Below are 57,671 nucleotides of genomic sequence, written 5' to 3'. Positions count from 1 at the left end.
GACGTTGGTGGAGCGGGCGAAGGGGTTGGCCTCGGTGGCGGCGAGGGGCTGCCACGTACCGGTCAGGCCCTTGGCGGTGTAGGAGCGGTAGTAGCGGTTGCCGTCGCTGCCGATGGCCTCCCAGAGCAGCAGGTAGGTGTCGGTGCCCTTGACGCGGTAGACCGCGCCCCCTTCGAACAGCGCGAAGCGGGAGTCCTGGAGCACGATCTTGGTGTTGCCGAAGCCGTTCGGGAAGTTGGCGACGGTGGTCTCGGACCGGTACACGTGGCCGTTGTCGTCCGCGGAGAACAGGTAGCACTTCGCGTCGTCGCAGATCACGTAGAAGTCGAGCCAGTTGCCGTTGCCGATGTTCTGCCGGACGACGTCGGGCATGCTGTTCATCAAGTTCTTCGGCGCCGACCAGCTGGTCGGGTCGTTGATGTTCTTGGTGGTGGAGTACGACGGCAGCCCGGTCTGGTAGACGAGGTACCACTCGTCCTTGGGGGCGAAGTAGAAGGCGTGCGGGGCGGCGCGGTAACCGGGGCCGATGGCGGAGGCGGTCTCCAGGTGGGTCTGCTTCGCGCCGGCGGCCTGGGACCAGTCGGAGAAGCTGGTCTGGGCCAGGCTCCAGTCACCGGAGCCGCGCGCAGCGGTGGTCATGAAGACGTGCCATCTGCCGTTCTTGTCCTGGACCACCGACGGGTCCTTGACGGCGACGGAGTTACTGCCGTCCTGCTGCGGTGAGATCACCGGTCCTGTGGACGACCACCGGAAACTGCCCGGCAGGCCCTGCTGGAGGGCGCCCGCCGGCGTCGCCCCGTTGGCGGGCACGGCGAAGAACGCCGTCAACAGGGCCACGAGCAGGGCCCCATAGGCGTGGCGGCGAAAGCGGCGAAGGCGTGGACGATGCGTCAGAGGCATGGGCAACTCCATAGCGGCTCGACTGGTGCGCATGCGGTGAAGCGGGATTGGCCGGCTGTACGGCCCAGGCCGGACCAGCCCAAAGCTTGGCCGAAATACCGAACAACGGTCGGAGCTTCGGGCTTAGGAATAATGGGGCGCTTGACGGAGTCCGGTCAACGCTTTGTGCGCAATAATTTCGGCCACGCTCTCGAAAGTATTGCGTGAAAGTTACAACACTTGTAGTACGCAGGCATCTTGGAGGCACCGGGCCCCTGCGTCCCGCCGGATGCCGTGCTCACGTCGGTGGTGACGGAGGTAGACGGCGGAGGAGACCAGGCACAGCACGGCCACGTACACGGGGAAGAGGCCGGCCTGGCCGAGGTCCTTGAACAGCGTGACGAAGGAGTCGTCGAGCGCGCGGAGCAGCGGCACGCTCAGCAGCGCGAAGCCGATCCCGAACATCAGCAGCAGCGGCTTGCGCCCGAAACGGTCGGACACCATGCCCGCGACGGGCTGGAGAACGGCGAAGAACAGCAGCGACAGGGTGCCCGCCAGCAGCGCGTCCGCCTTCGCCACACCGGCGTTGAGCTCGGCGTACGTCGGCAGATATGAGGTCCATGTGTAGTACGCGAGCGTCCCGCCCGCGGTGATCCCACAGAACAGCAGCGACTCGCGCGGATGCCGGCGCAGCGCCTCGAAGAGGCCGGGGCGCGGTGCCTTCGCCTGCTCCTCACTTCGCGTCTCCTCCGCGCCGCGCCGGACCCAGAAGCCCACCAGGCTCAGGAGCGCGCCCAGTACGAAGGGGACCCGCCAGCCCCAGCCGTCCATGGCGGCGGGCGCGAGATTGGCGACGAGGAGCACCGCGACGCCGGACGTGACGAGCTGGCCGATGGTCGTCGAGACGTACTGGAAGCTGGAGAAGAGCCCCCGCCGGCCGGGCCCGGCCGACTCCACGAGGAACGTGGTCGAGGCGGCGAACTCCCCGCCCACCGACAGCCCTTGCAGCAGCCGGGCCAGGACCAGGACGACCGGCGCGAGGACGCCGGCGGCGGCGTACGTCGGCGTCAGGCCCACCAGCAGGCTGCTGCCACCCATCAGCAGCCCGCCGACGGGCCGCATGAAGAACCCCACCGCGAAGACCGCGAACGTCGACAGCAACGGCACCGGCGAATTCGTCGCGCTCTTGGGAAAGATCTGCGCGGCGATGTACGTGGCAAGAAAGGTATAGGTATACCGGTCGTACCACTCACTGTTCGGTGGGGGCCGCTGGTCAGAACCATAATCACGGGCGCTGAGTCAGCAAATAGTCAGCACGAGCCCTTTGACCTGTGTTTTCACGTTGGCGGAGGCTCACTCTCCGGCCGGTGGACTCCATCCAGTGGAGTGGATGCGCGGCATCGTATGCACTCAGTGGCCGGCCTTTCGGCCATGGTGCGGTCCGGGTCCTGCGGGCGGTGCGCTTGTTGGTCGTCCTCGCGCACCGGGTGCGGCCTCTCGGCATCGTCGCGGTGAGCGTCACGGGCCATCGTGGCGGGCCCGGTCGGCCGCTGCGGTGAAGGCGTCCCCGAGACGGCGCAGCCGCTCGGCTGTGAGATCGAGGGGTGTCGGTGGTCGGACAATCGTTGTGCACACCGAACTCCGCGACGCTGACGAGCAACTGGTGGCGCTCATCATTCAGACGCGAGCCGTCTTGCGCGGCCACTGATGAGCTGCTCACCTCTGACGCTGCCCGCGTGTGCGCACTGTCGACAACCTGTCGACCAGCAGCAGCTCAGTGGTCGGCTCCGTAAAGACTTCGGGAGTTGACTCCGGGTCCTGTGTCGTGCGTGGTGCCGGGGCAGGTGCTGCCGTAGGAACAGGGGTCGTGACGGTTCTTGTGAGCCCTCGCCGTATTTCGGAGGGACCCCCGCGCTGTTCTGCCAGCGGCGAACCCCGGTCCGACCGGACTCGACGATCACTACGGTCCAGTCTCATGACGACGATTACCACGCGCACGGTCCAGTACCCGGCCGACGGTTTGACGATGATCGGGCACCTCGCGCTCCCGGCCGGTGCCGACCGCCGGCCCGCGGTGCTGATCGGGCCCGAGGGGACGGGGCTCAGCGACGTCGAGCGCCGCCGCGCCGATGCCCTGGCCGAGCTGGGATACGTGGCGCTGGCCTTCGACCTCCACGGCGGGCGCTATCTGGGCGACATCGAGGAGATGCTGGCCCGTTGCCTGCCGCTGCTCGCCGACCCCGACCGGATGCGGGGCATCGGCCACGCGGCGCTCGAGGTGCTGCGCGCCGAACCGCGGGCCGACCCCGACCGGATCGCCGCTGTCGGCTACGGCACCGGGGGCGCCATCGGGCTGGAACTCGGGCGCGCCGGCGTCAACCTGCGCGCGATCGGGACGGTCAACGCACTGACCACGGGCCGACCGGGCGAGGCGGCGCGCATCCGCTGCCCGGTGTGGGCCGGGGTCGGGTCGGAAGACCCGATCATGCCGCCCACGCAGCGGGACGCCTTCACCGCCGAGATGCAGGCCGCGGGCGTCGACTGGCGCCTTGTGGTCTATGGCGGCGCCTTGCACGCCTTCCACCACCCGCCGGTCGACCACACCGTGCGCCCCGGCGTCGGTCACCACCCACGGCACGCGCAGCGCGCCTGGCGCGATGTCGTCGACCTGCTCGCCGAGTGCCTGCCCGTGACGGAGTGATCTGGCCAGGCCCAGCCCGGGCGCCCGCTGACCGCCGCGGCGCCTGGGCTCCACTGCCACGGCGGGCGGGCAAAGGCTGCGGCTTGCCAGTGATCCACGTCGGCCGATCGGCTCGCCCGCCATGCCCCTCCGCACTGCCTGTCCGACAGCCCCGGGTGCCGCCGGACGCGCGCGGCTGAAGGCGATGGCCTACGGCCACAAGACCGAGCACCGGTTGCGGGTGCGTGCACAGGTGGTGCTGCACGCCGCGCGCGGACGCTCCAACGCGCGTATCGCCCAGGGGACGGGGCAGCACCTGGAGACCGTGCGCCGCTGGCGTGGCCGGTTCGCCGGACAGGGCCTGCCCGGGCTCAAAGACCGTCAACGCTGCGGTCGCCCGCCGGTGTTCCCGCCGCTGCGGATTGCCGAAGTCAAGGCGCCGGCCGGTCGGCTGCCCGCCGGGAGCGGAGTGCCGCTGTCGCGCTGGTCATGCCCGGAACCGGCCTCTGAGGCCCCGGCGGAGCATCGCCGCGTTCGTGTCGGCGTCCACCGTGCGCCGCCGGCTGGCCAAGGATGCGATCACGCCCTGGCGGCACCGCTGCTGGTTCTTCGTCGCCGACCCCGACTTCCGCCGACCCCGACTTCCGCGCCAGCGCCCGGCGTGTGCTGGACCTGTACGCCCGCACCTGGCAGGGCACCCCGCTCGACGCCGACGAGTACGTCATCAGCTCCGAGGAGAAGACCTCCAACCAAGCCCGCTGCCCCCCCGCTTACGACGTCCACGCCGCGAAGGCGTCCGGCCGCTGGGAGAAGACCACCGGCATCGACCCGTTCATGGTCCTGGTCACCCAGGTCTTGACCCGCGAGCCCTACGCCGGCGCGAAACGCGTGTTCCGGGACGTGGACTACGGCTCCTCCCACCGCGGCAAGAAGGCTGCCGACCGGTTGCCGGCCGCCTTCCCGAACGCGGTACTCATCCACTCCACACCCCGGTGCACGCTTCCTGCCTGAACCAAGTGGAGAACTACTTCTCCGTCGTGCAGCGCAAGGTCGCCCGCCCCCACGACTTCACCGACCTCGCTCAGGTCAGGGACCGGCTCCGAGCCTTCGAAGACCGCTCCAACGCCACAGCACAGCCGTTCCGGTGGAAGTTCACCACCTCCGACCTGGACGATCCACTGGCCAGGCTCGACCGGCACACCGCCGATCACCAGGAAGAACCCTCTGCCGGACGGGCAACGTGATCAACCCCCGAAGGATTTACGGTGCCGACCGCTTAGGTCGCGATGTCGCTCGTCGGCATCAGGACCTGTGAGATCGCTGGAGTCCCTGGAGGAGGAGAGCGATCAGGCGTCGGGGGTCGTAGCGGGGGTCGTTGTCGCGTCCGATGCAGAGGTTGCCGATACCGCGCATCAGCTCGTACGGCTGCGTGCCGGGCCTGATGTCGCCTGCCTCGACCGCAGCGTCGAGCAACTGGGCGCAGACGGGCAGCAGGCGGTCGAGGAAGTGGGCGTGCAGCGCGGCGAAGCGATCGCTGTCGGACTGCAGCGCGTCGGCGAGTCCGTGCTTGGTGACGAGGAAGTCGACGAAGAGGTCGACCCATTGGTGCAGTGCGTCGAACGGGGAGCCGGCACTGGCCAGCAGGCGCGGACCGGCTTCGGCACAGGCCTCGATCTGGTGCTGGTACACGGCGGTGACCAGGTCCGCCCTGGTCGGGAAGTGGCGGTAGATCGTGGCCATCCCGACGCCTGCCTGGGCCGCGATCCGGCGGATCGGCGCGTCGACGCCGGAGGTGACGAACACCTCGGCTGCGGCAGTGAGCACCGTCTCCCGGTTGCGCTGAGCGTCGGCCCGCCTGCTTCGGGACGGTGAACCCCCTACCGGACCTTCGGCGGCCATCACGTACTCCTTCGACACTGATTGACAAAACGGAGCAGCGCTCCAGATACTAAGTGGAGCAGCGTTCCGTTTCAGTGTAGCCGAAACGGAACGCCCTTGACCGCCTTGCCCGCCCGCCGGCCGCAGGAGACCGGCGGGCGGCAGGCGCCGCCGAAAGGGAACACACACCGTGAGCACATCCACCGCCACCGACGCCTTGGGCGCGCCCGCGCCGGTCCTCTCCTTCAGCCCCGTTGTCCTGTCCGTGCCCGGACGCCCCGTGGACCTCCAAGTGCGCGTCTCCGCACCTGCAACCGGAACTGACCTCCCTGTCATCCTCCTCTCCCATGGCCACGGCCCCTCGAACAACCTCTCCTCGCTCAACGGCTACGCGCCGCTCGCCAACTTCTGGGCTGCCCACGGATTCGTCGTCGTCCAGCCCACCCACCTCACTTCCCGGACACTGAGCCACCTGGTCGCCGACGCACCCGGTGCGCCCGACTTCTGGCGCTCCCGCGCCGAAGACATGACCCACATCCTCGACCGGCTCGACGTGATCGAGACCGTCGTGCCGCAGCTTGCCGGACGGATCGACCCCACCAAGGTCGCCCTCGCCGGACACTCGCTCGGCGGCTTCACCGCCGCCCTCCTGCTGGGCGCGGGGCTCAACGACCCCGACACCGGGAACGTGGTGCACCTCGTCGAGCCCCGGATCAAGGCGGGCGTACTGCTCGCCGCGCCCGGCAGAGGTGGCGAAGTCTTCAACGGGCCCATGGCCGAACAGTGGCCGATCATCGGGGCCGTCGACTTCTCCACCATGACCGCACCCGCACTGGTCGTCGCCGGCGACAAGGACGACTCCCGGCACTTCACGGACATGGGGCCGGACTGGCACACCGACCCCTACACCCTCGCTCCCGGCCCCAAAACCCTGCTCACCCTGTTCGACGCGGAGCACGGACTTGGCGGGATCGCCGGATACGACGCCGCCGAGACCACGGACGAGAACCCTGAGCGAGTCGCCGCCCTCGCCCGGCTCACCGCGGCCTACCTCCATACCCAGCTTCACCCCGGCGCCCCCACATGGCAGACCGCGTGCGAGGCACTGACCACCGGCCCCGACCCGGTGGGACAAGTCGAATCCAAGTAAGCCCCCACCCCCATAGGCACCTCCTGCCGGGCGGAGCGGAAGGGGCGCGCAGGACAGCCGGCGGGCTCGTACTCGACGACGGTGTCCGGGCAGCCGACCGCCACGGCGTGAAGCACCTTGTCACCCAAGGCCCTCAGCGATAATCGGCTGCCTCCGCGCTGCCCGGACTCCTGCACTGTTCGCATCACAGCCGACCGCACACACTGCGCACACTGGTGAGCAACTGCTACTGATACTCAGGTTCTGGCCCAACTTCTGTGGCGACGTGACAGTGAGTGTTGTCAGCCGCACGTGATGGGGTGCGCGGAGAGTTCTGCAGCCCTGGCGGAGGTGCGCCGGCTGCGCTGCCTGTCCGTAGCTCCGCCGGGCAGAAGCGAGCGACTGCGGTTGCCGTGAAGGAGACGGACGCCCGACGCAGCGGCCGGTCGCGGGAGTTGACGGGGCTGAGTGCCGGGCGAACTGGGACAGGAAGTAGGCCATGAAGGCGAAGATCCCGACGTCCTGACCGCGTCGTCCGAAGCGGCGGGCGTCGACCGCGGCGAAGATCAGCAGCAGGAAGGCCGAGTGCGAGGCGAGGGGGAATGAGGCCGGCACCCCCGGTCGTCAGGGCGGCGAGGCCACGGGCGCCCCCGCGAGGAGGGTGCGGAACTGGTCGCGGGGGTGCAGGTCGCTGATCGCCGACGAGGTGACCACGGCCGTGAAGCCGCCTGCCAGGAGGACCACAGAGGGCTGATCCAGTACGGTCAGCGCGGCCAGGGTGAGAGTGAGGCCGAGGACGGCTCGCAGCCCGGCGGCCAGACGCAGCAGCCCAGGGGTCGGCTGTGGCGAACCGGTCCCGGAGCGATGCTGTCTCCGTAGCCACCATGGCTTTTCATTCCTTCGACGCGGTGGGCCGTTCGCGTCCGGCCGCGACGAAAGCGAGGTCGTGTGCAGCCGGAGACAGGCGGGCATCGGGGTTCACGGGCGAAGGGGTTCGCTGCCGCCTTCGTCCCGTGGCCGGCCTGGTTCGGTGGGAGGCCGCGCGGTATGCGTCAGCTGACTGCTTCTGTCGCCGGGCGTGGCTCATTCCCGGTGGTCGGCCACGGCGATGGTGCCCTCGATGAGGTCGCGCAGCTGGGAGCGGGCGGTGATGCCCAGCTTGGGGAAGCTGCGGCGAGATGCGAGCTGGCCCTGCGTGGGGCGAGGAAGAGCTTCTCGCCGATCTCACGGTCGGTCAGTCCGCGGGCGGCGAGATGGATGATCTGCTGCTGGTGCGGGGAGTTCGGCGAGCGCGTCGGGAGCGGAGTCTGTGACGTCGAGGCCGGCGGCGCGCGATTCGGCCCGGGCGCGCTCGATCCACGGGCGCGCGCCCAGGCGGCGGCAGGTTTCCAGTGACTCGGTGAGCGGGGCTCACGTCTCTGCGATGCGTCGGCGGCGCCGCAGCAATGCGGCGAGGTCCAGCAGGTTCTGGGCGTGTTCGAAGGGCCAGTGTTCCAGCACGGGGCCGGCCAGGGCCGCCCGGAAGGGCGGCTCGGCGTCCTCGGGGTCTGCCAGCAGGCCACGGGCGTCCGCACGTTCTCAGCCGACGCGTCACTGGGGACCACGGGCACCGGGGAGCCGGTGCGCGACGTGCAGCGCCGGCACCGCGGCAGCACTCCGCCGAGAGGCATGGCGGTGGAGCCGGGACCAGCGAAGCGGATGCCCGCGCCGGCCGTGCGTACCGGGATCACAGCGAAGACCGCGTGGCGAAGGGCAGCGACATCCGCGCGGAGACGAGTGCCGCGCGTAGTCCGGTGCACTTGGCACAGCTGTTGTACGACCGTGTCGGGCCGTGGGGCGCCGCGACGGTACTGCTGGCGATCATCGACGGTGAGGGCGGGCTTCGGATGAGCGGCGTTGCCGGTGCCTCGACACAAGCTGTCAGCGACTGGTCGCGGGTACCGCTGCGATGTCTGTTCCCCCTCACTCGGCTGGCCCCGAAGGAACAGCTGCTGTGGCTGGACGACGAGAGCGGAGACCGGATCCTGACCTGGGTGACGGCCTGGAACGGGTCGGCCGGCGTGGCCACTTCGGTCGGCGTTCGGACCGCCAGGGCCGCGGACGAGAGGTTTCTCTGCGTGGTGAGCGTGACCTGGCCGAAGGGACCACCCCTGGAGCAGACGGTCACCGAACGTGCGGAGACGCTCACCGGCGACGTGGGTCGCGCGCTGTGCGGCCTGGCCGAACTGGGGCTGCCGGAGGACGAGTTCGCGGCGCCGTGGCTGGTCGCGGTCCTGAATGCGATCCCCATACCCGCGGCGCTGCTCTTCCCCGTCCGGGACAGGCAGTGCCGGGTCGTGGAGTTCCGCATCGAGCGGTGCAACGGGCACGCCACGGACGTGCTCGGGCGGACCCCCGATCACATCGCCGGCAGCGGGCTGCTGAAGGCGTTTCCCGGACTCGCCCCGGCCGGGATCTTCGACGCGTACGTCAAGGTCCTGAAGACCGGCGTTCCGTTGGAACAGGGTCCCTTTTTCTACGAGGAGCCGCTGCGCGGGGTCAGGTATCCCGCCGTGATGAGTGTGCGGGCCCAGCGCGTGGGCGGCGGGCTGCTGGTCAGCTGGCAGTTCCACGACCAGCAGGCTCGGATGGCGGCCCGTATCGACGACGCGGAGAGGCTGGTCAACCTGGGGTCGCCTCGCCCAGCAGCTCCGCGACCCGGCGGTGGATGGCCAACTCCGCCTCCAGCTCCGTGATCCGCTTGCGGGCCGCGGCCGGCTCGGCCTGCTCGTGGGTGGGGAGACCGGGCATCCGCCCGGTGTCGATCAGATGCTGTCGGCGCCAGACGCAGAGGGTCTGCTCGCTGATCCGAGGAGCTTCGCCACCTCGGCAACCTTCCGGCCGGAGGCGACCAGCGGCCGAAACCGCAGTTCAGCGACGTCAGCTGGGGAAGTACATGACATAGGTGCCCAGAAAGCCACCTTCGACGCCCCCGAGGGAGGAGCCGCCCCAGGCAGCCGGCGCCCCGCCTCCTCACCGCTCCAGCGGGCGGTGGGCGGTCTCGGGCAGCCGGAGGTAGACGGCGGAGGAGATCAAGCACAGCACGGCCACGTACACGGGGAAGAGGCCGGCCTGGCCCAGGTCCTTGAAGAGCGTGCCGATATACGGCGCCGTGCCGCCGAAGAGGGCGACGGTGAGGGAGTAGGGGAAACCGATGCCCGCGGCGCGCACCCGGGCCGGGAAGACCTCTGCGTTCACCGCTGCCGAGATGGCCGTGAAGCCGCTCAGCAGGATCATGCCGGCGCACTGCACGAGCAGCAGCGTGGCGAAGGAGTCATTGAGCGCGCGGAGCAGCGGCACGCTCAGCAGCGCGAAGCCGAGGCCGAACGTCAGGAGCAGGGGCTTGCGCCCGAAGCGGTCGGAGAGCAGGCCCGCGAGGGGCTGCAGCACCGCGAAGAAGGTCAGCGAGAGGGTGCCGGACAGGAGGGCGTCCGCCTTGTCCACCCCGGCGTTGAGCTCGGCGTACGTCGGCAGGTACGACGTCCAGGTGTAGTACGCGAGGGTGCCGCCCATGGTGATGCCGCAGATCAGCAGCGACTCGCGCGGATGGCGGCGCAGCGCCTCGAAGAGGCCGGGGCGCGGTGCCTTCGCCTGCTCCTCGCTGCGCGTCTCCTCCGCGCCGCGCCGGACCCAGAAGCCGACCAGGCTCAGCAAGGCGCCCAGTACGAAGGGGACGCGCCAGCCCCAGCCGTCCATGGCGGCGGGGGCGAGATTGGCGACGAGCAGTGCGGCGATGCCAGAGGCGACGAGCTGCCCGATGGTCGTCGAGACGTACTGGAAGCTGGAGAAGAGTCCACGGCGGCCGGGCCCGGCCGATTCCACGAGGAACGTGGTCGAGGCGGCGAACTCCCCGCCCACCGACAGTCCTTGCAGCAACCGGGCGAGGACGAGGATGACCGGCGCGAGGACGCCGGCGGCGGCGTACGTCGGCGTCAGGCCCACCAGCAGGCTGCTGCCGCCCATCAGCAGAATGGTCACCGTCAGCGCCGCACGCCGCCCGCGCCGGTCGGCGACCGCACCCATCAGCAGCCCGCCGACGGGCCGCATGAAGAACCCCACCGCGAAAACCGCGAACGTCGACAGCAACGGCACCAGCGAATTCGACGCACTCTTCGGGAAGATCTGCGCCGCGATGTACGTGGCAAGAAAGGTGTATGTGTACCAATCATACCATTCCACCGCGTTGCCCACGGAAGCCGCGACGAGCTGCCGCGCCGCGGACACCGGGCGCCGCTCCCCCGCCGGCCGCTCCGCCATCTTGTTCTCCGCGCTCGACATGCGCCTCCGCTCCCGGGTCCTTCACGTGGCCCTGCCGCTCGGGCAGGATGAGCCGTCAGGTGATCATGCCCCCGCGAGGCCGGTGGCCGCCAGGTCCGCGTGCGGCCGAAAGGAGATGGCAACGTGCGCGTAGCACTGTTCGTCACCTGTATCAACGACACGCTCCATCCACGGACCGGCCGGGCGGTGGTTACGCTCCTGGAACGGCTGGGGGTGGAGGTGGGATTCCCCGCGGAGCAGAGCTGCTGCGGACAGCCGCAGTTCAACACCGGGTACCGGCATGCCTCGGAGCCGTTGGCCCTGCGGTACGCACGGGTCTTCCGCGACTACGAGTACGTCGTGGTGCCTTCCGGGTCGTGCGCGGCGATGGTGCGGGACAACTATCCGCGGCTGGGTGAGAAGGCCGCGGCGGAGGGGCGCGGGAGCGCGCTGACCGAGGCGGCGGCGGAGGCCGTGCCCAAGACGTACGAGCTGACGGAGTTCCTGGTCGACGTGTTGAAGGTGACGGACGTCGGCGCGTACTACCCGCACGCGGTGACGTACCACCCGACCTGCCACGGGCTGCGGATGCTGGGGCTCGGCGACCGGCCGCGCACCCTGCTGTCGCACGTGAAGGGCCTCGAACTGCGGGAGTTGGCCGGCGCCGAGGAGTGCTGCGGATTCGGCGGCACCTTCGCCGTCAAGAACCCGGCCGTCTCCGCCGCGATGGGCGCCGACAAGACCCGGCACATCCAGGAGACGGGCGCGGCGGCGGTGTGCACGGTCGACAACTCCTGCCTGATGCACATCGGGGGCGTGCTCTCGCGCCAGGGCTCGCCGGTCCGCCCGGTCCATCTCGCGGAGATCCTGGCCAGTACGGAGGGGAACGTCCTGTGAGCGAGTGCCCTGCGAGCGAATGCCCTGCGAGGAGAAGCACTGCCAAGTACTGCTGCCCCGTCAGCGAAGGGAACGTGCTGTGAGCGTCACCGACCTGGGCATGCCGGCCTTTCCGGCGGCCGCCGCCCGCTCCACCCGCGACACCCGGCTGCGGGCCAATCTCCGGCACGCCACGCACACCATCCGGGACAAGCGCGCCAGGGCGGTGGGTGAGCTGGGTGACTGGGCGCAGCTGCGCGCGGCCGGGCGCGCGGTCAAGGACCGTACGCTGCGCCACCTGGACCACTACCTGGAGCGCCTGGAGGAGGCGGTGACCGCGGCGGGCGGTCAGGTGCACTGGGCGGCCGACGCGGCGGAGGCCAACCGGATCGTGACGCGGCTGGTGCGGGCGACCGGCGAACGCGAGGTCGTCAAGGTCAAGTCGATGGCCACGCAGGAGATCGGGCTCAACGAGGCGCTGGCCGAGGCCGGGATCAGCGCGTACGAGACGGACCTCGCGGAGCTGATCGTGCAGCTCGGCAAGGACCGGCCGTCCCACATCCTGGTCCCGGCGATCCACCGCAACCGCGCCGAGATCCGCGACATCTTCCGCTCGGAGATGGGCGACTGGGGGCGTCCGGCGCCGGACGGGCTGAGCGACCGGCCGGCGGAGCTGGCCGAGGCGGCACGGCTGCACCTGCGGGAGAAGTTCCTGCGCGCCAAGGTCGGCATCTCGGGCGCCAACTTCATGGTGGCGGAGACCGGGACGCTGGTGGTCGTGGAGTCCGAGGGCAACGGCCGGATGTGCCTGACGCTCCCGGAGACCCTGATCTCCGTCGTCGGCATCGAGAAGGTGGTGCCGACCTGGCAGGACCTGGAGGTGTTCCTGCAGCTGCTGCCGCGCTCGTCCACGGCCGAGCGGATGAACCCGTACACCTCCATGTGGACCGGCACCACGGACGGGGACGGACCGCAGACGTTCCACCTGGTGCTGCTGGACAACGGGCGGACGGACACGCTCGCGGACACGGTCGGGCGGCAGGCGCTGCGCTGCATCCGGTGCTCCGCCTGTCTGAACGTGTGCCCGGTGTACGAGCGGGCCGGCGGCCACGCCTACGGCTCGGCGTATCCGGGGCCGATCGGCGCGATCCTGACGCCGCAGCTGCGCGGTACGGCGAGCGAGCTGGACGCCTCCCTGCCGTACGCCTCGTCGCTGTGCGGGGCGTGTTATGAGGTGTGCCCGGTCGCGATCGACATTCCGGAGGTGCTGGTGCATCTGCGCGAGCGGGTCGTGGAGGGCGGCAAGGTCACCCGGGGCGGGGTGAAGACGGTGATCCGGCCGGCGAAGGGGCACGCGGCGGAGCGGGCCGCGATGCGCGCCGCGGGTTTCGCCTTCGGCCGGCCCGGCCTGCTGCGCGCGGGCCAGCGGCTGGCGGCCCGTACCAGGAAGCTGCATCCACGGCGGCTCCCGGGGCCGGGGCGCGCCTGGACGGACACCCGTGATCTGCCGCCCGTACCGGCGGAGTCGTTCCGGGACTGGTGGCAGCGCACGCGCGGCGGCGAGCAGGGCGGCGGACGGCAGGAGAGCGGGCAGTGAGCAGCCGGGACGTGGTACTGGCCAGGGTGCGCCGGGCGCTGACGGACGTACCGCGCGCCGCGGGCCCCGAGGAGACTGCGGTACCGAGGGACTATCTGCGTGCGCACGGGGACCGGTCGGCGGAGGACACCGCACGGCTGCTGGCGGAGAACCTCGCGGACTACCGGGCGGTGGTGCACGACACCCACGCCGCCGGACTGCCGGGGCTGCTCGCGCATCTGCTGGGTGAGCGGGGCTCGCGCTCGGTGGTGGTGCCGCCGGGGCTGCCGCCGGAGTGGCTGGCGGACTGCGACATCGAGGTGGTGCCGGACGCCCCGGAGACCACGCCGGACGCACTGGACGCGATCGACAGCGTGGTGACGGGCTGCGCCGTGGCGATCGCCGAGACCGGCACGATCGTCCTGGACGCGGGCCCGGACCAGGGACGCCGCCGCATCACGCTCGTACCGGACCACCACATCTGCGTCGTACGGGTGCCGGAGCAGGTCGTGGCATCCGTGCCGCAGGCGCTGGCACGGCTGGCCCCGGGGCACCCGCTGACCTGGATCTCCGGCCCCTCGGCGACGAGCGACATCGAACTGGACCGCGTGGAGGGCGTGCACGGACCGCGCACGCTGGAGGTGGTGCTGATGACGCCATGAGCGGTGGGCGCCCGGCACGTTGAGCGCGTGAGAACGGCACTCGCGCGGCCCGCTGAGCGCGCGAGACCGGCACCTGCGTGGCGCGCCGAGTGCGTGACTTTCTGAGTGAAATGGCGTGCGTGAGGCTTGTGTTGCTGAGGTTAAGCGTTCGATCCTGATGCTTCCTGTTGCCTTACGTTCGGAGCTGTCGTATGACGTCGCGTCGTTTCAGCCGCCGCTCGTTCCTCGCCACCGGCACCGCACTCGTCGGCTGGGCCGCCTTCGCCGCGCAGAAAGAGGCCTTCGCCGCGGTGGCCGGGCGGTCCGGCGCGGCCGCGGGCGAGGAGTGGGACGGCGCGCCGCGCACGTTCCAGGTCAACCGGGAGCCCGCCCGTCCGCGCCTGATCCCGTACCGGAGCACCGCGGCGGCGCTCGCCGGTGACACCGCCCGTTCGCCGTACTTCCGCTCGCTGAACGGCTCGTGGCGTTTCCACTGGTCGCGCAATCCCGACCAGCGCCCGGCCGGCTTCCACGCACCCGGCTTCGACGACAGCTCCTGGGACCACATCACCGTGCCGTCCAACTGGGAGATCGAGGGCTACCCCGAGCCGATCTACCTCAACATCAAGTACCCGTGGATCGGCTACGAGGACCCGCAGCCGCCCCAGGTCCCGCACGACTTCAACCCGGTCGGCTCCTACCGTCGCACCTTCACCGTCCCCGCGGGCTGGGACGGCCGCCGCACCCTCCTCTCCTTCCAGGGCGTGAAGTCCGCGTTCTTCGTGTGGGTCAACGGCAAGAAGATCGGCTACAGCGAGGACAGCTACACCCCCGCCGAGTTCGACATCACCGGCGCGCTCAAGGAGGGCGAGAACAGCCTGGCGGTCGAGGTCTACCGCTGGTCCGACGGCAGCTGGCTGGAGGACCAGGACATGATCGACCTGTCCGGGATCTTCCGCGAGGTGTACCTCTACTCCGTCCCGCGCGTCCATGTGCACGACCTCTTCGTGCACACCGACCTGGACGCGGCCTACCGCGACGCCACGCTGAAGGTCTCGGTGGCCGTACGGAACAGCGGGGGCGGCACGCCCGGCGACCACCGGCTCTCCGCGATGCTGTACGACACGAAGGGCCGGCCGGCGCTGCCCCGGCCGCTCACCGCCGACGTGCGGTTCGGCGCGGACGAACGGGTCACGGTCGAGGTGGCCGCCGACGTCCGGGCGCCTGCCCTCTGGTCGGCCGAGGATCCGAACCTCTACACGCTCGTGACCACCCTGACCGGCCCGGACGGCAGGGCCGTCGACATCCAGCGCACCCGCGTCGGCTTCCGTTCGGTCGTGTGCGCGCCGGGGAAGTTCACCGTCAACGGCGTGCCGATCGTCTTCCGCGGGGTCAACCGCCACGAGTCCGACCCGGACCACGGCCAGGCCGTGCCCGAGGAACGGATGGTCCAGGACATCCGCATCATGAAGCAGCACAACATCAACGCGGTACGCACCTCCCACTACCCGAACGCCACGCGCTGGCTGGAGCTGTGCGACGAGTACGGCCTCTACGTCATCGGCGAGGCGAACCTGGAGACGCACGGCGTGCGCGACCGGCTCCCGGCGAGCCTCCCGGAGTGGACCGATGCCTGCCTGGACCGCATGCGCACCATGGTCGAGCGGGACAAGAACCATCCCTCGGTCGTGGTCTGGTCGCTGGGCAACGAGGCGGGCCAGGGCGACAACTTCAAGGCCATGGCGGACTGGACGCACGACCGCGATCCCTCGCGGCCGGTGCACTACGAAGGCCAGAGCGCTGTCGCCGACATGGAGAGCCAGATGTACACCAAGCCGGCCGACGTCGAGAAGTACGGCAGATCCGGCAACCCCAAGCCCTTCATCCTGTGCGAATACGCGCACTCCATGGGCAACAGCACCGGCAACTTCCGCGAGTACTGGGAGATCTTCGAGCGCTACCCGAACCTGCACGGCGGGTTCATCTGGGACTTCTGCGACCAGGCGATCCGGCTCCCGGTCCCCGGCGACCGCCGGCGCACCTACCTCTCCTACGGCGGCGACTGGAAGCCCGGCTACCCCACCGACGGCAACTTCAGCTGCAACGGCATCGTCTCCTCGGACCGCGTGCCGCACCCGGCGATCCACGAGGTCAAGAAGTGCTACCAGGCCATCCGGATGACCGCCGCCGACCTGGCCTCCGGCACCGTGCAGGTCACCAACAAGCAGCTCTTCCTCGGTCTGGACGCCTACGAGCTGCGCTGGGAGGTGACGCGTGACGGGGAGCGCATCCAGCACGGCACGCTGCCCGCGCCCGAGGTGAAGCCCGGCCAGGACACGACCGTACGCATTCCGTACCGGCGCCCGGCGCGGCCCGAGCCCGGTGCCGAGTACTGGCTGAACCTGTCGTTCGTGCTGCGCCGCGGCACCCGCTGGGCGGAGGCCGGGCACAGCGTCGCCGCCGAGCAGCTGGCGCTGCCCTGGCACGCGAAGGCCCCCGCCGATGCCGCGCCGTCCGCCCTCCCGCCCCTGAAGCTCGCCGAGACCGCCGAGGTGGTCACGGTCATCGGCAAGGACGTGGAGGTCGTCCTCGACAAGTCCACGGGAACGCTGTCCGCCTATCGCTACCGGGGGCGGACGCTGCTGGCCGGCGGCCCGGTCCCCAACTTCTGGCGCGGGCCCACCGACAACGACATCGGCCGCAAGGCGCACGAGTCCCTGCGCACCTGGCGGGACGCGGGCACGAAACGCACCGTCGGCTCCGTGAAGGCCGGGCAGCCGTCCGCCTCCGAGGTGACCATCGAGGTCAGCGCCACACTGCCCACCTCGCCCGCCACCTCCGCCTGGCACACGGTCTTCACCGTGCGCGGCGACGGCGAGGTCCGTGTGGCGCACACCTTGAAGCCGGGCGCCGGCCTCCCCGACCTGCCGATGGTCGGCGCGCTCCTGACCGTACCGGCCGGCTTCGAGAAGCTGTCGTGGTACGGCCGCGGGCCGCACGAGAACTACCAGGACCGATGCACCGCCGCGTTCGTCGGCCGCTACCGCTCCACCGTGGACGACCAGTACGGCCCGTACGTACGGCCGCAGCAGACCGGCAACCTGGTGGACGTGCGGCACGCCGCGCTCACCGGCCGGGACGGCGCGGTGCTGACCGTGCGCGCCGAGCCGGGCGACGACGCGCCGCTGCTGGAGATCAGTGCGCTCCACTACACGCCGCACGACCTGGACGGGCCACGCCACCCGTACGAACTGAAGCGCCGCCCGGAAACCGTGCTCGGCGTCAACCACCGCCAGATGGGCGTCGGCGGCAACGACTCCTGGGGCGCGCCGCCGCTGGAGCGGTACCTCCTGCACGCCGACCGGGAGTACACGTACGCGTACCGGCTGACGCCCGCGTAAGAGCCTGTGTCATAACCCCGGCCCTGCGGAGCCGTCCCGGAGGGGGCCACCGGTGTTCGGGGGCAGCCGCAGGCCGGCCGAGGCGGCGATGCGGCCGGCCACCTCGGGGACGGTGCGGCGGTCGGTCCACAGGTGCTCGGCGAACTCCGGTTTCACCAGCTGCTCCAGGCACCGGTCCAGCCGCCGCACGGCGACGGTCTCGTGGCGCGGGCGCGCGTCCTGCCGTACACGCCCTGTCGCCAGACCGGCAGGTCCTGGAAGCCGCCCCGCATATCGGGTGGGAGTGCCCGATGCAGCCCGGGCCGATGTGCTCGGGGTCGCGGATCACGCTGCCGGGCAGCCGCCGCCGGATCTCGTACGCGGTCTGCGTCTTGCCGCCGCCGAGGGGACCGTTGACCCACAGGAGCATGGGGCCGGGCCTAGGAGACGACGGCGCGTGGCGGGGACAGCGGCTCCTCTCCGCCCTCCGGTTCCGGTGCCCCGGGCCGCGAGCCGCCCGGTTCCGGGGCCGCGGGGTGTGAGCCGTCCGGTGTCGCGTGGGCGTCCCGGCGTACCAGGGCGGCGTAGCGGCCGTCGGCGGCCAGCAGGGCGTCGTGCGTGCCGCGTTCGGCTATCCGGCCCGCGTCCAGGACGACGATCTGGTCGGCGTCGCGGACGGTGGAGAGGCGGTGCGCGATGGTGATCGTCGTACGGCCCGCCGAGAGTTCGTCGATGGCCTGCTGGACGGCGTGTTCGGTACGGGTGTCCAGGGCGCTGGTGGCCTCGTCGAGCACCAGCACCGGCGGGTCCCGCAGGATGGTGCGGGCGATGGCCAGGCGCTGCTTCTCACCGCCGGAGAAGCGGTAGCCGCGCTCGCCCACGACGGTGTCGTAGCCGTCGGGCAGGGCCGCGATGTGGTCGTGGATCTGGGCGGCCCGCGCGGCGCGCTCGATCTCCTCGTCGGTCGCGTCGGGCTTGGCGAACCGCAGGTTCTCCGCGACCGAGGCGTGGAAGAGGTAGGTCTCCTGGGACACCACGCCGACCGAACGGGCGAGCGTGTCGAAGTCCAGCGCGCGGACGTCCACCCCGTCCAGGGTCACCCGGCCGCCGGTCACGTCGTACAGCCGTGGCACCAGATAGCTGAGCGTGGACTTGCCGCTGCCGGTCGGGCCGACGACGGCGAGGCTGCCGCCCGCAGGGACGGTCAGGTCGATGCCGCTCAGGGTGGGCGCGGCGGCGGGGTCGTACGTGAAGGACACGTTCTCGAAGCGGACTTCACCGCGGGGCGCCGCCAGCCGTACCGGCTTCTCGGGCTCGGTGATGGCCACCGGCAGGTCGAGGTACTCGAAGATGCGCTGGAAGAGCGCGAGCGAGGTTTGTATCTGCACGCCGGTGGTCAGCAGTGAGGTGGCCGGGCGCAGCAGTCCCTGCTGGAGGGAGACGAAGGCGACGAGCGTGCCGAGGGAGAAGGCGGGGCCGCCGAGCTGGAGAACGAGGCCCGCCGCCCAGTAGATCAGCGCGGGCATGGCGGCCATGACGATGCCGATGGTGGCCATCCGCCAGCGGCCCGCCATGTTGGCGCGGATCTCCAGGCCGACCAGCCGTTCGGATTCCTTGGTGAAGTTCTCGGTGAGCGAGTCGGCGCGGCCCATCGTGCGGCCGAGCAGGATGCCGGAGACCGACAGCGATTCGGTGACCATCGCGGACATCGTGGCCATCTGCTTCTGCCGCTGGGTGGTGACCCGCTTGCGCTCGTTGCCGACCCGCCGGCTGACCCAGACGAACAGGGGGAGCAGCAGGAGGGAGACGAGGGTGAGCCGCCAGTCCAGGGCGAGCATGGCCACGACCGTGGCGACGACGCTGGTGAGGTTGGAGACCAGGGAGGTCGCGGTGGAGGTGACGGTGGCCTGCATGCCGCCGATGTCGTTGGCGATGCGGGACTGCACCTCGCCGGTGCGCGTACGGGTGAAGAACGCCAGCGGCATCCGCTGCAGCTTGGCGTAGACACCGGTCCGCAGGTCGTGCATGACGCGCTGGCCGACGGTGGTGGAGATCAGGGTCTGCAGCACGCCGAAGACGCTGTTCAGCACCGCGGTGGCGATCATGCCGAGCGCGAGCAGGCTGAGCAGTCCGGTGCGCCGCTCGGGGATCGCCACGTCGAGGACCGCGCGCAGCAGGAACGGCGAGGCGACGGAGACCAGGGAGGCGGCGGCCACGAGCGCGCCCACCAGGGCCAGCCGGCCGCGGTACGGGCGGAAGAGGCGGAGGATCCGGCGCAGCTGGACGGGCTGCTGCTCGTCCTTCGGCGGCGGGGTCCAGTCAAGGGTTTCGGGACGCAACGAGCTCCTTCGGAGGGTTCGGGGAGAGGCGCCGGTGCCGGGCGGCGCCGACGGCAGCAGCAGCCGAGCCTAGCCCATTGTTACCTATACTCACAATGAACGATGTCCTGATAACCTTGCCGCATGCCCTCGCCCCACACCGGTACGAGCACCGGCCGACGCGCCGGCAGCCACAGCGCACCCGACACCGACCTGGCCGAGCAGCTGGTGCGGCTGACCCGGCGCATGCACCGCGCCCAGAAGCGGCATCTGGAGCCGCTCGCCCTCACCCCCGCGCAGTCCCGGCTGCTGCGCATCGTGGCCCACTGCGACACCCCGCCCCGGATGGCGGACCTGGCCGCCCGGCTGGACGTCGTACCGCGCGCGGTGACCACCCTGGTGGACGCGCTGGAAGCGGCGGACGCGGTCCGCCGGGTACCGGACCCGGCCAACCGCCGCGTCATACGGATCGAGCTGACCGAGACCGGCCGGACGACACTCGGAGCGCTGCGGAGCGCGCGCCGGGCCGCCGCGGAGGACATCCTTGCTCCATTGACCGCCGACCAGCGCGAGCTGCTCGGCGGGCTGCTGTCCACCCTGGTCGACGAGCCGGGGCGGCGCCACTGACCCGATGGGCCGCTGACGAGGAGAAGCCATGCCGTTGCTGGAGCCGGAGCCGACCGCCCTGCGTCCCGCCACGACCGAGGGCCCGGCGGTCGACCGGGTGCCGGACGAGCAGGCGTCCGGGACCCCCGAACCGCTGCGCGGCGACCTGATCGCGCTGCTCGGCCCGGAGAAGGTCCTGCACGGCCTCTCCGATCTGGTGAAGTACGCCTCCGACGCGAGCCCCTACCGCTTCGTTCCGCAGGCCGTCGTGGTCGCCGAGGACATCGACGACGTCTCCGCCGTCTTCTCCTACGCGCACGGTCACGGCCGGAAGGTCGTCCTGCGCGCCGCCGGCACCTCGCTCAACGGCCAGGCGCAGGGCGAGGACATCCTCGTCGACGTGCGCCGCCACTGGGACGGGATCGAGGTGCTGGGCGACGGCGAGCGTGCCCGCATCGGCCCCGGCACGACCGTAGCGCGGGCCAACATCACGCTCGCCCGCCACGGCCGGCTGCTCGGGCCCGATCCGGCCAGCGCCATCGCCTGCACCGTGGGCGGCGTGGTCGCCAACAACGCCTCCGGCATGACGGCCGGCACCACCCGGAACTCCTACCGCACGCTCGCCTCCGCCACGATCGTGCTGCCGTCAGGCACGGTCGTGGACACCGCCGACCCGGCCGCCGACGTGGAGCTGGCCCACGCCGAACCGGCGCTGTACGAAGGCCTACTGGCCCTCAAGGCGGAGATCGAGGCCGACCCCGAGCTGGTCGCCCGCATCCGCGCCAAGTACGAGCTCAAGAACACCAACGGCTACCGGCTCGACGCCTTCCTCGACGGCGCCACACCCGTCGAGATCCTGCGCGGCCTGATCGTCGGCTCGCAGGGCACCCTCGGCTTCATCGCGGAGACGGTGTTCGACACCCTCCCACTGGACCGCCGCACCTCCACCGCATTGCTCTTCTTCCCCGATCTGCGGGCCGCGGCCGCCGCCGTCCCGCGCTTCACCGAGGCGGGCGCGCTCGCCGTGGAGCTGATGGACGGCAACACGCTGCGCGCCTCGGTCCGGGTCGCCGGAGTACCCGCCGACTGGGCGGCACTCCCCACGGAAACGACCGCGCTGCTCGTGGAGTTCCGCGCCCCGGACGACGAGCGGCAGGCAGCGTACGAAGCCGCCGCCGAAGAGGTACTGAGCGAACTGGAGCTGGTCGCGCCGGTCGAGTCCGTCACCAACGCGTTCACCCGCGACCCCGGCACCATCGCGGGCTACTGGAAGGCCCGCAAGGCGTTCGTCACCGCGGTCGGCGGCTCCCGGCCCTCGGGCACGACCCTGCTCACCGAGGACTTCGCCGTACCGCCCGCACAGCTCGCGGACGCCTGCACGGCGCTGCTGGAGCTACAGGCGCGGCACGGCTTCGACGCCGCCGTCGCCGGTCACGCCGCCCACGGCAACCTGCACTTCCTGCTCGCGTTCGACGCGTCCAAGGCCGAGGACGTGGCACGGTACGCGGCCTTCATGGACGAGTTCTGCCGGATGACCGTCGAGCGCTTCGACGGCTCACTCAAGGCCGAGCACGCCACCGGACGCAACATCGCGCCCTTCCTGGAGCTGGAGTGGGGCCCGCGCGCCACGGACCTGATGTGGCGGATCAAGGACCTGTTCGACCCGCACGGCATCCTCGCCCCGCGCGTCGTCCTGGACCGTGACCCGAAGGCCCACCTCCGCGGCCTGAAGACGATCCCCGAGGTCGAGGCGGTCGCCGATCCCTGCATCGAGTGCGGCTTCTGCGAGCCGGTCTGCCCCAGCCGCGACCTCACGACCACGCCCCGCCAGCGCATCGTGCTGCGCCGCGAGATGATGCGCCAGCACCCGGACTCGCCGGTGACCGGCGCGCTCCTGGACGCGTACGGCTACGACGCGGTCGACACCTGCGCGGGCGACTCCACCTGCAAGCTGGCCTGTCCGGTGGGCATCGACACCGGCGCGATGATGAAGGACTTCCGGCACCGCAGGCACTCCCCCCGCGAGGAGAAGGCCGCCGCGCTCACCGCGAAGCGTTTCAAGGCCGTCGAGGCGTCGGCCCGGCTCGCCGTCGCCACGGCCGACCGGATCGGCGCGCGGATCGGCGACCGGCTGCTGGAGACCGTGACGGAGGCCGCCCGCAAGGCCGTACGCCCCGACCTCGTACCGCGCTGGCTGCCCGAGATCCCCGGCGCCGCGGCCCGCCGGCTGCCGCCCACCCGGAAGCAGGACGCGGTCGCCGTCTACTACCCGGCCTGCGTGAACCGCATCTTCGGCGAACCGGACGGGTACGAGGGCCCGTCCCTCCCCGAGGCCGTCGTCGCGGTCTCCCGGCGGGCCGGGAAGCCGGTGTGGATCCCGGACGACGTCGCGGGCACCTGCTGCGCCACGATCTGGCACTCCAAGGGCTACGACGAGGGCAACGCCGTGATGGCGAACCGGATCGTGGAGGCGGCCTGGGGCTGGACCGCGGGCGGCCGGCTGCCCCTCGTGGTGGATGCCTCCTCCTGCACCCTCGGCATCGCCCACGAGGTCGTCCCGTACCTCACCGAGGACAACAAGCAGCTGCACGCCGAGCTGACCGTCGTCGACTCCGTCGTCTGGGCGGCCGAGGAACTGCTGCCGCACCTGGAGGTGGTGCGGACGGTGGACTCGGCGGTGCTGCACCCCACCTGTTCGATGCGCCACCTGGGTGACGAGGCGCAGCTCCGCACGGTCGCCGAGGCGTGCGCCGAGGAGGTCGTCGTACCGGACGACGCGGGCTGCTGCGCCTTCGCGGGCGACCGCGGGATGCTGCACAAGGAGCTGACCGAGGCGGCGACGGCCCGGGAGGCGGCCGAGGTGACGTCCCGTCACTTCGACGCGCACCTGTCGGCGAACCGCATGTGCGAGGTGGGCATGGACCACGCGACACAGGGCCGCGGGTACTACTCCGTACTCATGGAGCTGGAACGCGCGACGCGGCCCGCCTGAGGACGGGCCGCGCCATGACGTACGTACGCGAGTGCGGGTGTGCGTTCAGCTCGCGGGTACGGGTGTGCGTTCAGCTCACGGGTACGCGTGTACGTTCAGCTCGCGGGTACGGGTGCGCGTTCAGCTCTTGGCGCCCACGTGCAGGGCCACCGCGCCCTTCGCGGGCACGGTCAGCTGCGCCTTGCCGTCGTCGCCGACCGTGACGGTGTTGCCGTCGCAGGAGTCCGGCGCGGCCTTGGCGACGTTGCAGTACGTACCGGCGGGCAGCGAGGTGGCGAAGGACTGTGACAGCTCGCCGTCCCCGGCGTTGAGGGCGACGAAGCCCTTGTCGCCGCGCCCGAAGGCGATCGCGCTCGACCCGTTGTCCCACCAGTCGGTCAGCTCGGCGCCGCCGACCGCGTTACGGAAGCCCACCATTCCGGTGATCTCCTGCTTCGCGTGCATGCCGGTCCAGCCGTCGGTGCCGCTGGGCGGGCCCGCGTCCTTGTCGGACCACTCGTAGCCGGAGTAGACGTTCGGCGAGCCGTAGGGCGAGGCCAGCATGAAGACATTGGCGAGCGTGTACGTCGCGCCGTCCTTGTAGGTGAGCGTCGAGCCGTTACGCTCGGTGTCCCAATTGTCGACAAAGGTACGTGCCGACCCGCTGTCGAGCTTCCCGTCGGCGACGGACTTGAGCTGGGCGATACTGCCGCCCTGGAAGGCGCTCTTGAGGTGGCCCCCGTAACGGAACTCGTCGACGTCGCCGACGCCCGTGTACTCGTCCGGCTGGACGGCCTCGCCGCCCCCGTGGATGACCTCGGAGACCCAGAAGCCGGGATCGCTCATCTTGCCCTTGATGGCGGCCACGTCATCGGCGGCCATGTGCTTGGCCGCGTCGATGCGGAAGCCGTCGACGCCGAGCGAGCGCAGGTCGTCGAGGTACTTCGCGATGGTGGTGCGGACGGCGTCGCTGCCGGTGTCCAGGTCCGAGAGTCCGACCAGTTCGCAGTTCTGCACGTCGTCGCGGTCGCCGTAGTCGGAGATGTCCTTGCGGCAGGAGTGGAAGTCCTGGTCCTGGAAGTACCCCGGGTAGTCGTACTTCGTGTACTGCGTGCCGCCGGTCCCCGTGCCGGACCCGGACGACATGTGGTTGATGACGGCATCGGCGATGACCTTGACGCCCGCCTTGTGGCAGGCGGAGACCATCGAGGCGAAGGCGTCCCGGTCGCCGAGCCGGCCCGCGATCTTGTAGCTGACCGGCTGGTACGACGTCCACCACTGGTCGCCCTTGATGTGCTCCGTCGCGGGCGAGACCTCGACGTAGCCGTAGCCGGCCGGGCCGAGCTGGTCGGTGCAGATCTTGGCGACGTCCGCGTACGGCCGTTCGAACAGCGTGGCGGTGACGGTCTTCTCTCCGGGCGGGGTGGCCTGCGAGCTCCAGGGGGCGAGCGCGGCGAGGCCGCCGGCGACGAGCACGCCGGCCAGTGTGCCGCCGAGTATCCGGGATCGGTGATGCAACATGCGGCTCCTTCAACGAGCGGGCGCGGCAGGACACCACGCCCTCGAAGGCAGCCACGCGCCGAGGCCGCCCGTGGGGGGAATCCGCGGAGGAGCCTGCCTTTACGAAGTGAACACGTCAAGGCATTCCGCAAGAAATTCCAGTCACTTGCGCAAGAGAAGAGTCCAAGTGTTCACCTCAGGAGTCCAATTCACCCCCTTGTGGCGCGTACGTATCAAGCGTCAGGGTCCTCACCGAGGTCCGCGCACGCACACCGGCATACGTCGTCCCGAACCCCACCCGCATGCGCACATCCGTGCGGAGACCGGGGCGCGGCCGTCCGTACCGGGCTCCACCCGCACGCAGCTCCACCGGCCCACCGAGTCCACGCACACAGCACCGAGGTCCATGCACCCGGCCCCACCGAGTCCATGCACGCAGCACACAGGTCCACGCACGCAGCCGCCGGGCACCGTCCGTAACTCCAGGAGGCCCCATGCATGACGCAAGACCCGAGCAGCACGACGACGAGAGCCGCCGCCACTCGGCCCTGGACGGCGCTCAGCCGGCCGGTGCACCCGACGGGGACGGACCGAGCCGCCGGTCGGTCCTGCGGACAGCGGGCACGGCGGGGGCCGGGCTCGGGCTCGCCGGGCTGGGCGCGTTCGGCGCGAGCGGTACGGCGGCGGCCGCACCGGCGCCCGGCGCTGCCCCCGGCACCGCCGGCACCGCCACGCCACCGAAGCGGCGCGGCAGGACGATGATCGGCGTACCGTTCGAGGGGCGCCGTACCGTACGCGTCGGCATCGTCGGCCTCGGCAACCGCGGCGGCTCCATGATCGACCTCTTCCTCGCCGTACCGAACACCCAGGTCGTCGCGGTGTGCGACCCGGTCAAGGAGAAGACCGCCAAGGCCGCGAAGAAGGTCACCGACGCGGGGCAGCCGGCCCCTGCCGTCTATGCCAAGGGCGAGCGCGACTACGAGAACCTCTGCAAACGCGGCGACATCGACTTCGTGTACGTCGCGACGCCCTGGGACCTGCACTTCGAGATGGCGAAGACGGCCCTGCTGAACGGCAAGCACGTGGGCGTCGAGTGCCCGATAGCGCTCCGGCTGGACGAGCTGTGGGAGCTGGTCGACCTCTCGGAGTACACCCGCAAGCACTGCCTCCAGCTGGAGAACTGCTGTTACGGGCGGAACGAGATGCGGGTGCTGCGCATGGCGCACGCGGGCCTCTTCGGCGACCTGCTGCACGGCGCCGGCGCCTACAACCACGACCTGCGCGGTCTGATGTTCGACCCCGACTACTACGAGGGTCCGTGGCGGCGGCTGTGGCACACCCGGCTGCGCGGCGACCTGTACCCCAACCACGGGTTCGGGCCCGTCGCCAACTACATGGACGTCAACCGCGGCGACCGCGCGCTGCGGATCTCCAGCTTCGGCACCCCCGCCCTCGGCCTGGCCGCCTACCGCAAGGAGCACATGCCGGCGGGCGACCCGAGCTGGAAGGAGACGTACATCGAGAGCGACCGGACGATCTCCCTCGTCCAGACCGCCAAGGGCCGGGTGATCCGTCTCGAACACGACGTGTCCACGCCGCACCCGTACAGCCGCATCAACAGCCTGGGCGGCACGAAGGGCGTCTTCGAGGACTATCCGTCGCGGATCTATCTTGAGCCCGGCCACAGTGATGACCAGTGGCACGACTTCGGTGAGTTCGCGGAGTGGGATCACTGGCTGTGGAAGGAACACGCCAACCCGCCCGGCGGCCACGGCGGCATGGACTACATGATGGTCTTCCGGCTGACCCAGTGCATGCACCTGGGCCTGGTACCGGACTTCGACGTGTACGACGCGGCGACGTGGACCGCGCCGGTACCGCTGAGCGACCTGTCGATCAAGGCGCACGGCAAGCCGATGGAGATCCCGGACTTCACGCGCGGGGGCTGGAAGAAGGCGCGGCCGGGGATGGACTCGGAGAAGCCGAAGGCGTGACGGCCTCCGGGGGCTCGGCCGCCTCGGGCCGGCCGGGCCCCCGGAGAGGGTCACTTCTCGGTGGTTGCGTCCGGGGCGGTGGACGTCTGCGGAGCGATGGATGTCTGCTGAGCGGCGGACGCCTGCTGAGCGGCGGACGTCCGCGGAACAGCGGACGCCTGCGGAACGGCGGATGCCTGCTGAACGGCGGACGTCCGCGGAACAGCGGATGCCTGCTGAACGGCGGACGTCCGCGGAACAGCGGATGCCTGCTGAACGGCGGACGTCCGCGGAACGGTGGACGTCTGCTGAGCGGCGGACGTCTGCGGAACGGTGGACGTCTGCGGGGCCGCGGGCACGTCCGCGGCGGCGGGCACCTTCGGGACGCCGGGCGTCTCCGGAGCTGCGGCGGCCGCCTCGCCGTTGAGAACCCGCTTCGCCGTCACGCGGTCCAGGGCACCCTCCCAGCGGGACACGGCGAAGACCGCGACGCAGTTGCCGAGCAGGTTGGTGGCGACGCGCATCGAGTCCATGATCCGGTCGACGCCGAGCAGCAGCGCCACCGCCGCCGCGGGGATGACGCCCAGCGCGGACGCGGTCGCCGACAGCGCCAGGAACGCCGAACCGGGCACGCCCGCCATCCCCTTGCTGGTCAGCATCAGCACCAGCACGACGGTGATCTGCTGCCCCATCGACAAATCGACTCCGATGGCCTGCGCGATGAAGAGCGTGCCGATGGAGAGGTAGATCGACGCACCGTCGAGGTTGAAGGAGTAGCCGGTCGGCAGCACCAGACCGACCGCGTCGTCCCGGCAGCCCGCGGCCCGCAGCTTCTGCATCATCCGCGGCATCACGGTCTCGCTGGAGCCCGTACCGAGGGCCAGCAGCAGCTCTTCGCGGGTGTAGCGGACGAACTTCCACAGGCTGAGCCCCGTGACGGCCTTGAGCGCGAGTGCCAGCAACACGAGGAAGGCCAGCGCGACGCCGTAACACACCGCGATCAGCTTCGCGTACGTCGTCATCGCGCCGAGGCCGTACTCCCCCACGAGGTGCGCGGTCGCCCCGAAGACGGCGAGCGGCGCGAGGCGCATGATGTAGCCGACGATCGTGAAGACGACTTCCTGCGCCTGCTCGATGAACGGCAGGATCTGCGGCACCTTCGTCTGCCCGAGGTGCAGCAGCGCTGCCCCCACCAGGCAGGACAGTACGAGGACCTGGAGCAGGGAATTCTCCGCGAACGCCCCGACCGCGCTGTCCGGCAGTGATTCGAGGATGAACTGCGTGGTGGAGGGCAGCTGCCCGCCACCGGTCTTCTCGTCCACCGCGCTCTGGTCGAGCGACGACGGGTCGACGTGCATACCCGCGCCGGGGCCGAAGACGTTGCCCGCGAGCAGGCCCACGACGAGCGCGACGGTGGTCGCCACCTCGAACCAGATCAGCGCTTTGAGGCCGATCCGGCCGAAGGCCTTGAGGTCGCCGGCCTTGGTGATGCCGGCGACGACGACACAGAAGACGAGCGGAGCGATCATCGCCTTGATGAGGCGGACGAAGCCGTCGCCGAGCGGCTGGACGGCCGAGCCGAACTGCGGCCACAACCGTCCGACGAGGACTCCGACGAGCAGGGCCACGAGGACCTGCGTGAACAGACTGGTGCGCAGCAAGCGGCCTGCCCGGCGAGCGAGCGATCCGGTGGCGTGCGGCACGGGCTCTCCCTAGGACGGATTTTGGGATACGGAAGAGGACTTCCGCGGTCCGTCACTATGGCCGAGCCTCATGCCCCACAGAAGAGGCCGGTGTTACATCGAAGAAAATCTTGGAGCTTGCTCCAAGCAACCGCCGGTACACGTTTGCGTCACCACGCTGTGAGAGTCCCGGAGCGGGTTCCGAGCACGTATGTGTGTCAGGTCCGTGCCAGGTACGTCAGGCCTTCAGGTGGGCCTTGTCGCCCATGACGACGACCGGGTGCTGCGCGGGATCGAGCGTACGCAGCAGATACCGCATGCCGGACTTCGGGATGCTCACGCAGCCGGATGTACCGCTCCCGTGATCCATGTGCAGCCAGATGCTGCCCCCCTTGGACTGCCCCTCCGGGCGGGTCGGGTCCAGCGGCGAGACACCCTTGGCGCGGTTGTAGTCGATGGCGATGACGTAGTCGAAGTCGTGCCGGGTCTTCTTCGCCCAGTACGACGGCGGGGTGAAGGCCGCGGACGCGGTGTACGGCAGCTTCGCGCCCGGATCGGGCAGCACGCCGCCCGCGTCGGAGAGCGAGTACACCCCGACCGGGCTGCGCTTGTCCCCCTCATGGTGGTTCAGGGTCCAGCCACGCTTCCCGTTGTGCCCCTGCCAGCTCCGGTCGCGGCTCCAGGTGCCCCCGGCAGCCGTGCCGCCCTTGCCGCCCTCGCCGCCCTTGCCGTCCTTGCCGCCCTCGCCCGCAGAGTTCTTCTCGTCCCCCGTCTCCCTCGTGTAGAGCACGACGGTCGAGGTGGTGGCGTCCTCGCCGTCGCCGTAGACCGCTATCACCTGCCGGGAATCAGCGGGGATCCGGGACTGCAGCCGCTCTCCGACATCCGGGATGCGCGTCAGCCCCGTGCTGGGCGAGGCGCTCGGCTGTCCCGCACGCCCTTCGGCCTTCTCGCCCTGCTCCCCCGAACCGCCGCAGCCCGCGACCAGGACCAGCCCCGCGGCGGCCAGCGCGGCAGCCCGCATCCCCGTCGCCGTCCGCGTCCGCGCCTGCTGCTGCGTCCGCAGCTGTTCCCGCGTCCGCGCCTGCGTGGTGGCCGTCTTACGTGTACTCCGCATGGGTCCTATGGTCGCACCGCTCGGCGACACGTGATCGGTCGAGGTGAAACCCCACGGAGGGCCGCCCCCCACGCCCCGGGCCACGGACCGCACAGCATGGCCCGATCCGCGCGTTCCGCCAGAAAAACGATTGAAAATCCCGGCCATTCCACGCCAACCTTCGATGGCTCTGCCCTGCTCCTGTCGCAGACGCAAGCGGCACAGCCATGCCCTGATCCGTTGCGTCCGCCGCGCCAGGTGGAGCCACCGGCCCGTCTCTCCGGCCGCAGCTCCACCCGGCCTCCGTTCCCGACGAAACGCTTGGACGTCATGCAGATTCGCGATCTACCGCATCCCGACCCGGGTGTCCCCGACGTCCGTACCGGCGGCCGTTTCCTGGTCTGGCTGTACCGCCGGCAACTGGGCGGCCAGCTCAAAGCCATGGCCTGGGGCCTGGTGCACACCGGCGCCGTGGCCTCCTTCCCGCTGCCGGTGGGCATCGCCGTACAGGCCGTCGTCGACCGCTCCGGCACCGGGCTCGCCCTCGCGGGCGGGCTGATGGTGCTGCTGGGCGTGCTGGTCGCGGTCGGCGACACGATGGTGCACCGCGCCGCCGTCACCAACTGGATCACCGCCGTCGCCCGCATCCAGCAACTGCTCGCCCGCAAGACCGCGGAGCTGGGCTCGGCCCTCACTCGGCGGGTCGCGGCCGGCGAAGTGGTCGCGGTCAGCACCGGCGACCTGGAGAAGATCGGATGGTTCGTCGAAGCCATCTCCCGCTTCGCGGCCGCCGCGCTCACGTCCGTCGGCGTGTGCGTGGCACTGGTGATCTACCAGCCCACGCTGGGCATCGTGGTCGCGCTCGGCGTGCCCGTGGTGGCGCTCGCCGTGCTGCCGCTGCTCCCGCGCGCCACGCGCCGCGCCGACGAACAGCGCGAGAAGGCCGGCTATGCCACGGAACTGGCCTCCGACACCGTCGCCGGCCTTCGTGTGCTGCGCGGAATCGGCGGTGAGGAACTGTTCCTCGGTCGCTACCGCACCGCTTCCCAGGACGTCCGCAAGGCCGCCGTACGCAGCGCCCGGATGTGGTCGCTGATCTCGGCCGTCCAGGTCGCGCTGCCGGGTCTGCTGCTCATCGTGGTCGTCTGGTACGGCGCCCGGCTGGCCCTGGACGGCCACATCGAGGTCGGCGCGCTGGTCACGATGTACAGCGCGGTCACCTTCCTGCTCTTCCCCCTCCGGCACTTCGAGGAGATCGCCCAGGCGTACTCCTTCTCCCGGCCGTCCGCGAAACGGACCGCCCGCATCCTGGCGCTCAGCCGCCCGTCCGAGGGCCGCGTCACGGACCACGCCCCGCTCAGCGGCGACCTGTACGACCCGGCCACCGGCCTGCTGGCCCCGGCCGGCCGCTTCACCGCGGTGGTCTGCGGCGACCCGGACGCGGCAGGCCTGCTCGCCGAACGCCTGGGCGGCCACCCGGCGAGCGCCGACGACCACCCGACGAGCACCAGCGGCCACCCGGCGAGCACCGGCAACCACCCGACGAGCACCAGCGGCCACTCGGCGAGCGCTGACGACCACTCGGCGAGCACCAGCGGCCACTCGGCGAGCGCTGACGACCACTCGGCGAGCACCAGCGGCCTCTCGGCGAGCGCTGACGACCACCTGGCGAGCGCCGGCCGCAATCCGGCGAGCGCTTCGGAGGAGAACGAGAAGGCCGGCGCGCCGGGGCAGACGGCCGGTACCGTGTCCACGGCCTCGGCCGCCAACTCCGCATCGACGGCTTCGGGCACCAAGTCCGCATCGACGGCTTCGGCCGCCAGTACCGCGTCCACGACCCCGGCCACCGGGTCCGTGGCCGGCGGAGGAGGCACGCCCGCTGCCGTATCCGGCGCCCTCCCGTCCGTCGAGCTGGGCGGCACCGCCCTGGACGACGTACCGCGGGACGCCGCCCGCCGAGCCGTCCTGGTCCAGGACAAGGACCCGGTACTGCTGTCGGGAACACTGCACGAACTCTTCGACGTACCGGCCTCCGGCGCCGTCACCGCACAGCAGGCCCTGGCCGCCGCGCAGTGCGACGACGTACTGGCCGCACTCGCCCAGGCCGGCACCGACGGGTCGGGCGACCCGATGCGCAGCCGCGTCACCGAACGCGGCCGCTCCCTCTCCGGGGGCCAGCGCCAGCGGCTCGCGCTGGCGCGGTCGCTGGTCTGCGACCCGGAGGTGCTGGTGCTCGACGAGCCGACCAGCGCGGTCGACTCGCACACCGAGGCCCGGATCGCCGACGGCCTGCGCGCGCTGCGCGACGGCCGGACCACGGTCGTCCTCACCTCCAGCCCGCTGGTCCTGGACCGCGCGGACCAGGTCGTCTTCCTGCCCGAAGGAAAGGTCACCGCGGTCGGCCCGCACCGCGAACTCCTCCGCACCACACCGGCCTACCACGCGGTCGTCACCCGCGAGACCGACGAGGAACGCACCCGGGAACAGGCCGCCGGCCCCACGCTGCGGGACGTCACGCGCACGGCACCGCAGGACGTTCCGCCCGTGCCCGGCCATCCGAAGGACGGCCCTGACAGCGGACCGGACGACGGACCGGGTGGCGACCCGAATGACAGCCCGATGGGTGGCCCGATGGGCAGCCCCGACGGCGGCCCGGGTGGCGGCCCCGATGGCGGCCCGGAAGAACTCCTGCGGGAGACGGGCGATTCCACCCCCTCGCGCGCCCGGGTGGGCGCGCCCGACCCGATCGAGGAGACGGCATGATCGGCCTGGCGCCGCCGGAGCACGATCCGGAAGCCGCACGTACGACGACCATCCTTCCCGTCGGCTCCCCCGCGACCGTACGCAGCTACGTCGCGGGGCTGATCCGCCGCCACCGCAAGGCATTCATCCTCCTCGTCACCGTCAACGCCATCGCCGTCATCGCCTCGACAGCCGGCCCGTATCTCCTCGGCGGCCTCGTGGAAGACCTCGCCGACGGCGCGCACGACCTCCACCTGGAGCGCACCATCGGGCTGTTCGCGCTCGCCCTGGTCGTCCAGACCGTCTTCGTACGGATGGTCCGGCTGCGCGGCGCGATGCTCGGCGAGCGGATGCTGGCGGACCTGCGCGAGGACTTCCTCGTCCGGTCCGTCGCACTGCCGCCCGGCGTCCTCGAACGCGCGGGCACCGGCGACCTGCTCTCCCGGATCACCACGGACATCGACCGGCTGGCCAGCGCGATGCGCGAAGCCGTGCCGCAGCTGTCCATCGGCGTGGTCTGGATCGGGCTCCTGGTCGGGGCGCTCGGCCTGACCGCGCCGCCGCTCGCCCTCTCCGTGCTCGTCCCGCTGCCCCTGCTGATCGTCGGCTGCCGCTGGTACTTCAAACGGGCGCCGAGCGCTTATCGTTCCGAGGCCGCCGGATACGCCGCGGTGTCCGCCGTGCTCACCGAGACGGTGGACGCGGGCCGGACCATCGAGGCGCACCGGCTCGGCGACCGCCGCATCCGGCTGTCGGAGCGACGTGTCCGCGAGTGGACCCAGTGGGAGCGGTACACGCTCTACCTCCGCTCGGTCCTCTTCCCGGTGATCAACGGCACCCACACCCTGAACCTCGGTGCCGTCCTGATGCTCGGCGGCTTCTTCGTCCTCCAGGGCTGGATGACACTCGGCCAGCTGACCACGGGGGCGCTGCTCTCCCAGATGATGATCGAACCGATCGGCATGATTCTGCGCTGGTACGACGAACTGCAGGTCGCGCAGGTGTCGATCGCGCGGCTCGTCGGCGTGCGGGAGATCGAGCCGGAGGCGGCGGACGAACGCGTCACGCCGGACGGCCGGCACGTGCGCGCCGATGGCGTCCGCTTCGGCTACCGCCCCGACGTCGACGTCCTGCACGACGTCTCGCTGCGCGTACGGCCGGGCAGCCGGGTGGCACTCGTGGGCCCGTCGGGCGCGGGCAAGTCGACGCTCGGCCGGCTCCTCGCCGGCATCTACGCGCCCCGCAAGGGCGAGATCACCCTCGGCGGCGCCGAACTGTCCCGGATGCCGGCGGAGCGGATACGCGCCCACGTCGCGCTGGTCAACCAGGAACACCACGTCTTCGTTGGCTCGCTGCGCGACAACCTCCTGCTGGCCCGTACGGGCGCGGACGACGCCGAACTGTGGGCGGCGCTGGCCGCGGTCGACGCGGACGGCTGGGCGCACGGGCTGGAGAAGGGCCTGGACACGGAGGTCGGCTCGGGAGGGTACGCGCTGACTCCGGCACAGGCTCAGCAGATCGCGCTGGCCCGGCTCGTCCTGGCGGACCCGCACACGCTGGTCCTGGACGAGGCGACCTCGCTCCTGGACCCGCGAGCCGCCCGTCACCTGGAGCGCTCGCTCGGCAAGGTCCTCGACGGCCGCACGGTCGTCGCCATCGCCCACCGGCTGCACACCGCCCACGACGCGGACGTCATCGCCGTGGTCGAGGACGGCCGCATCACGGAGCTGGGCAGCCACGACGCGCTGGTCTCCGCCAACGGTCCCTACGCCGCCCTCTGGCGCTCCTGGCACGCCTGACCCTCCGCCCGGGCTCCCCGGGCCCCCGCGGCCCGGAACCGGCCGCCGGGGCCCGGGCCACACGACGAACCGGTACCGCCCCGGGGCCAGAGCTGAGCCGACTCCCGGATCCGGACTCCTCGGCGCTACACCTGGAGCGAGCCCAGGCCCGGGCCCTGCGCCTGTCCGGCTCGCGGGCTGCGCCCCGGAGCCTGGACCTGACAAGCCCGCCGGGTACGGCCCGGAGCCTGAGCCCGGGAAACTCGCCGGGTACGGCCCGGAGCCTGAGCCTGGCAGGTTCTCCGGGTGTGATCCGGGCTCGGGGCCCGGTCGGCTCTCCCGGCCTGGCCCACGCTCGGGGTGTGGCCCACGCCCGGGACGTGACCCGTACTCGGGATGTGGCTCACGCTCGGGATGTGACCCGTACTCGGGGCACGCACCGTACTCGGGGCACGCACCGCGTCCGGGACGTGGGCTGTCACGTGAGGGAGGTACGGCTTCCGCGGCTCCGGCGCCCGGTGCCGACCACAGCGCGGACGAGGAGCCACCCGTCGCGAGGGGCCACAGCCCGCTCGGAGGCGTACCGGTACACGGGCCGCGCACCCCCCTGGCGCGTTCGTCCCGGCCGCCTGCCCGTCGAGCCCGAGGCCCCGGGGAAGGCCAAGGTCCTGGAAGCCGGGGTCCTGTCGGAAGCCTGGGTCCTGGAGAGCGGCGGTGCCCTAGAGGAAGCCGAGGGCCGTGAGGCCGCCTATGCCGCCGAGGAGGGTGAAGACCGGCATCAGGACCTTCAGCTCCACCCAGCTGCCCGCACGGAACCGCATGCCCTTGGGCGGGCCGACCGGGTACCAGCGCTTGCGGCCGATCGGGATCGGCCACAGTATCGGGCAGCCCGAGACGGTCAGCGCGTCGCCGATGTCGTGCACCAGCGCGCCCAGCACGATCGGCAGCCCCAGCCAGAGGTACGCCTGGTCCGGGGCGGTGAAGAGCCAGTGCGAGCCGTTCCCCGGCTGGTCCAGCACCCCGGCGAGGATCCACGCCGCTGCCGCGCCCAGCAGCCAGACCAGCACGTCGCTGGAGACCCGCGCCTGCCGCCACAGCAGCCCCTCGATGGCGAGGACCATGTGTACGAAGAGGATGCCGAGCACCGCCCAGCGGCCGCCCTGCATCGCCAGCACGGCCATGCCCGCGCCCACCAGTACCGCCCACACCCACGTGTGCGTCAAGGTGCGGTGACCACCGGACCGGCGTGCGTCGCCCTTCATCCGAGTGGCCTTGTAGACGGCGTGCGAGATGTTGTCGACGACCTCGCACAGGCCCCGGGACAGCGGCCCGAAGGCACGCGAGATCGTGGCCGCCTTGTGGTCCAGGTCCGGAGCGAGGGCCGCACCGGCGCAGATCAGCGCCCCGACGACGACCACCGGCCAGGGCATCGGATGGCCCGCGGCGCCGGCCGCCGCGCCCACCCCCAGCCAGGCCGCGGCCCCGGACAGCGAGTGCGCCGGTCCCATCATGGTTGTTCCCCACCCTTTGTCGTCTTCGTTCTCGCGCCGCTGACGTCCGCTGCCGCGCCGATGGCGCTCGTTGCCGCGGAGGTGACGCGTGGTCGGCGACACAGCGTAGCGTCCGATGATCACCGTAGGACCCGCCGGTTCCCGCTTCCGGGGTGAAGGAAGGCAGTATGGGGGCGTGACCCTCATCGATCATCTGCCGAACGACGCCGACCCCGATGCCCTCTTCGAAGCCTTTTCGACCTGGGCCGAAGAGCAGGGCATCTCGCTCTACCCTGCCCAGGAGGAGGCACTGATCGAGGTGGTCTCGGGGGCGAACGTCATCCTGTCCACCCCCACCGGCTCCGGCAAGAGCCTGGTCGCGGCGGGCGCGCACTTCACCGCCCTGGCCAACGACCAGGTCACCTTCTACACCGCCCCCATCAAGGCGCTGGTGTCGGAGAAGTTCTTCGACCTGTGCAAGCTCTTCGGCACCGAGAACGTCGGCATGCTCACCGGCGACGCCTCCGTGAACGCCGACGCCCCGGTCATCTGCTGCACCGCCGAGGTGCTCGCCTCGATCGCGCTCCGCGACGGCAAGGACGCCGACATCGGCCAGGTCGTCATGGACGAGTTCCACTTCTACGCCGAGCCGGACCGCGGCTGGGCCTGGCAGATCCCGCTGCTGGAACTGCCGCAGGCGCAGTTCATCCTGATGTCGGCGACGCTCGGTGACGTCGCGATGTTCGAGAAGGACCTGACGCGGCGCACCGGCAAGCCGACCTCGGTCGTCCGGTCCGCGACGCGCCCCGTGCCGCTGTCGTACGAGTACCGCACGACCCCGATGACGGAGACGCTGACCGAGCTGCTGGAGACGCACCAGGCGCCGGTCTACATCGTGCACTTCACGCAGGCCGCGGCCGTGGAACGGGCACAGGCCCTGATGAGCATCAACATGTGCACTCGGGCCGAGAAGGACGAGATCGCCAAGCTGATCGGCAATTTCCGCTTCACCACCAAATTCGGGCAGAACCTCTCGCGGCACGTACGCCACGGGATCGGCGTGCACCACGCCGGCATGCTCCCGAAGTACCGGCGGCTCGTGGAGAAGCTCGCCCAGGCCGGCCTGCTGAAGGTGATCTGCGGAACGGACACCCTCGGCGTGGGCGTCAACGTGCCGATCCGTACCGTCCTCTTCACCGCGCTGACGAAGTACGACGGGAACCGGGTGCGCACCCTGCGGGCGCGGGAGTTCCACCAGATCGCGGGGCGGGCCGGGCGGGCCGGCTTCGACACCGCAGGCTTCGTGGTCGCCCAGGCGCCCGAGCACGTCATCGAGAACGAGAAGGCGCTCGCGAAGGCGGGAGACGACCCGAAGAAGCGCCGGAAGGTCGTCCGGAAGAAGGCTCCCGAGGGCTTCGTCAACTGGGGTCAGAACACCTTCGAGAAGCTGATCGCCTCCGAGCCGGAGCCGCTGACCTCCCGCTTCCGCGTCACCCACGCGATGCTGCTCTCGGTGATCGCCCGGCCCGGCAACGCCTTCGAGGCCATGCGCCGGCTGCTGGAGGACAACCACGAGTCGCGCAAGAACCAGTTGCGGCACATCCGGCGGGCCATCGCCATCTACCGTTCGCTGCTGGACGGCGGGATCGTGGAGCGCCTGGACGAGCCGGATGCCGAGGGCCGCATCGTGCGGCTCACCGTCGACCTGCAGCAGGACTTCGCACTGAACCAGCCGCTGTCCACCTTCGCGCTGGCCGCCTTCGACCTGCTCGATCCCGAGTCGCCCTCCTACGCGCTGGACATGGTCTCGGTCGTGGAGTCCACCCTGGACGACCCGCGGCAGATCCTGGCCGCGCAGCAGAACAAGGCCAAGGGCGAGGCGGTCGCCCAGATGAAGGCCGACGGCGTCGAGTACGAGGACCGCATGGAGCGCCTCATGGACGTCGAGTACCCCAAGCCGCTGGAAGAGCTGCTCTCCCACGCCTACGGTCTCTACCGCCGCAGCCATCCCTGGGTCGGCGACCATCCGCTGTCGCCGAAGTCGGTCATCCGCGACATGTACGAGCGGGCCATGACCTTCTCGGAGTTCGTCTCCTTCTACGAGCTGGCCCGCACCGAGGGCATCGTGCTGCGCTACCTCGCGAGCGCGTACAAGGCACTGGACCACACCGTGCCCGACGACCTGAAGTCCGAGGACTTCGAGGACATCATCGCCTGGCTCGGCGAGATGGTCCGCCAGGTCGACTCCAGCCTCCTGGACGAGTGGGAACAGCTCGCCAACCCGGAGGAGGAGACGGCCGAGGAGGCCATGGAGCACGCGGACGAGGTCAAGCCCGTCACCACGAACGTCCGGGCCTTCCGGGTGCTCGTCCGCAACGCGATGTTCCGGCGGGTGGAACTGGCGGCGCTGGACAAGGTCGAGGAGCTGGGCGAGCTGGACGCCGACTCCGGGTGGGACGAGGACGCCTGGGCGGACGCGATGGACGCCTACTGGGACGAGTACGAGGACCTGGGCACCGGCCCGGACGCTCGTGGTCCCAAGCTCCTGCAGATCGAGGAGGACCCGGAGCACGGCCTGTGGCGGGTGCGCCAGACCTTCGCCGACCCGAACGGCGACCATGACTGGGGCATCTCCGCCGAGGTGGACCTCGCCGCCTCGGACGAGGAGGGGCGCGCGGTCGTGCGGGTCACCTCGGTGGGGCAGCTCTGACCATGTGTACCTGCCCGGCCCCGGCCGTGGGCGTTCGCCCAGGACCGGCGGCCGGGTCCCGCACCATCCCGACCGGGGGCCTCTGCTCCGACCGCTCTCCGACACCGACGAAGGACACCCGTAGATGACCAATCCGGCGGAAAAGCTGGTGGACCTGCTCGATCTGGAACAGATCGAGGTGAACATCTTCCGCGGCCGCAGTCCCCAGGAATCCCTCCAGCGCGTCTTCGGCGGGCAGGTCGCCGGGCAGGCGCTCGTGGCCGCCGGGCGGACCACGGAAGGCGACCGCCCGGTCCACTCGCTGCACGCGTACTTCCTGCGGCCGGGCCGGCCCGGGGTGCCGATCGTGTACCAGGTCGAGCGGGTGCGGGACGGGCGTTCCTTCACCACGCGCCGGGTCGTGGCCGTCCAGCAGGGACGCACGATCTTCAATTTGACCGCCTCCTTTCACAAGCCCGAACCGGGGTTCGAGCATCAACTTTCGATCGGCCGTGTGGTGCCGGCCCCCGAGGACCTGCCGACAGTCGCCGAAGAGGTCCGCGAGCACCTGGGCGGGCTGCCCGAGGCGCTGGAGCGCATGGCCCGTCGCCAGCCCTTCGACATCCGGTACGTCGACCGGCTGCGGTGGCGGCCGGAGGAGATCGAGGGTGCGGAGCCGCGCAGTGCCGTATGGATGCGGGCGGTCGGGCCGCTGGGGGACGACCCGCTCGTTCACACCTGCGCGCTGACGTACGCCAGCGACATGACGCTGCTGGATGCCGTGCGGATCCCGATCGAGCCGCTGTGGGGTCCGCGCGGGTTCGACATGGCGTCCCTGGATCACGCGATGTGGTTCCACCGGCCGTTCCGCGCCGACGAGTGGTTCCTCTACGACCAGGAGTCGCCCATCGCCACGGGCGCCCGTGGTCTGGCCCGCGGCCGCATCTACGACCGTGAGGGCAGACTGCTCGTATCCGTGGTCCAGGAAGGGCTCTTCCGCAAGCTGGGTGACTGAGGGCGCGCCCGGCCAGCGGAGCCGCGGACACGGCGGGTCAGGAACGCGCCGTGCCGGGCAGGGACGCGGCCGGCCGCCCTGGGACGGGCGCCGGACGGAGCGACACCTGACCGGGTGCCGGCCGCGGTGGCGCCCCCTGTGCGGGCGCGGATGAGCCGGGCGCGGGGCGAGACGGACACGGGGGCCGGTGCGCCATCGGCAGCATCGGTACCGTCGGCTTCTGCTTCTGCGGTGGCTTCGGGTTCGTCGGCTTCTCCCCCGGGCGACGTCGGCGATCCGCCGCCGTGTGCAGCCGTGCCGAAAGGCATCGCTGCGTCGGAGGGGCGCAGGGTCGGGGCCGGGTGCTCCTCACGGGCGGCGACCAGCTGCCGGGACAGGCTGATGCGGTACCACATCACCTCGTCGAAGTCCTCCGCCGTCTCGGCCCGTTCGACCGCTTCGCGGGTACGGGCGGTGTTCGCTCCGGCCGAGGAGAGACAGGGCCTGAGCTTGCGCAGCCAGACCCGCTCGGCCGGATCGCGTACCAGCGAGGCCAGCTCCTCCGGCGGCAGCACGGCGGCGATCACGGCGGAGACCGCCCAGGCGCCGTCCGCCTCCGTCACCAGGTGCGCCACTCGCCGGCTCCGCCACAGCCTGCCCCGCCAGTCGTGGCCGCGGGTCAGCATCGCCCGCATCGGCGGTGGCGTGGGGCCGTGGACCAGGCCGCATTCCTTGCCCGCGAAGGCCTCCAGCTCCGCTGCCAGGTACTGCCAGACGATCGCGCCGTAGCGGTTCACATAAAAGCGGACAGGGCCGAAGCATCCCGCCCGGGCCAGCCGCAGGAACCTGCCGGGAGCGATGCCCATCAGCTCGGCGGCTTCCGTCGCGCCGACGACGCGGATCCGCTCGCGCAGCGTGTCGGGAAACCCCTTTTCCTCCCGCAGGCGCGCGATCTCGGATGCCGGCACCCGCCGTCGGCCGGACACGTCGCCCGGCCCCGGCGGGACCGTACTCACCTCGTCGAGCTGCACGGCGAGCTCGAACTCACCTGTTTTGAGACCTAGTTCCCGGGCCGCCCGCCCCATCGCGAGCGTTTCCGAGCCCTCGTACATCGCGGTCATGTCGCTTCTCCCCCGCTACAGTCCATTCACTGACAGTTACGACTGTAGTCGCGGAGTGTGACAGCGGGTCAACCCCCGCCTCAGACCTGTGGATAACTCTCCGGCTGCCGCGCCGCGACGCCGAGGTGTTCCCCGACCCGGTTCACCAACAAAGTCATCTCGTACGCGATCTGTCCCAGGTCGGAATCGGCTTCAGCCAGCACGCACAGACAGCTGCCGTCCCCCGCCGCCGTCACGAACAGCACCGCGTCGTCGAATTCGACCATGGTCTGCCGTACCCGGCCCGCCCGGAACTGCTGCCCCGAGCCCTTGGCAAGGCTGTGCAGCCCGGAGGCGACCGCGGCCAGGTGCTCGGCGTCCTCCCGCACCAGCCCCTCGCTCGCCCCGGTGACCAGGCCGTCGTTGGACAGCACGAGGGCGTGCCGCACCTGTTCGACGCGTCGTGTCAGGTCGTCCAGCAGCCAGTCCAGTCCACTGCTCAGTGCCATTCCCGCTTCCTCCCCGTAACACCGTGCTGTCTACTGGTCTGCGGCACCATCTGCCGCACACCGCTGTGCCAGCCTCGCTCACCTCTGCCGTCTCGGCAAGCAGCCCGGACACGTCGGCGGGCGGCCTCCTGCCTCTCGGGCGCCGGATACAGCAGGATGAGCCCATGGCACGAAAGATGACCAAGGACGAGTGGCAGGCGTTCCTCTCCACCGGCACCCGCACGGGCAAGCTGGCGACCGTGCGGGCCGACGGGAGGCCGCACGTCGCCCCCGTGTGGTTCCTGCTGGACGGTGACGACGTGGTCTTCAACACGGGCAAGGAGACGGTGAAGGGGCAGAACCTGATCCGCGACGGCCGGGTGGCGTTGTGCGTGGACGACGACCGGCCGCCCTTCGACTTCGTGGTGGTCGAGGGGCGGGCGCTGGTGACCGAGGAACTGTCGGAGGTACGGGCGTGGGCGACACGTATCGCGGCGCGTTACATGGGCGAGGAGCTGGCCGAGCAGTTCGGCGCGCGTAACGGCGTGCCCGGCGAGTTGCTGGTGCGGGTCCACGTCGACAAGGCCGTGGCCCTGGCGGACATCGCCGACTGAGTCCGAGGCAAGGGGCACGGGCCCTACGGGCGGCTCACCGTGTCGAGCAGGCGGGCCGTGTGCATCCGGCCCGCGTGCTCGACCAGTCGGATCAGCACTTCCTTCCCGGAATCGCGGTCGCGCGCGTCGCACAGCACCACCGGCGTGCCACTGTCCAGGTCCAGCGCGCGTGACACGTCGTCCGCGCCGTACGAGCTCGCTCCGGGAAAGCAGTTGACGGCCACGAGGAAGGGCACGCGGCGGTTCTCGAAGTAGTCCACCGCCGGGAAGCAGTCCGCGAGTCTTCGGGTGTCCGCGAGGACGACGGCGCCCAGCGCGCCTTCGGAGAGGTCGTCCCACAGGAACCAGAAGCGGTCCTGCCCCGGTGTTCCGAAGAGGTACAGCGACAGTCCCGCTCTGATGGTGATCCGGCCGAAGTCCATCGCCACCGTGGTGGTGGCTTTGCGGTCGACACCGCAGGTGTCGTCGACCGTCTTCCCCAGTTCGCTGAGGTCCTCCTCCGTACGCAGCGGGCGGATCTCGCTGACCGCTCCGACCAGCGTCGTCTTGCCGGCTCCGAAGCCGCCCGCTATGAGGATCTTCAAGGCCATGTCGGGCTCGTCCTGCGCCGTTCCGAGGTGCGCGGGGTCCACGGAATCCATCGGTACTGTCCTCCAGGAAGCGATGGGCGCGTCAGGTGGGCGCGCAGGTGAGGTGCTCGCATTCGGTTGCCGGGCCCTGAGTACGCCGGGGCGGCCGGCCTCGGTGGGGCGGTCCGGTGGGCCGAGGTGCGGTGCTCGGCAGGACCGTAGCTCCTCATCCGCCACGGCGCGGGGTGATTCGGTGAACTGGATCACGGTCGCGCGTCGCTGCGGGACCGCACTCAGGTGGCGGAGCGCGGCACGGTACGCAGATGCTCGCCGATGCGTCGGACGAGCCGCGCCATCTCGTAGGCGACCAGCCCGATGTCGGCCTCCGATGAGCTGAGCACCGCCAGACAGGAGCCGTCCCGTGTCGCGGCGACGAACAGGAAGCCGTCCTCCATCTCCACCATCGTCCGGCGCAGCCCTCCGGAGGAGAAATGCCGTCCCGTGCCCCTGGCCAGACTGTGGAACCCGGAGGCCACGGCCGCCAGATGATCGGCGTCCTCGCGCAGAAGGGCGCCGGATGCCCCGACGACCAGGCCGTCGCCGTCGAGCACCACGGCGTGCCGGACGTCCGGGACCCGGGCTGCCAGGTCATCCAGCAGCCCACTGAGGCGGTGCCAGGGGTCCGGCGGTGTGCGGCTCGCTCGTTCCTCGTGCATCAGGGCTCTCCCTCCATGGAGCCGCGGGCCCACCCGTGGCGGTAGGCGGTCATACGGGTACGCGCCTGCTCCGGGGAGAGCCCGGGCTCCTCCTCGGACGGTGCGTCCGTCGCTTCAGGGCGCGGCCGGCGCAGTTGCACGGCCAGACTGCGCTGCCGAATGCGGCGCGGGAGCCCGTCCGGGACGTCGGGCGGGTCCGCAGCGGCGGCGTGCAGCGGCGGCTCCAGTGCGCGATCTCCCCGACGCCCGGCGTGTGCCCGTACGCGTTCCAGCGGGGCGTCGAGGACCGGGGGCGGTTCGGGCGTCTTCCGTACCGGGACCTCGACTTCGTGGACGAGGGCGTTCGGCAGCAGCACGACCGCCGTCGTGCCGCCGTACACCGAGGGGCGCAGCACGACACGTACGTCGTGCCGGGCCGCCAGCCGGCTCACCACGAAGAGCCCCAGTCGGTCGCTGTCGGCCGGGGTGAGCGCCGCGGCCTGGCCGACGCACCGGTTGGCTTCCTCCAGCGTCTCCTCCTCCATGCCGAGACCACGGTCCTCGATCTCCAGTACGTGGCCGGTGCCGACCTGTTCGCCGTGCACCCGCACTTTGGTGTGCGGGGGCGAGAACTGCGCGGCGTTCTCGATGAGCTCGGCCAGCAAGTGGGTGAGGTCGGCGACTGCGCCACCCGGTATCGCGCCGGCGGGCAGGCGCCGCACCTCGATGCGCGCGTAGTCCTCGATCTCCGACACCGCGGCGCGCACCACATCCGTGAGCGGCACCGGAGACCGCCAGGCCCGTCCGGGGGCCGCGCCGGACAGGATGAGCAGGCTCTCCGCGTAGCGCCGCATACGGGTGGTGAGGTGGTCGAGCCGGAAGAGGTCGCCCAGTTCGGCCGGGTCCTGCGAGCGGCGTTCCATGCTGTCCAGGAGGGCCAGCTGGCGGTGGAGGAGGACCTGGCCGCGGCGGGCGAGGTTCACGGAGACCCCGTTGATGCCGTCGGCCAGTTCGGCTCGCTCGACGGCCGCGTCCAGCGCTGCCCGGTGCACGCTTCCCAGCGCCGCGCGGACCTGGGAGATCTCGTCGGTGGAGGGACTCCGGAATTCGGTGTCGGTCCCGGCGGGAGTTTCGGCCGGATGCTCCGTGTGGGGTGCGCGCAGTGCCTCGGGGAGTCCGTGCCGGGCGATGTCGAGCGCGCTGTCACGCAGCTCGGTGAGCTCCCTGCTCAGGCGACGGCTGCTCCGTGCGGCGACGGCCAGGGAGAGGACCAGCGCGACGAGTCCGAGACTGATGGCCGCTCCCGTGAGGAGCGGAACTCGGTACACGTGAGGCGGTGTGGTGCCCGTGGCCGCCTCGTACTCGACGTCCCGCAGGCCGCGCCGCAAGGCCTCGTAGGAGGGCCGCCAGCGGGCGCCCGGTGCCGCCTGTGCCGCGCCGCGCCCGGGGGCGGCGGTACTCACCGCGCCCTCCATAGCGCGCACTTCGGCGTACGCCCGCCCGGTGGTGACCGTGCGCCATGCCGAGCCCGCGCTCCCGGGCAGGTCCTCGGTGGCGAGGCGTTCCATGAGGTGCCGTGCCGCGGCCGTGCCCGTGAACGATCGCTGCCGGTCCTTGTCGAGTGTTCCGGTGAGGTCCGCAGCGGTCAGGACTGCGTCCTCCTGGGCGAGGAGTTCACGGGTACGGCCCAGTTGCGCGGCCCGCCGCGTGTCCGCCGCACCGCCCAGCGACGCGTCGGCGGTGAAGGCCGAGGCGATGGCCGCCGTGTAGCGCTCGTAGGCCTGCGGCCAGGTGAGGGAACGCTCCCTCGTCAGCCGGCGCTGCTTCGTCAGGGCGTCGAGCCCGGTGTCGAGGGCCGTCAGGTGGTCCGCCGTGCGGTCCGGGAGTCCGGCGGTCCTCACGATCGTGTGCCGGCCGTCGGGCCGCAGCCGGACGGGCGGCCTTCGCCGTCTTCCCGGCGCGCTTCTCGAAGGTGTCCTCGCGGGCCCGGGTGGGGGCCGCCAGGTAGGCGACGGCGGCCCGGCGTTCCTCCTGGAGGGCTTGCGCCACCGCGTACACGGGCGCGCGCACCTCGTCATCGATGCGCAGCTGCTGGTGTGCTGTCGCCGCGTCCTGCAAGGCCCCGGCGGTCACGGAGGCCACAAGCAGGAGCAGAGCCACGGAGGGGACCGCGAGCAGGCAAGCGATGCGGCCGCGGACCGTACGGGGGCGGAGGGTGCGACCGCTCCGTTCCGCGCGTGCTGCGCGACCGCGTGGGAGCCGTCCGAAGGCGGCACGGTCCAGGTGTCCCATGGCTCAGGGACGCTAGCCCCGCCGCGGCGACGCACCGGGCGCACAGTCCGGAAGTGCTGCCATTTGGCGGCCCGGTGCCAGCGCCCGATCGCCCCTTGCTCGAACATGTGCACCGTACGGGTGTTCCGGTCGTTGTGGGCTCCGGGGCGCGACGCGGCGCGACCGATGGGGGATCATGTCGTCACCATGAACGAATGCAGCGACAGCAGCACCCAGGCCGACAGCGGAACCGGTGACCGCGACCGTCCCGGCCACCGCTCGCACGACGTACGGGAGTTCTTCGGGCAGCGGGCGCGGGACTGGGACGCCCGTTTTCCCGACGACGGGCCGGCGTACGCAGCGGGCGTCGCGGAGCTCGGCCTGCGTGCGGGCGACCGCGTGCTGGACGCCGGCTGCGGGACCGGTCGGGCGCTGCCCGCGCTGCGTGCCGCCGTGGGGCCGTCCGGAGCGGTGCTCGGGGCCGATCTGACGCCGGAGATGCTGGACGCGGCCGTACGGGCCGGGCGAGACGCCGAGGCGGCCCTGATGCTCGCGGACGTCTCCGCGCTGCCGGTGCGGGACGGAGCACTGGACGCGGTCTTCGCCGCCGGGCTGATCTCGCATCTGGCCGCCCCGTCGCGCGACCTCGCCGAACTGGCCAGGGCGGTCCGGCCCGGAGGGCGGCTGGCACTCTTCCACCCGGTGGGCCGCGCCGCCCTCGCCGCCCGTAAGGGACGCCCGCTCACGCCGGACGACCTACGGGCGGAGCCGAACCTCCGGCCCTTGCTGGCCGGCAGCGGCTGGGACCTGATCCGGTACGTGGACGAGGACACGCGCTATCTGGCGCTGGCCGTACGCCAGGGCTGACCACCAGGAGGGAGCGACCGTGCCTCCGGGAGACGGGAGGAGGCGGCTCAGGGCTTCGCTGCACCGTCGGCGTGCGACACCGGGCAGCCGCGCTGCCGGCTCTTGGGGAAGGTGCCGAGTTCGGCGATGCGGTAACCGTTCGGGTAGCCCTTGATCTCCGGGTTCTGCCGGGCGTAGTGCGGGACGCGGCGCGGCGGCAGCAGACGGACGGCCTTGGCCCGCAGCCGCAGGGCGCCGCGTACGGCGGCCTGGACAGCCGGACGGGGCCGCTCGTAACGGAAGGCGTCCAGCAGGGCGTCGTCCAGGAGCGCCAGGCTGGCGGCGCGCACCACGGGGGCGAGCGGGCCGTACCACCCGGCCATCAGGTCGAGCGACGCGTCCGAGACGCGTCTGCCGCCCTCGTCCCAGCCGAAGTGCTCGTGTTCGTAGTCGTCCAGGAAGCGTTCGAACTCATGGTAGGTCCGGGGCAGCTCGCTGATCCCCATGTGCTCGCCGAGCTTCCGGTAGTACGCCGCCATCGCGCGCTTCTCGTGCTCGCTGAGCCGCCGCCACCCGTACTGGTCGATCCAGCGCTTCGGGACGACCACGAACGTGCACAGCACATAGCGCATGTCGTCGTTGCTGATGTCGTAGCTCCGGTGCATCTGATTGATGCGCCGGATGGCCGTGCGGCCGTCCTCCGTATCGAAGCCGTGCTCGACCACGGAGTCCAGTAGGAGAGCGGTGTCGTCGTAGCGCTTCTGCGTACGTTCGGTCAGCTCGGCCGTCTCATCGAGCAGACGGCCGATGCTGGGCACCGCATACGTACGGTAGAGGGCGAGTTCAAGCGCTCTGGTGACGTCCCATGGGAACTCGTGCGTCACAGTGATGCGGAAGATCCGCAGGTAGTCCTTTTCGGGGTCCAGCCGCTGGATCTCCTTGAGCAGGTCGTAACGCCCCACCAGAACACCGTCCCTTTCGTCGCCGAAGGTCCAACACTACGTGTACAGGGGAGACTTGGAAGGCCTGACAAGCTTCCCTACCGGCATGGGGGAATGATGACCGACCTCCTTCGCAGACTCCGGACCCGTCTCACCCAGGACATGTTCGGACCGAGGCGGCCGCGTGCGGAGCGGGCACCGGCCAGGAAGGGTCCGCACAACCTCTTCGACGCGGCGGCCACGCACGTGGCGGCGTGTGCCGAGGGGGACGAGGAGCGGGGCGCCGAGGCCGCGGGCTGGGTGTCCCCGGAAGCGCTCGCCTTCGGGATCAACGAGCTGGCCTGCCGGGCGCTGATCGCGCTCGCGCGCGAGCGCCGCCAGTCACCTCAGGAGGTGGCCAGGGACTTGCTCAGCCTGCCGGCCGCCTGAGCCGCGCGGATCGGTCGGAAGCGGGCGTCCAGGCCGTGACAACCGCCTGTCCGGCCAATTAGGGTGCGCCGACGACGTGATCCGTGCGGTCGGCAGCTTTCCGGCCGCGAGCGAGTGGGAGGCCCGTGTGTCCGCGACGGAGGGCGCCGTCGGCGACGGTAGCGACGCCGGCGAGGTCGATGACGACCAGCTGTTCGTACTGACCGCGGTGCTGCTGACGCCCGGGCAGTTCCCGAGTGTGCTCGGCGACGACTACCCCGAGGTGTGCGCGAAGCTGCGCCTGGAGCCGTACGAAGAGGGCTACGGGCTGGTGCTCGGGCAGGACGGCCGGGGCGCGCGCTGGACCGTCGCGACGGAGGACGTCACCCTGGTCGCCTGCGCGATAGCCGCCTGGGACTGCGGGATGGAGTACGACCTGTCCCCTGACGAGAACAGCATCGTCGCGGCCCTGCCTGGCTGGCCGCTCGCGCTCGCGGTGGCGGCCCCCGGGGTGCCGGCGCCGCATGACCCGGCGCCCGAGGAGGGCGATCCAGAGCCGCTGACGCCGCCTGACGCACTGGAGTGGGGGCCGGCCCAACGGCGCCTCGGTGCGGACGAGATCGCCCTGCAGTGGGCGGCGTGGCGTGAGCAGGTCGACGGCGAGGTCACGTTCGTCGATCCCGGCGCGAAGCCGCACCCGGGGGTACGGCGGGTGCTGGAGGAGGCGCGGGGGTACGTGCAGCAGCCTCCGCCGCCGGGGCGGGTGCGCTCGTCCTTCGCCGCCGGTGAGGCGCGCACGCTGCGCGTGGACGGGCCGGGCTGGAGCATGGTCGCCAGGACCGACGACATCGCCTTCGTGCTGCTCGACGACGAGCCGGGCGAGGTCCTGCCGGTGGGCCGTGGCCCCGAGCTCCCCGGCCTGCTGCAGTCACTGGACGCGCTGGCGGCCCGCCCGGCCTGAGGACAGCGCCCCCGGGTGCTCAGGTCGCCCGTGTCCCGAGCACCCGGTCATGAGGCCCGCTGCCGCGGCCCCGGGTGCTCAGCGTCCCAGCTCCTTGCGGGTGACGCGGCGCAGGCGGCGCCGCTGGGAGGGATCCAGCGTCAGGTAGGCGATCGCCGGCACTCCGATCATGACGAGCAGTGCCGCCCAGAACGGCAGCAGCCACAGCAGGATCACGCCCGCCGCCACACCGCCGACGGCGACCTTCGCACGTGTGGACATCCTTCACGACCTTTCCGCGGCGGTGCCGCGTCCGTTGTCTTCCATTGAACGCCGATTCGGCGCCGGAGGTTCCACGCGAGCCCGAATCGTGCTGTACCCTCGGCCGCCCTGGAAGCAAGTAGTCAAATTTGAGGAGTCGTCGGCACGTGCCAGCACTCTCCGCGCTCAGCCTCGACCGGATCGCCGCCCTCTCCCGGTGCGCCGCCGTGTACGTGCCAGGTGATCCGCCGCGTACGGGGCGGATCGCGTTCTGGCGGCCGGACGGCGAACCGCTGCCGGACGGCTTCGCTACGGACACCATGATCACCGAGGAGCTGACCGTCGCCCTCCCGTCCGAAGGAGGCCGCGTCGTCACCCGGGAGGTGCCCACGCTCCTGATGCCCGTCACCGTCGCGCTCCCCGTACTCACCCGGGCCCGCGCCTCCCGCACCGCACACCCCGCCGCGGCTTTCTGGGGCGCCGCCTCTCTCGTCGCACTGCACCTGATAGCGCGCGGCAGGCTGCTGCCGGGACTGAGCCCCGCCGCACACGACGCCTGGCGGTGCGGCCCCCTCGAACCGTCCGACACGCTTCACGTACAGGAGCTGGCCGCGGCGATACCCCCGTACGCGTACGCCACGCCGCTCCCCGGGAGCACCCCGGTGCGGCTGCCCGAACCGGAGCGGCTGCTGCGCTCCTTCCTGGACGCGGTGGCCGACGGACTGCCACGCACCCCCGCGGCCGCGACGGCCGTCGGCGGCCCGGCGTACGCGGCCACGCTCCCGCAGCACATCCCTGAGCAGCGGGCCTGGGCGGCCGATGTGGCGGCGGGGCACGACGCCGGGGTCCGCCTCTCCCTCCGGATCGAGATTTGCGGGCTGGACGACCAGGAGCACGGGACCGGTGCGGACACGGCCTCGTGCGACCTCGACACGCCCTCCGGAGACGGCACGGCGGACTCCCACGACGCCGCCACGGCCCCCTCCGGCGTGCCGGCCACCCGTCCCCGCTTCACCGCCGTGCTCCAGCTGCACAGCCTCACCGACCCGGCCCTGATCGCCGACGTCTCCGAGGTGTGGGCGGGCGACTCCCCGGCGGGGCAGGCGTTCGGGGCGCGCGCCCGTACGGACACACTACTGACACTGCGGCGGGCGGCCTCCGCCTGGACGCCGCTGTCCCCGCTGCTCTCCGCCGCCGTGCCGGACGCCCTCGAACTCGCCGAGGAGGAGATCGGCGAGCTGCTGGGGCCAGGCGCGCGGGCGCTCGCGGCCGCCGGAGTGCAGGTCCACTGGCCCAAGCGGTTCGCCCGGAGCCTGTCCACACGTGCTGTCGTGGGCGCGTCGGACGCGGCGGATTCCACGGAGCCGGCGCCGGACCGTACGGAGTCCGCGCTGCCGTCCCTGCTGTCCGCCGATGCCCTGCTGTCGTTCAGCTGGCGGTTCGCCATCGGGGAGCACGAGCTGAGCCGGGCGGAACTGGACCGGCTGGCGGAGGCGGGCCGACCGCTCGTACGGCTGCACGACCAGTGGGTGCTTGTCGCACCTGAAGCGCTGCGCACCGCGTATGAGAGGCGGGACCGGAAAGTCGCGCCCATGGACGCGCTCGGTGCGGCGCTCACGGGGACCGTCGACAGCGGCGACGGCGAGCAAGTGGAGGTACGGGTTTCCGGTCCGCTGCGGGAGTTGCGCGACCGGCTCGCCGACCCGGAGCGGTACGAGGACGACGCGCCGGCGCAGCCCGCCGCACTCGCCGCGACGCTGCGCGACTATCAGCTGCGCGGCCTGCGCTGGCTGCACCGTATGACGTCGCTCGGCCTCGGGTGCTGCCTGGCCGACGACATGGGTCTGGGCAAGACGATCACGTTGATCGCGCTCCATCTGCACCGCCAGGCCGATCCGGCGGCCGCGGGTCCGACGCTGGTCGTCTGCCCCACCTCGCTGATGGGCAACTGGCAGCGGGAGATCGAGAGGTTCGCGCCCGGTACGCCCGTACGCCGCTTCCACGCGGGCAGGCGCGACCTCACGGACCTGGCGGGCGGCGAATTCGTGCTGACCACCTACGGGACGATGCGGGTGGATGCCGGGAAGCTGGCCGGAGTGGACTGGGGCATGGTCGTGGCCGACGAGGCCCAGCATGTGAAGAATCCGTTCTCCGCGACCGCACGGCAGCTGCGGACACTGTCAGGCCGGGCCCGGATCGCGCTGACCGGCACCCCGGTGGAGAACAACCTGTCCGAGCTGTGGGCGATCCTCGACTGGACCACACCGGGCCTCCTCGGCCCCCTGAGCCGCTTCCGTGCGCGTTACGCCCAGGCCGTCGAGGGCGGGGCGGATCCGGCCGCTGCGGAGCGGCTGGCCCGGCTCGTACGGCCGTTCCTGCTGCGCCGTCGCAAGTCCGACCCGGGCATCGCGCCCGAGCTGCCGCCCAAGACGGAGACCGACCGTGCGGTGGCGCTCACCGCGGAACAGGCCGCGCTGTACGAGGCGGTGGTGCGCGAAGGGCTGGCCGACATCGCCGGGACGGACGGCTTCACCCGCCGCGGCCTGGTCGTCAAGCTGCTCACTTCGCTGAAGCAGATCTGCAACCACCCCGCGCAGTACCTCAAGGAGGGCAGTGCCGAGGGGCAGCGCACGCAGCGCTTCGCGGAGCGCTCAGGGAAGGTCGAGCTGCTGGACGAGCTCCTGGACACGCTGCTCGCCGAAGGAGCGAGCGTGCTCGTCTTCACCCAGTACGTACGGATGGCACGGCTTCTCGAGGCGCACTTGGCGGAGCGTGGCGTGGCCACGCAACTCCTCCACGGCGGCACGCCCGTCGCACGGCGGGAGGAGCTGGTACGCCGCTTCCAGGACGGCGACGTACCGGTCTTCCTGCTGTCCTTGAAGGCCGCCGGCACGGGGCTGAACCTCACCAGGGCCTCGCACGTCGTGCACTTCGACCGCTGGTGGAACCCGGCCGTCGAGGCGCAGGCCACCGACCGCGCCCACCGGATGGGCCAGACCCGGCCCGTGCAGGTGCACCGCGTGATCGCCGAGGGCACGGTGGAGGACCGGATCGCCGACATGCTCACCCGTAAGCAGCGGCTGGCGGACGCCGTACTGGGGACGGGCGAGGCGGCGCTCACCGAACTGACCGACGCGGAACTGGCGGAGCTGGTGGAGCTCCGAGGGGGCGGACGATGAGTGACTTCCACGGCACCGATGACGACACCTACCGCGGCGTGCGCACCTTCGAGGCGCTGCCGCCCGCCCGTGGGCGCGGCTTCGCGCGCACCTGGTGGGGGCAGGCCTGGCTGAAGGCGCTGGAGGACACGGCGCTGGACGGCCAGCAGCTGAAACTGGGCCGCCGGCACGCCCGCGCGGGCGCCGTGGGCGCGGTGTCCGTACGGCCGGGCCGAATCACCGCCGTCGTACAGGACCGGGATCGCACCCCGCACCGCTCGGACGTGCTGGTCCAGGAACTGGGTGCGGCGGACTGGGACCGCCTCCTGGACATGGTCGCCGACCGGGCGGGGCACATCGCGGCACTGCTGGACCGCGACATGCCGCCGCAGCTCGTCGAGGACGCGGCGGCGGCCGGCGTCGAACTGCTCCCGGGCATCGGGGATCTGGAGCCGTCCTGCGGCTGCGAGGCGTGGGACCACTGCGCCCATACGGCTGCGCTCTGCTACCAGATGGCGCGGCTGCTGGACCAGGACCCGTTCGTCCTCCTCCTGTTGCGCGGACGCGGCGAGGAGGAACTGCTCGACGAGCTCCAGGAGCGGAGCGCGGCCCGTGCGCAGGGGTACGTACCGCAGCCGGACGAAGCGCCAGGAGACGAGGACGTACCGGTGGCCGGGGCCGGTGTCCTGGCGGCCGAGGCGTTCGCGGCCCAGGAAGCCCTGGTGTCGCTGCCGGCGCCGCCGCCAAGGGTGGACGAGGCGGGCGCCGGGCCCGCGCTGGGCGGCGGCACACCACCCGCACCCGGGATCGACGTACCGGCCCTGGAGTTCCTGATCCGTGACACGGCGCAGCGGGCCAGGAAGCAACTCGCTGAGGCACTGTCCGGTTCGCATGCGGACACCCCGCCGGCGGCCGAACCGACGCACTCCGAGGACGCGGTACGGCTCGCCGCGGCCGGCCCGCCCGCGCCGGTCGCCGAACGACTGGCGGCGGGTTCCGGGCGGGACACCAAGGGCCTGGCGGCGGCCGTGCGGGCGTGGCGGCAGGGCGGCCCGGCCGGTCTCGCGGTGCTGGAGGAGGAGTGGGGCCCGGGACCCGAGGAACTGGCCCGCGCCACCGACCGGCTCGCCGCCGCTCGGGCCGACCAGGCGGACCCGCCACATCTGCGGGCCACGCGTAACAGGTGGACGGTGGTCGGTACCGGTATGCAGCTGAGGCTGGGCCGGGACGGGCGTTGGTGGCCGTACCGCAAGGAGCAGGGCCGCTGGCTGCCTTCGGGGCCGCCGGACGAGGACCCGGCAACAGTGCTGGCGTCCCTCACCACCACGGAGGCAGGGGCGGACACGGAGTAGGCGATGAGCGGGCCCCGGGGGAGGATCGGCAACAGCCGTAGCCGGGCAGGGCCGTCGCACGAAACTCCTTCGACACGGTCCGCGCCGACCGTCATGATCGGCCCATGACCCACTCTCAGTCGGACTCCTCCGGTACTTCTCTCAGTGAACGTGCCGAGCGTGCCGTGGGCATAGCGGTCAGGGCCGCGCGCCGGCTGGGCCTGCGCGCAGAGGACCCTCGGGTCCTGCACGACATGTTCAACGTACTGGTGCACCTCGCACCGCTCCCGGTGGTCGTGCGGGTGCCGTCGCTCGCCCTGGTGCCCGCGGCGGAGCTCGCGGCCAAGCAGCGGCGTGAGCTGGACGTGGTGGGCTGGCTGGCCGACTCCGGGGCACCGGTCGTACGGCCCAGCCCGCTCGTGCCGCGGGAGCCCGTCGAATGCGACGGCAGATCGCTGGTCTTCTGGGAGTTCGTCGACGAGAGGGAACCGATGCGGGAGGCCGCCGCCGGCGGCCTGGAGGCCTTGGAGGACCGCTTCGTCGAGCAGTCGGGCTGGGCGGCGGAGCTGCACACCGCCCTGGCGGGATATCCGGGCGAACTGCCCGTGCTGTCTCCTCTGGTGCCCACGCTCGCGCCGCTGCTGGCCGCACTGCGGAAGGACCCGCAGGGGCTGACGACGGCCGAACTGGACCGGGCCGAGCAGGAGTACGCGGTCGTGGAAGCCCTCGTCGCCGACCTGCCCGGCTGCCTCCCCGGCGCCCGTGTGCAGCCGCTGCACGGGGACGGGCCCTCGTACAACCTGCTGCGGACCGCCGACGGGCATCTCTTCAGCGACTTCGAGGACGTCACCCGCGGCCCCGTGGAGTGGGACCTGGCCCTGGTGGCGCCGCGTGCGGTCGCGGAGTACGAGCGGGCGAGCGGCCGCCCCCTGGACCACGCGCTGCTGGACATCATGGAGCGGGCGCGGCTGCTGCAGGTGGTGGGGGCGCTGGCGGTCGTGCCGTCGATGCCGGAGCTGGGACCGATGATGGCGCCCACGATCGACCTGTGGCGGCAGCGTGCCCCGCTGACGCCGGACGTTCTCAGCCGCTAGCCGGTCACTGCTCCTCAACTGTTCGCGGCACTCTGGGCTTTGCGGTGTGCCGCCGCTCCGTCGGGCCCGGAGCCGAGGGAGATCGACGAGGGCGCCGACGCGCCCTCGCGGGCTACTTCGCGCCGGGTTCCCGGCCGCGTGAAGAGGGAGGATATTCGGGGGCCACCAGAGTCCGGACCTGGCACGTTCCCCGGAGGTGTCCCACTGTGACCACGATCCCCCTCTCGCTCCCTGGAGCGGCACCCGGCGCCTGGCCACTGCTCGGCCATGCCTGGCAGCTCCACTCGCGCCCCCTGGAGTTCCTGTCCTCGCTCCCGGCGCACGGGGACCTCGTACGGATCGGGATGGGGCCCTACCCGGCCTACGTCGTCTGCCATCCGGAGGCGGCCCACCGCATGCTCACCGACTCGCGCACCTTCGACAAGGGCGGCCCGTTCTTCGACAAGGCCCGCGTGCTCTTCGGCAGCAGCCTGCCCATGTCGGGCTGGCAGGAGCACCGCTGGCAGCGCCGTGAGATGCAGCCCGCCTTCCAGCCCGACCGGCTCGAGGCGTACGCCGCGGTCATGGGCGAGGAGGTCGACCGCATGACCGCCGGTTGGCGGCCCGGCCTGCGCCTGGACCTCACCGCCGCGCTGACCACCCTGACCCTGCGCATCGTCACCCGGAGCGTGCTCGCCGCCGAGGCGGAGGACGAGGCCGTGGCCGATGTGCAGCACAGCCTGCACACCGTCATCGACGGCATCTACCAGCGGGTGATGCTGCCGCTCGGCCCGCTCTACCGCCTGCCCACCCCCGGCAACCGCCGCTACCGCAGCGCCTGTAAGCGGCTGCACAGCGCCATCGACGGCATCATCGCCGAGCGCCGGGCCTCGCCCGGCGGCAAGGACCTCGTGTCCATGCTGCTGGCCGCGCACGACGACACCGGTGAGCCGATGTCCGACAAGGACATCCGGGACCAGCTGGTGGTCATGAGCGGTGCCGGGTTCGAAACCACCGCCAACTCCCTGGCGTTCGCCTTCTGGCTGCTCAGTCAGCATCCCGAGGCAGAGAAACAGGTGCACGCCGAGGTCGACCGGACCCTGGCAGGCCGAACCGCCACCCCCGCCGACCTCGACGGCCTGCCGTACACCCGGCGCGTCATCCATGAAGTGCTGCGCATGTACCCTCCGGGCTGGTTCTTCACCCGCGTCACCACCACGGACACCACGCTCGCCGGACACCGGCTCCCCGCCGGCACGGCGCTCCTCTACAGCGCCTACCTCCTCCACCACCGGCCGGACCTGTTCCCCGACCCGGAGCGCTTCGAACCCGACCGCTGGCTCACCCGCAGCGGCGACAGCCTCCTACGGGGCGCGTACGTCCCCTTCGGGGGCGGCAACCGCAAGTGCATCGGCGACCAGTACGCCCTCATCGAGATGACCATGGCCTTGGCCAGTGTCTGCGCCCGCTGGAGCCTGCGTCCTGACCCCGGGGCCACCTTGCGCGTCCAGGTCCGGGGCACGCTCGGCCCCGGACGGTTGCCGATGAACTGCCGGGAACGCGGCGCGGCCGTCGAGGAATGAGCCGTGCGGACGGATGTCCGCATACGAGCGCGTGACGACGGGCCGGGAAATCCATTCCCGGCCCACTGTTATTCCGCGGACCACCTCCTCATGACGCCCGTGGCCGGAGGGGGATCGACCGATCCGGTTCTCGCAGGTAAACTCACCGGCAGAGCCGCCGGTAATTGCGGTGGCACTCCGGACGCCTTCACGGCCCGGTACGGAGGAAATGTTGCAGGGAGGTGACGTGTTGATGAATCCGTGGCAGCAGCCGGCCCAGCGCCTGGCGGAGTGTCTGACGGAGCGGCTCCACGTCGACCTCGTCAGGGTCTCCAGCGCCCTGTGTCGCCCCTCGGCCTGAGCGCCGCCCCACTTCGCGGACGTCCACCGGTCCGGTGATTCCGCGCACCCGTGCGCCGCGCCTGCGTGAGCAGCGCATCACGTATATCCGTGCATCGCGCGCCCTTCTCCCCAAGGCCTTACCGCGCATTTCCGCACGGGAAAAGTTCCGGGAATTCCGCCCGCCTGGCGGAATTCCCCCCCCGCCCTCACACCTCGATTCCGCCTGCCCTTTTTCACCCCTCCGGAGTTCTTCCATGTCCGCATCCGCTCATCCATCGCAGCCCGCTGGCGCCCCGGCGCGGTTCGCCTACTGGGTGCCCAATGTCAGCGGTGGCCTGGTCACCAGCACCATCGAGCAACGCACCGACTGGGGTTACGAGTACAACCGCAAGCTCGCCCGGCTCGCCGAGGACAACGGCTTCGAATACGCGCTCAGCCAGGTCCGCTACATGGCCAGTTACGGTGCCGAGAACCAGCACGAGTCGACCTCGTTCAGCCTGGCGCTGCTGCTCGCCACCGAGCGCCTGAAGGTCATCGCCGCGGTCCACCCGGGGCTGTGGCACCCCGGCGTGCTCGCCAAGTTCGGAGCCACCGCCGACCACCTCTCCGGCGGCCGGTTCGCCGTCAACGTCGTCAGCGGCTGGTTCAAGCAGGAGTTCACCGCGCTCGGCGAACCCTGGCTGGAGCACGACGAACGCTACCGGCGCGCGGAGGAGTTCATCCGTGCCCTGCGGGAGGTGTGGACCGCGGACCACGCCGAGCTGGCCGGGGACTTCTACCGGATCCGGGACTTCTCGCTGAAGCCGAAGCCGCTGAACACCGTCGGCCGTCCGCATCCGGAGATCTTCCAGGGCGGCAACTCCACCGCGGCCCGCGCGATGGCCGGCCGGGTCTCCGACTGGTACTTCAGCAACGGCAAGGACTTCGACGGGGTCACCGAACAGCTCACCGACGTCCGGGCGTCCGCCGCGGCCGCCGGCCGTACTGCCCCGAGATTCGGCCTGAACGGCTTCCTGATCGCCCGGGACACCGAGAAGGAGGCCCGGGAGGTCCTGCGCGAGATCGTCGCCCAGGCGGACACACAGGCGGTCCGCGGCTTCGGCGAGGCGGTCCGGCAGGCGGGCGGCTCCACCGCCGACGGCAAGGGCATGTGGCAGGACTCCTCGTTCGAGGACCTCGTCCAGTACAACGACGGGTTCCGTACGGGGCTGATCGGCACCCCGGAACAGATCGCCGAGCGCATCGTGGCCTACAAGAAGCTCGGCGTGGACCTCTTCCTGCTCGGCTTCCTGCACTACCTGGAGGAGGTCGAGTACTTCGGCGAGCGGGTGCTGCCGCTCGTACGCGAACTGGAAGCCCAGGACAGCACCCTCACCGAAGGAGCACTGGCATGAGCACCGCCGCGCACACCGACTGGCAGCAGCGTCCCGCACCCGCCACCCCGGGGGCCTGGATCGACCGCGCCGCCGAGGTCGCCGCCGTCCTCGCGACCGACGCCGCGGCCCGGGACCGGGCCGGCGCCACTCCGTACGAAGAGGTCCAGCTGCTCAAGGACTCCGGGCTGGTCACCCTGCTGGGGCCGGTCGAGCACGGCGGGGGCGGCCAGAACTGGCCGACCGCGTACCGGGTGATCCGCGAGGTCGCCAAGGCCGACGGCTCGATCGGCCAGCTGCTCGGCTACCACTACCTGTGGAACTGGGCCGCCCGGCTGGTCGGCACCCGGGAGCAGTGGGAACAGGTCGAGGCCGAGGCCGCCCGCAACCGCTGGTTCTTCGGAGGCGCCGTCAACCCGCGCGACAACGACGTGGCCGTGCGGGACGAGGGCGAGACGCTCACCTTCACCGGCCGCAAGTCGTTCTCCACCGGGAGCAAGGTCTCCGACGTCACCGTGCTGGAAG

Annotated in this window: 42 protein-coding genes and 4 pseudogenes (2 of these 46 running past the window's edge); 28 read left to right on the top strand and 18 right to left on the bottom strand. The window is 71.4% G+C overall.

Features of this window, described 5'->3' with window-relative positions; translation table 11 throughout:
• Both AAC944_RS32090 and AAC944_RS32085 read right to left on the bottom strand, forming a co-directional pair.
• Positions 1-837: the 5' portion of a glycoside hydrolase family 62 protein gene (locus AAC944_RS32090; protein ID WP_368396601.1), read on the bottom strand. The gene continues 195 nt to the left of window position 1, outside the view; only the first 837 of its 1,032 coding nucleotides appear in the window; it begins with the start codon at positions 835-837; the stop codon falls past the left edge of the window.
• A gap of 273 nt (positions 838-1,110) precedes the next feature.
• Positions 1,111-2,130 (bottom strand): annotated as a pseudogene (locus AAC944_RS32085) (MFS transporter); the annotation flags it as partial.
• 724 nt (positions 2,131-2,854) lie between these two features.
• Between AAC944_RS32085 and AAC944_RS32080 the strand changes: the two are divergent.
• The 4 genes and pseudogenes from AAC944_RS32080 to AAC944_RS32065 all read left to right on the top strand — a co-directional run bounded on the left by AAC944_RS32080 (position 2,855) and on the right by AAC944_RS32065 (position 4,803).
• Positions 2,855-3,580: a dienelactone hydrolase family protein gene (locus AAC944_RS32080; protein ID WP_030612033.1), complete on the top strand. Its 726-nt coding sequence runs from the start codon at positions 2,855-2,857 to the stop codon at positions 3,578-3,580.
• A 121-nt stretch (positions 3,581-3,701) separates the two neighbouring features.
• A pseudogene (locus AAC944_RS32075) lies at positions 3,702-4,067 on the top strand (helix-turn-helix domain-containing protein); the annotation flags it as partial.
• A gap of 155 nt (positions 4,068-4,222) precedes the next feature.
• On the top strand, positions 4,223-4,570 hold the full coding sequence (locus tag AAC944_RS32070) for a hypothetical protein (RefSeq protein WP_368396600.1): 348 nt from the start codon (positions 4,223-4,225) through the stop codon (positions 4,568-4,570).
• A gap of 5 nt (positions 4,571-4,575) precedes the next feature.
• Positions 4,576-4,803: a hypothetical protein gene (locus AAC944_RS32065; RefSeq protein WP_368396599.1), complete on the top strand. Its 228-nt coding sequence runs from the start codon at positions 4,576-4,578 to the stop codon at positions 4,801-4,803.
• Between the two features lie 58 nt (positions 4,804-4,861).
• On the opposite strand, the gene AAC944_RS32060 is transcribed toward AAC944_RS32065, so the two are convergent.
• Entirely contained in the window at positions 4,862-5,458 is a 597-nt protein-coding gene (locus tag AAC944_RS32060; protein WP_030612036.1) for a TetR/AcrR family transcriptional regulator, read from the bottom strand.
• A gap of 169 nt (positions 5,459-5,627) precedes the next feature.
• On the opposite strand from AAC944_RS32060, the gene AAC944_RS32055 reads away from it, so the two are divergent.
• Positions 5,628-6,587 carry an alpha/beta hydrolase family protein gene (locus AAC944_RS32055; RefSeq protein ID WP_030612039.1) on the top strand — a complete coding sequence of 320 codons (960 nt, stop codon included), beginning with the start codon at positions 5,628-5,630 and terminating at the stop codon, positions 6,585-6,587.
• A gap of 1,062 nt (positions 6,588-7,649) precedes the next feature.
• Here the strand turns inward: AAC944_RS32055 and AAC944_RS32050 are convergent.
• Positions 7,650-8,132, bottom strand: a pseudogene (locus AAC944_RS32050) (helix-turn-helix transcriptional regulator); the annotation flags it as partial.
• 176 nt (positions 8,133-8,308) lie between these two features.
• Between AAC944_RS32050 and AAC944_RS32045 the strand changes: the two are divergent.
• Complete coding sequence (locus AAC944_RS32045) at positions 8,309-9,301, top strand: hypothetical protein (protein ID WP_030612042.1); 993 nt, start codon at positions 8,309-8,311, stop codon at positions 9,299-9,301.
• Positions 9,302-9,578: 277 nt separating this feature from the next.
• Here AAC944_RS32045 and AAC944_RS32040 read toward each other — a convergent pair whose 3' ends face one another.
• Positions 9,579-10,883, bottom strand: coding sequence for an MFS transporter (locus tag AAC944_RS32040; RefSeq protein WP_438272767.1), 1,305 nt, complete (start codon positions 10,881-10,883; stop codon positions 9,579-9,581).
• Positions 10,884-11,006: 123 nt separating this feature from the next.
• On the opposite strand from AAC944_RS32040, the gene AAC944_RS32035 reads away from it, so the two are divergent.
• From AAC944_RS32035 to lacZ, 4 genes are all read left to right on the top strand, one after another.
• Positions 11,007-11,759, top strand: a complete 753-nt coding sequence (locus AAC944_RS32035; protein ID WP_030612048.1) for a (Fe-S)-binding protein — start codon at positions 11,007-11,009, stop codon at positions 11,757-11,759.
• A 79-nt stretch (positions 11,760-11,838) separates the two neighbouring features.
• On the top strand, positions 11,839-13,335 hold the full coding sequence (locus AAC944_RS32030) for a lactate utilization protein B (protein WP_030612051.1): 1,497 nt from the start codon (positions 11,839-11,841) through the stop codon (positions 13,333-13,335).
• Entirely contained in the window at positions 13,332-13,976 is a 645-nt protein-coding gene (locus tag AAC944_RS32025; RefSeq protein ID WP_030612054.1) for a LutC/YkgG family protein, read from the top strand. The genes AAC944_RS32030 and AAC944_RS32025 overlap by 4 nt, the downstream gene beginning before the upstream one ends.
• Positions 13,977-14,167: 191 nt before the next feature.
• Entirely contained in the window at positions 14,168-17,356 is a 3,189-nt protein-coding gene (lacZ, locus tag AAC944_RS32020; RefSeq protein WP_051871595.1) for a beta-galactosidase, LacZ type, read from the top strand.
• 36 nt (positions 17,357-17,392) lie between these two features.
• Here lacZ and AAC944_RS32015 read toward each other — a convergent pair.
• Positions 17,393-17,765, bottom strand: a pseudogene (locus AAC944_RS32015) (ATP-binding protein); the annotation flags it as partial.
• Positions 17,766-17,775: 10 nt separating this feature from the next.
• Positions 17,776-19,674, bottom strand: coding sequence for an ABC transporter ATP-binding protein (locus AAC944_RS32010; protein WP_078888445.1), 1,899 nt, complete (start codon positions 19,672-19,674; stop codon positions 17,776-17,778).
• A gap of 123 nt (positions 19,675-19,797) precedes the next feature.
• Here AAC944_RS32010 and AAC944_RS32005 point away from each other — a divergent pair, with 123 nt between their 5' ends.
• Positions 19,798-20,280, top strand: coding sequence for a MarR family winged helix-turn-helix transcriptional regulator (locus AAC944_RS32005; protein ID WP_051871596.1), 483 nt, complete (start codon positions 19,798-19,800; stop codon positions 20,278-20,280).
• Positions 20,281-20,308: 28 nt separating this feature from the next.
• Positions 20,309-23,251, top strand: a complete 2,943-nt coding sequence (locus AAC944_RS32000; RefSeq protein WP_030612066.1) for an FAD-binding and (Fe-S)-binding domain-containing protein — start codon at positions 20,309-20,311, stop codon at positions 23,249-23,251.
• Between the two features lie 120 nt (positions 23,252-23,371).
• Here AAC944_RS32000 and AAC944_RS31995 read toward each other — a convergent pair whose 3' ends face one another.
• Complete coding sequence (locus AAC944_RS31995) at positions 23,372-24,751, bottom strand: alpha-amylase (protein ID WP_030612068.1); 1,380 nt, start codon at positions 24,749-24,751, stop codon at positions 23,372-23,374.
• A gap of 473 nt (positions 24,752-25,224) precedes the next feature.
• Here AAC944_RS31995 and AAC944_RS31990 point away from each other — a divergent pair, with 473 nt between their 5' ends.
• The gene (locus AAC944_RS31990; RefSeq protein ID WP_078888446.1) at positions 25,225-26,724 is read left to right on the top strand and encodes a Gfo/Idh/MocA family protein; all 1,500 of its coding nucleotides are present in this window, start codon (positions 25,225-25,227) and stop codon (positions 26,722-26,724) included.
• Positions 26,725-26,774: 50 nt separating this feature from the next.
• Here AAC944_RS31990 and AAC944_RS31985 read toward each other — a convergent pair whose 3' ends face one another.
• Positions 26,775-28,364: a cation:dicarboxylate symporter family transporter gene (locus AAC944_RS31985; RefSeq protein ID WP_438272842.1), complete on the bottom strand. Its 1,590-nt coding sequence runs from the start codon at positions 28,362-28,364 to the stop codon at positions 26,775-26,777.
• A 259-nt stretch (positions 28,365-28,623) separates the two neighbouring features.
• Entirely contained in the window at positions 28,624-29,409 is a 786-nt protein-coding gene (locus AAC944_RS31980) for a hypothetical protein (RefSeq protein ID WP_030612077.1), read from the bottom strand.
• Positions 29,410-29,811: 402 nt separating this feature from the next.
• Between AAC944_RS31980 and AAC944_RS31975 the strand changes: the two genes are divergently transcribed.
• Positions 29,812-32,244, top strand: coding sequence for an ABC transporter transmembrane domain-containing protein (locus AAC944_RS31975; protein ID WP_368396597.1), 2,433 nt, complete (start codon positions 29,812-29,814; stop codon positions 32,242-32,244).
• On the top strand, positions 32,241-34,022 hold the full coding sequence (locus AAC944_RS31970) for an ABC transporter ATP-binding protein (RefSeq protein ID WP_030612083.1): 1,782 nt from the start codon (positions 32,241-32,243) through the stop codon (positions 34,020-34,022). The genes AAC944_RS31975 and AAC944_RS31970 overlap by 4 nt, the downstream gene beginning before the upstream one ends.
• Before the next feature lie 698 nt (positions 34,023-34,720).
• Here AAC944_RS31970 and AAC944_RS31965 read toward each other — a convergent pair.
• Positions 34,721-35,512 (bottom strand): metal-dependent hydrolase, encoded by a 792-nt coding sequence (locus tag AAC944_RS31965; protein WP_030612086.1) that lies wholly within the window; start codon positions 35,510-35,512, stop codon positions 34,721-34,723.
• 175 nt (positions 35,513-35,687) lie between these two features.
• On the opposite strand from AAC944_RS31965, the gene AAC944_RS31960 reads away from it, so the two are divergent.
• Together AAC944_RS31960 and AAC944_RS31955 are read left to right on the top strand one after the other, a co-directional pair.
• Entirely contained in the window at positions 35,688-38,201 is a 2,514-nt protein-coding gene (locus AAC944_RS31960) for a DEAD/DEAH box helicase (protein WP_030612088.1), read from the top strand.
• A 124-nt stretch (positions 38,202-38,325) separates the two neighbouring features.
• Complete coding sequence (locus AAC944_RS31955) at positions 38,326-39,195, top strand: acyl-CoA thioesterase (RefSeq protein WP_030612090.1); 870 nt, start codon at positions 38,326-38,328, stop codon at positions 39,193-39,195.
• On the opposite strand, the gene AAC944_RS31950 is transcribed toward AAC944_RS31955, so the two are convergent.
• Positions 39,126-40,295, bottom strand: a complete 1,170-nt coding sequence (locus AAC944_RS31950; protein WP_063759909.1) for a DUF6397 family protein — start codon at positions 40,293-40,295, stop codon at positions 39,126-39,128. The two genes, AAC944_RS31955 and AAC944_RS31950, sit on opposite strands and share 70 nt — an antisense overlap.
• An 80-nt stretch (positions 40,296-40,375) precedes the next feature.
• On the bottom strand, positions 40,376-40,783 hold the full coding sequence (locus AAC944_RS31945) for a roadblock/LC7 domain-containing protein (RefSeq protein WP_030612097.1): 408 nt from the start codon (positions 40,781-40,783) through the stop codon (positions 40,376-40,378).
• A 164-nt stretch (positions 40,784-40,947) separates the two neighbouring features.
• On the opposite strand from AAC944_RS31945, the gene AAC944_RS31940 reads away from it, so the two are divergent.
• The gene (locus tag AAC944_RS31940; protein WP_030612099.1) at positions 40,948-41,376 is read left to right on the top strand and encodes a PPOX class F420-dependent oxidoreductase; all 429 of its coding nucleotides are present in this window, start codon (positions 40,948-40,950) and stop codon (positions 41,374-41,376) included.
• A 23-nt stretch (positions 41,377-41,399) separates the two neighbouring features.
• Here AAC944_RS31940 and AAC944_RS31935 read toward each other — a convergent pair whose 3' ends face one another.
• From AAC944_RS31935 to AAC944_RS31925, 3 genes are all read right to left on the bottom strand, one after another.
• Positions 41,400-42,017 carry a GTP-binding protein gene (locus AAC944_RS31935; RefSeq protein ID WP_030612102.1) on the bottom strand — a complete coding sequence of 206 codons (618 nt, stop codon included), beginning with the start codon at positions 42,015-42,017 and terminating at the stop codon, positions 41,400-41,402.
• Positions 42,018-42,238: 221 nt separating this feature from the next.
• Positions 42,239-42,661 (bottom strand): roadblock/LC7 domain-containing protein, encoded by a 423-nt coding sequence (locus AAC944_RS31930; protein WP_037771843.1) that lies wholly within the window; start codon positions 42,659-42,661, stop codon positions 42,239-42,241.
• On the bottom strand, positions 42,661-44,541 hold the full coding sequence (locus AAC944_RS31925) for a sensor histidine kinase (protein WP_051871597.1): 1,881 nt from the start codon (positions 44,539-44,541) through the stop codon (positions 42,661-42,663). Before AAC944_RS31925 ends, AAC944_RS31930 begins: the two co-directional genes overlap by 1 nt.
• A gap of 577 nt (positions 44,542-45,118) precedes the next feature.
• Here AAC944_RS31925 and AAC944_RS31920 point away from each other — a divergent pair.
• Positions 45,119-45,778 (top strand): class I SAM-dependent methyltransferase, encoded by a 660-nt coding sequence (locus tag AAC944_RS31920; protein ID WP_078888448.1) that lies wholly within the window; start codon positions 45,119-45,121, stop codon positions 45,776-45,778.
• Between the two features lie 47 nt (positions 45,779-45,825).
• On the opposite strand, the gene AAC944_RS31915 is transcribed toward AAC944_RS31920, so the two are convergent.
• Positions 45,826-46,719 carry an oxygenase MpaB family protein gene (locus AAC944_RS31915; RefSeq protein WP_196942909.1) on the bottom strand — a complete coding sequence of 298 codons (894 nt, stop codon included), beginning with the start codon at positions 46,717-46,719 and terminating at the stop codon, positions 45,826-45,828.
• A 96-nt stretch (positions 46,720-46,815) separates the two neighbouring features.
• Between AAC944_RS31915 and AAC944_RS31910 the strand changes: the two genes are divergently transcribed.
• Together AAC944_RS31910 and AAC944_RS31905 are read left to right on the top strand one after the other, a co-directional pair.
• Positions 46,816-47,127, top strand: coding sequence for a hypothetical protein (locus tag AAC944_RS31910; protein WP_030612115.1), 312 nt, complete (start codon positions 46,816-46,818; stop codon positions 47,125-47,127).
• Positions 47,128-47,254: 127 nt separating this feature from the next.
• A complete protein-coding gene (locus AAC944_RS31905; protein WP_037771882.1) occupies positions 47,255-48,067 on the top strand; it encodes a hypothetical protein in 813 nt (270 codons plus the stop codon).
• Positions 48,068-48,145: 78 nt separating this feature from the next.
• Here the strand turns inward: AAC944_RS31905 and AAC944_RS31900 are convergent, their stop codons facing one another.
• The gene (locus tag AAC944_RS31900; protein ID WP_030612121.1) at positions 48,146-48,328 is read right to left on the bottom strand and encodes a tail-anchor membrane protein; all 183 of its coding nucleotides are present in this window, start codon (positions 48,326-48,328) and stop codon (positions 48,146-48,148) included.
• Positions 48,329-48,474: 146 nt separating this feature from the next.
• Between AAC944_RS31900 and AAC944_RS31895 the strand changes: the two genes are divergently transcribed.
• The 7 genes from AAC944_RS31895 to AAC944_RS31865 all read left to right on the top strand — a co-directional run.
• On the top strand, positions 48,475-51,486 hold the full coding sequence (locus AAC944_RS31895; RefSeq protein ID WP_030612123.1) for an SCO1167/SCO6262 family helicase: 3,012 nt from the start codon (positions 48,475-48,477) through the stop codon (positions 51,484-51,486).
• Positions 51,483-52,817 (top strand): SWIM zinc finger family protein, encoded by a 1,335-nt coding sequence (locus AAC944_RS31890; protein WP_051871598.1) that lies wholly within the window; start codon positions 51,483-51,485, stop codon positions 52,815-52,817. The genes AAC944_RS31895 and AAC944_RS31890 overlap by 4 nt, the downstream gene beginning before the upstream one ends.
• Positions 52,818-52,921: 104 nt before the next feature.
• Positions 52,922-53,890 (top strand): aminoglycoside phosphotransferase family protein, encoded by a 969-nt coding sequence (locus AAC944_RS31885; protein ID WP_037771845.1) that lies wholly within the window; start codon positions 52,922-52,924, stop codon positions 53,888-53,890.
• Positions 53,891-54,096: 206 nt separating this feature from the next.
• Complete coding sequence (locus AAC944_RS31880) at positions 54,097-55,452, top strand: cytochrome P450 (RefSeq protein ID WP_051871599.1); 1,356 nt, start codon at positions 54,097-54,099, stop codon at positions 55,450-55,452.
• A gap of 208 nt (positions 55,453-55,660) precedes the next feature.
• Complete coding sequence (locus AAC944_RS31875; RefSeq protein ID WP_368396592.1) at positions 55,661-55,792, top strand: putative leader peptide; 132 nt, start codon at positions 55,661-55,663, stop codon at positions 55,790-55,792.
• A 235-nt stretch (positions 55,793-56,027) separates the two neighbouring features.
• Complete coding sequence (gene sfnG, locus AAC944_RS31870) at positions 56,028-57,167, top strand: dimethylsulfone monooxygenase SfnG (protein WP_030612130.1); 1,140 nt, start codon at positions 56,028-56,030, stop codon at positions 57,165-57,167.
• Positions 57,164-57,671 carry the beginning of an acyl-CoA dehydrogenase family protein gene (locus tag AAC944_RS31865; protein WP_030612132.1) on the top strand. 731 nt of this gene lie beyond the right edge of the window, so only the first 508 of its 1,239 coding nucleotides appear in the window; it begins with the start codon at positions 57,164-57,166; the stop codon falls past the right edge of the window. Before sfnG ends, AAC944_RS31865 begins: the two co-directional genes overlap by 4 nt.

The organism is Streptomyces sclerotialus (assembly GCF_040907265.1).
Taxonomy (GTDB): Bacteria; Actinomycetota; Actinomycetes; order Streptomycetales; family Streptomycetaceae; genus Streptomyces; species Streptomyces sclerotialus.
This window is presented reverse-complemented; position numbering and strand designations above follow the sequence as displayed.

Excerpts from the sequence above, each read along its gene's own strand:
- AAC944_RS32080 (WP_030612033.1), top strand. The coding sequence starts at position 2,855 with ATGACGACGATTACCACGCGCACGGTCCAGTACCCGGCCGACGGTTTG.
- AAC944_RS32060 (WP_030612036.1), bottom strand. The coding sequence starts at position 5,458 with ATGGCCGCCGAAGGTCCGGTAGGGGGTTCACCGTCCCGAAGCAGGCGG.
- AAC944_RS32040 (WP_438272767.1), bottom strand. The coding sequence starts at position 10,883 with ATGTCGAGCGCGGAGAACAAGATGGCGGAGCGGCCGGCGGGGGAGCGG.
- lacZ (WP_051871595.1), top strand. The coding sequence starts at position 14,168 with ATGACGTCGCGTCGTTTCAGCCGCCGCTCGTTCCTCGCCACCGGCACC.
- AAC944_RS32005 (WP_051871596.1), top strand. The coding sequence starts at position 19,798 with ATGCCCTCGCCCCACACCGGTACGAGCACCGGCCGACGCGCCGGCAGC.
- AAC944_RS32000 (WP_030612066.1), top strand. The coding sequence starts at position 20,309 with ATGCCGTTGCTGGAGCCGGAGCCGACCGCCCTGCGTCCCGCCACGACC.
- AAC944_RS31995 (WP_030612068.1), bottom strand. The coding sequence starts at position 24,751 with ATGTTGCATCACCGATCCCGGATACTCGGCGGCACACTGGCCGGCGTG.
- AAC944_RS31990 (WP_078888446.1), top strand. The coding sequence starts at position 25,225 with ATGCATGACGCAAGACCCGAGCAGCACGACGACGAGAGCCGCCGCCAC.
- AAC944_RS31980 (WP_030612077.1), bottom strand. The coding sequence starts at position 29,409 with ATGCGGGCTGCCGCGCTGGCCGCCGCGGGGCTGGTCCTGGTCGCGGGC.
- AAC944_RS31975 (WP_368396597.1), top strand. The coding sequence starts at position 29,812 with ATGCAGATTCGCGATCTACCGCATCCCGACCCGGGTGTCCCCGACGTC.
- AAC944_RS31970 (WP_030612083.1), top strand. The coding sequence starts at position 32,241 with ATGATCGGCCTGGCGCCGCCGGAGCACGATCCGGAAGCCGCACGTACG.
- AAC944_RS31965 (WP_030612086.1), bottom strand. The coding sequence starts at position 35,512 with ATGATGGGACCGGCGCACTCGCTGTCCGGGGCCGCGGCCTGGCTGGGG.
- AAC944_RS31955 (WP_030612090.1), top strand. The coding sequence starts at position 38,326 with ATGACCAATCCGGCGGAAAAGCTGGTGGACCTGCTCGATCTGGAACAG.
- AAC944_RS31950 (WP_063759909.1), bottom strand. The coding sequence starts at position 40,295 with ATGACCGCGATGTACGAGGGCTCGGAAACGCTCGCGATGGGGCGGGCG.
- AAC944_RS31945 (WP_030612097.1), bottom strand. The coding sequence starts at position 40,783 with ATGGCACTGAGCAGTGGACTGGACTGGCTGCTGGACGACCTGACACGA.
- AAC944_RS31940 (WP_030612099.1), top strand. The coding sequence starts at position 40,948 with ATGGCACGAAAGATGACCAAGGACGAGTGGCAGGCGTTCCTCTCCACC.
- AAC944_RS31935 (WP_030612102.1), bottom strand. The coding sequence starts at position 42,017 with ATGGATTCCGTGGACCCCGCGCACCTCGGAACGGCGCAGGACGAGCCC.
- AAC944_RS31930 (WP_037771843.1), bottom strand. The coding sequence starts at position 42,661 with ATGCACGAGGAACGAGCGAGCCGCACACCGCCGGACCCCTGGCACCGC.
- AAC944_RS31920 (WP_078888448.1), top strand. The coding sequence starts at position 45,119 with ATGAACGAATGCAGCGACAGCAGCACCCAGGCCGACAGCGGAACCGGT.
- AAC944_RS31910 (WP_030612115.1), top strand. The coding sequence starts at position 46,816 with ATGACCGACCTCCTTCGCAGACTCCGGACCCGTCTCACCCAGGACATG.
- AAC944_RS31900 (WP_030612121.1), bottom strand. The coding sequence starts at position 48,328 with ATGTCCACACGTGCGAAGGTCGCCGTCGGCGGTGTGGCGGCGGGCGTG.
- AAC944_RS31890 (WP_051871598.1), top strand. The coding sequence starts at position 51,483 with ATGAGTGACTTCCACGGCACCGATGACGACACCTACCGCGGCGTGCGC.
- AAC944_RS31885 (WP_037771845.1), top strand. The coding sequence starts at position 52,922 with ATGACCCACTCTCAGTCGGACTCCTCCGGTACTTCTCTCAGTGAACGT.
- AAC944_RS31875 (WP_368396592.1), top strand. The coding sequence starts at position 55,661 with ATGTTGCAGGGAGGTGACGTGTTGATGAATCCGTGGCAGCAGCCGGCC.
- sfnG (WP_030612130.1), top strand. The coding sequence starts at position 56,028 with ATGTCCGCATCCGCTCATCCATCGCAGCCCGCTGGCGCCCCGGCGCGG.